59 protein-coding genes, 1 tRNA gene and 8 pseudogenes (1 of these 68 cut by a window edge) are annotated in these 56,251 nt (G+C 50.1%); 31 read left to right on the forward strand and 37 right to left on the reverse strand.

Annotation, left to right across the window (positions count from 1 at the left end; translation table 11 throughout):
* Nucleotides 1–113: 113 nt before the first annotated feature.
* The 9 genes from icmH to tssB all read right to left on the reverse strand — a co-directional run bounded on the left by icmH (nt 114) and on the right by tssB (nt 9,635).
* Nucleotides 114–875, reverse strand: a complete 762-nt coding sequence (icmH, locus tag D9738_RS13925; RefSeq protein WP_130260445.1) for a type IVB secretion system protein IcmH/DotU — start codon at nt 873–875, stop codon at nt 114–116.
* A gap of 4 nt (nt 876–879) precedes the next feature.
* Entirely contained in the window at nt 880–2,211 is a 1,332-nt protein-coding gene (gene tssK / locus D9738_RS13930; RefSeq protein WP_130260446.1) for a type VI secretion system baseplate subunit TssK, read from the reverse strand.
* Between the two features lie 2 nt (nt 2,212–2,213).
* Complete coding sequence (gene tssJ / locus D9738_RS13935) at nt 2,214–2,738, reverse strand: type VI secretion system lipoprotein TssJ (RefSeq protein WP_130260447.1); 525 nt, start codon at nt 2,736–2,738, stop codon at nt 2,214–2,216.
* On the reverse strand, nt 2,735–4,015 hold the full coding sequence (gene tagH / locus D9738_RS13940) for a type VI secretion system-associated FHA domain protein TagH (RefSeq protein ID WP_130260448.1): 1,281 nt from the start codon (nt 4,013–4,015) through the stop codon (nt 2,735–2,737). The genes tssJ and tagH overlap by 4 nt, the downstream gene beginning before the upstream one ends.
* A 24-nt stretch (nt 4,016–4,039) precedes the next feature.
* Nucleotides 4,040–5,122, reverse strand: coding sequence for a type VI secretion system baseplate subunit TssG (gene tssG, locus D9738_RS13945; RefSeq protein WP_130260449.1), 1,083 nt, complete (start codon nt 5,120–5,122; stop codon nt 4,040–4,042).
* Nucleotides 5,086–6,936, reverse strand: coding sequence for a type VI secretion system baseplate subunit TssF (tssF, locus tag D9738_RS13950; RefSeq protein ID WP_130260450.1), 1,851 nt, complete (start codon nt 6,934–6,936; stop codon nt 5,086–5,088). Before tssF ends, tssG begins: the two co-directional genes overlap by 37 nt.
* Before the next feature lie 3 nt (nt 6,937–6,939).
* Nucleotides 6,940–7,353: a type VI secretion system baseplate subunit TssE gene (gene tssE, locus D9738_RS13955; RefSeq protein WP_130260451.1), complete on the reverse strand. Its 414-nt coding sequence runs from the start codon at nt 7,351–7,353 to the stop codon at nt 6,940–6,942.
* Between the two features lie 6 nt (nt 7,354–7,359).
* Complete coding sequence (gene tssC, locus D9738_RS13960) at nt 7,360–8,826, reverse strand: type VI secretion system contractile sheath large subunit (RefSeq protein ID WP_130260452.1); 1,467 nt, start codon at nt 8,824–8,826, stop codon at nt 7,360–7,362.
* A 308-nt stretch (nt 8,827–9,134) separates the two neighbouring features.
* Nucleotides 9,135–9,635 carry a type VI secretion system contractile sheath small subunit gene (gene tssB, locus D9738_RS13970; protein WP_130260453.1) on the reverse strand — a complete coding sequence of 167 codons (501 nt, stop codon included), beginning with the start codon at nt 9,633–9,635 and terminating at the stop codon, nt 9,135–9,137.
* A gap of 686 nt (nt 9,636–10,321) precedes the next feature.
* Between tssB and D9738_RS13975 the strand changes: the two genes are divergently transcribed.
* From D9738_RS13975 to D9738_RS14025, 11 genes and pseudogenes are all read left to right on the forward strand, one after another.
* Nucleotides 10,322–10,840, forward strand: coding sequence for an Hcp family type VI secretion system effector (locus D9738_RS13975; protein ID WP_130260454.1), 519 nt, complete (start codon nt 10,322–10,324; stop codon nt 10,838–10,840).
* 200 nt (nt 10,841–11,040) lie between these two features.
* Nucleotides 11,041–13,149 carry a type VI secretion system tip protein VgrG gene (locus D9738_RS13980; RefSeq protein ID WP_130260455.1) on the forward strand — a complete coding sequence of 703 codons (2,109 nt, stop codon included), beginning with the start codon at nt 11,041–11,043 and terminating at the stop codon, nt 13,147–13,149.
* 66 nt (nt 13,150–13,215) lie between these two features.
* A pseudogene (locus D9738_RS13985) lies at nt 13,216–17,412 on the forward strand (RHS element core protein).
* Between the two features lie 5 nt (nt 17,413–17,417).
* Nucleotides 17,418–17,938: pseudogene (locus D9738_RS13990) on the forward strand (Imm57 family immunity protein).
* A gap of 532 nt (nt 17,939–18,470) precedes the next feature.
* A pseudogene (locus D9738_RS13995) lies at nt 18,471–18,749 on the forward strand (group II intron reverse transcriptase/maturase); the annotation flags it as partial.
* Between the two features lie 73 nt (nt 18,750–18,822).
* The gene (locus D9738_RS14000) at nt 18,823–19,959 is read left to right on the forward strand and encodes an ISAs1 family transposase (protein WP_130260457.1); all 1,137 of its coding nucleotides are present in this window, start codon (nt 18,823–18,825) and stop codon (nt 19,957–19,959) included.
* Between the two features lie 62 nt (nt 19,960–20,021).
* Nucleotides 20,022–20,093: a hypothetical protein gene (locus tag D9738_RS25120; protein WP_231239850.1), complete on the forward strand. Its 72-nt coding sequence runs from the start codon at nt 20,022–20,024 to the stop codon at nt 20,091–20,093.
* Nucleotides 20,094–20,119: 26 nt separating this feature from the next.
* Nucleotides 20,120–20,464 carry a hypothetical protein gene (locus tag D9738_RS14010; RefSeq protein ID WP_130260458.1) on the forward strand — a complete coding sequence of 115 codons (345 nt, stop codon included), beginning with the start codon at nt 20,120–20,122 and terminating at the stop codon, nt 20,462–20,464.
* A gap of 179 nt (nt 20,465–20,643) precedes the next feature.
* A pseudogene (locus D9738_RS14015) lies at nt 20,644–20,850 on the forward strand (transposase family protein); the annotation flags it as partial.
* Nucleotides 20,851–20,923: 73 nt separating this feature from the next.
* Nucleotides 20,924–22,132, forward strand: a complete 1,209-nt coding sequence (locus tag D9738_RS14020; RefSeq protein WP_130260459.1) for an IS256 family transposase — start codon at nt 20,924–20,926, stop codon at nt 22,130–22,132.
* Nucleotides 22,133–22,166: 34 nt separating this feature from the next.
* Nucleotides 22,167–22,334, forward strand: a pseudogene (locus D9738_RS14025) (ISAs1 family transposase); the annotation flags it as partial.
* Between the two features lie 53 nt (nt 22,335–22,387).
* On the opposite strand, the gene yafV reads toward D9738_RS14025, so the two are convergent.
* Entirely contained in the window at nt 22,388–23,158 is a 771-nt protein-coding gene (yafV, locus tag D9738_RS14030; RefSeq protein WP_130260460.1) for a 2-oxoglutaramate amidase, read from the reverse strand.
* A 180-nt stretch (nt 23,159–23,338) separates the two neighbouring features.
* On the opposite strand from yafV, the gene ivy reads away from it, so the two are divergent.
* Nucleotides 23,339–23,785 carry an Ivy family C-type lysozyme inhibitor gene (ivy, locus tag D9738_RS14035; protein WP_205712859.1) on the forward strand — a complete coding sequence of 149 codons (447 nt, stop codon included), beginning with the start codon at nt 23,339–23,341 and terminating at the stop codon, nt 23,783–23,785.
* A gap of 42 nt (nt 23,786–23,827) precedes the next feature.
* Here the strand turns inward: ivy and fadE are convergent, their stop codons facing one another.
* Complete coding sequence (gene fadE, locus D9738_RS14040) at nt 23,828–26,272, reverse strand: acyl-CoA dehydrogenase FadE (RefSeq protein WP_105278660.1); 2,445 nt, start codon at nt 26,270–26,272, stop codon at nt 23,828–23,830.
* Nucleotides 26,273–26,511: 239 nt separating this feature from the next.
* Here fadE and lpcA point away from each other — a divergent pair, with 239 nt between their 5' ends.
* Both lpcA and D9738_RS14050 read left to right on the forward strand, forming a co-directional pair.
* Nucleotides 26,512–27,090, forward strand: a complete 579-nt coding sequence (gene lpcA / locus D9738_RS14045; protein ID WP_000284050.1) for a D-sedoheptulose 7-phosphate isomerase — start codon at nt 26,512–26,514, stop codon at nt 27,088–27,090.
* 205 nt (nt 27,091–27,295) lie between these two features.
* Nucleotides 27,296–28,063 (forward strand): class II glutamine amidotransferase, encoded by a 768-nt coding sequence (locus D9738_RS14050; RefSeq protein ID WP_000333380.1) that lies wholly within the window; start codon nt 27,296–27,298, stop codon nt 28,061–28,063.
* On the opposite strand, the gene dpaA is transcribed toward D9738_RS14050, so the two are convergent.
* A complete protein-coding gene (gene dpaA / locus D9738_RS14055) occupies nt 28,034–28,774 on the reverse strand; it encodes a peptidoglycan meso-diaminopimelic acid protein amidase (RefSeq protein ID WP_001225679.1) in 741 nt (246 codons plus the stop codon). The genes D9738_RS14050 and dpaA overlap by 30 nt on opposite strands.
* Nucleotides 28,775–29,085: 311 nt before the next feature.
* Between dpaA and D9738_RS14060 the strand changes: the two genes are divergently transcribed.
* Nucleotides 29,086–29,835: a C40 family peptidase gene (locus D9738_RS14060; RefSeq protein ID WP_130260461.1), complete on the forward strand. Its 750-nt coding sequence runs from the start codon at nt 29,086–29,088 to the stop codon at nt 29,833–29,835.
* 56 nt (nt 29,836–29,891) lie between these two features.
* Here D9738_RS14060 and D9738_RS14065 read toward each other — a convergent pair whose 3' ends face one another.
* The 3 genes and pseudogenes from D9738_RS14065 to D9738_RS14075 form a co-directional block, all read right to left on the reverse strand.
* Complete coding sequence (locus D9738_RS14065) at nt 29,892–30,248, reverse strand: type II toxin-antitoxin system HicB family antitoxin (RefSeq protein ID WP_130209693.1); 357 nt, start codon at nt 30,246–30,248, stop codon at nt 29,892–29,894.
* The gene (locus D9738_RS14070; RefSeq protein WP_130209691.1) at nt 30,241–30,519 is read right to left on the reverse strand and encodes a type II toxin-antitoxin system HicA family toxin; all 279 of its coding nucleotides are present in this window, start codon (nt 30,517–30,519) and stop codon (nt 30,241–30,243) included. Before D9738_RS14070 ends, D9738_RS14065 begins: the two co-directional genes overlap by 8 nt.
* A gap of 104 nt (nt 30,520–30,623) precedes the next feature.
* Nucleotides 30,624–32,336 (reverse strand): annotated as a pseudogene (locus D9738_RS14075) (flagellar biosynthesis protein FlhA); the annotation flags it as partial.
* On the opposite strand from D9738_RS14075, the gene lafU reads away from it, so the two are divergent.
* The 6 genes from lafU (at nt 32,308) to prfH (ending at nt 37,044) form a co-directional block, all read left to right on the forward strand.
* Nucleotides 32,308–33,093 carry a putative lateral flagellar export/assembly protein LafU gene (lafU, locus tag D9738_RS14080; RefSeq protein WP_165383296.1) on the forward strand — a complete coding sequence of 262 codons (786 nt, stop codon included), beginning with the start codon at nt 32,308–32,310 and terminating at the stop codon, nt 33,091–33,093. The pseudogene D9738_RS14075 and the gene lafU overlap by 29 nt on opposite strands.
* 70 nt (nt 33,094–33,163) lie before the next feature.
* On the forward strand, nt 33,164–34,219 hold the full coding sequence (dinB, locus tag D9738_RS14085; protein ID WP_130209685.1) for a DNA polymerase IV: 1,056 nt from the start codon (nt 33,164–33,166) through the stop codon (nt 34,217–34,219).
* Nucleotides 34,220–34,270: 51 nt separating this feature from the next.
* Entirely contained in the window at nt 34,271–34,564 is a 294-nt protein-coding gene (gene yafN, locus D9738_RS14090) for a type I toxin-antitoxin system antitoxin YafN (RefSeq protein ID WP_089560176.1), read from the forward strand.
* 31 nt (nt 34,565–34,595) lie between these two features.
* On the forward strand, nt 34,596–35,048 hold the full coding sequence (locus D9738_RS14095) for a GNAT family N-acetyltransferase (protein WP_130209683.1): 453 nt from the start codon (nt 34,596–34,598) through the stop codon (nt 35,046–35,048).
* A gap of 245 nt (nt 35,049–35,293) precedes the next feature.
* Nucleotides 35,294–36,433: an RNA ligase RtcB family protein gene (locus tag D9738_RS14100; protein ID WP_165383336.1), complete on the forward strand. Its 1,140-nt coding sequence runs from the start codon at nt 35,294–35,296 to the stop codon at nt 36,431–36,433.
* A complete protein-coding gene (gene prfH / locus D9738_RS14105) occupies nt 36,430–37,044 on the forward strand; it encodes a peptide chain release factor H (RefSeq protein WP_130260464.1) in 615 nt (204 codons plus the stop codon). The genes D9738_RS14100 and prfH overlap by 4 nt, the downstream gene beginning before the upstream one ends.
* A 56-nt stretch (nt 37,045–37,100) precedes the next feature.
* On the opposite strand, the gene pepD is transcribed toward prfH, so the two are convergent.
* Entirely contained in the window at nt 37,101–38,558 is a 1,458-nt protein-coding gene (pepD, locus tag D9738_RS14110) for a cytosol nonspecific dipeptidase (protein ID WP_130209679.1), read from the reverse strand.
* A gap of 260 nt (nt 38,559–38,818) precedes the next feature.
* Between pepD and gpt the strand changes: the two genes are divergently transcribed.
* The 3 genes from gpt (at nt 38,819) to crl (ending at nt 41,073) form a co-directional block, all read left to right on the forward strand.
* Nucleotides 38,819–39,277: a xanthine phosphoribosyltransferase gene (gene gpt, locus D9738_RS14115; protein ID WP_001291990.1), complete on the forward strand. Its 459-nt coding sequence runs from the start codon at nt 38,819–38,821 to the stop codon at nt 39,275–39,277.
* Nucleotides 39,278–39,369: 92 nt separating this feature from the next.
* Nucleotides 39,370–40,614: an esterase FrsA gene (gene frsA, locus D9738_RS14120; RefSeq protein ID WP_130260465.1), complete on the forward strand. Its 1,245-nt coding sequence runs from the start codon at nt 39,370–39,372 to the stop codon at nt 40,612–40,614.
* A 57-nt stretch (nt 40,615–40,671) separates the two neighbouring features.
* The gene (gene crl / locus D9738_RS14125) at nt 40,672–41,073 is read left to right on the forward strand and encodes a sigma factor-binding protein Crl (RefSeq protein WP_130209675.1); all 402 of its coding nucleotides are present in this window, start codon (nt 40,672–40,674) and stop codon (nt 41,071–41,073) included.
* A 100-nt stretch (nt 41,074–41,173) separates the two neighbouring features.
* Here the strand turns inward: crl and phoE are convergent, their stop codons facing one another.
* Entirely contained in the window at nt 41,174–42,229 is a 1,056-nt protein-coding gene (phoE, locus tag D9738_RS14130; protein WP_130260466.1) for a phosphoporin PhoE, read from the reverse strand.
* A gap of 287 nt (nt 42,230–42,516) precedes the next feature.
* On the opposite strand from phoE, the gene proB reads away from it, so the two are divergent.
* The 3 genes from proB to D9738_RS14145 all read left to right on the forward strand — a co-directional run bounded on the left by proB (nt 42,517) and on the right by D9738_RS14145 (nt 45,075).
* Nucleotides 42,517–43,620 carry a glutamate 5-kinase gene (gene proB / locus D9738_RS14135; protein ID WP_001285288.1) on the forward strand — a complete coding sequence of 368 codons (1,104 nt, stop codon included), beginning with the start codon at nt 42,517–42,519 and terminating at the stop codon, nt 43,618–43,620.
* Nucleotides 43,621–43,631: 11 nt separating this feature from the next.
* The gene (gene proA / locus D9738_RS14140) at nt 43,632–44,885 is read left to right on the forward strand and encodes a glutamate-5-semialdehyde dehydrogenase (RefSeq protein WP_130260467.1); all 1,254 of its coding nucleotides are present in this window, start codon (nt 43,632–43,634) and stop codon (nt 44,883–44,885) included.
* A 114-nt stretch (nt 44,886–44,999) separates the two neighbouring features.
* A tRNA-Thr gene (locus tag D9738_RS14145) sits at nt 45,000–45,075 on the forward strand.
* A 14-nt stretch (nt 45,076–45,089) separates the two neighbouring features.
* On the opposite strand, the gene D9738_RS14150 is transcribed toward D9738_RS14145, so the two are convergent.
* The 20 genes and pseudogenes from D9738_RS14150 to D9738_RS14250 form a co-directional block, all read right to left on the reverse strand.
* On the reverse strand, nt 45,090–46,253 hold the full coding sequence (locus D9738_RS14150) for a site-specific integrase (protein WP_057698453.1): 1,164 nt from the start codon (nt 46,251–46,253) through the stop codon (nt 45,090–45,092).
* Nucleotides 46,254–46,384: 131 nt separating this feature from the next.
* Nucleotides 46,385–46,453 (reverse strand): annotated as a pseudogene (locus D9738_RS25440) (helix-turn-helix domain-containing protein); the annotation flags it as partial.
* A 19-nt stretch (nt 46,454–46,472) separates the two neighbouring features.
* Nucleotides 46,473–46,817, reverse strand: coding sequence for a hypothetical protein (locus tag D9738_RS14160; RefSeq protein WP_130260468.1), 345 nt, complete (start codon nt 46,815–46,817; stop codon nt 46,473–46,475).
* A gap of 64 nt (nt 46,818–46,881) precedes the next feature.
* A complete protein-coding gene (locus tag D9738_RS14165) occupies nt 46,882–47,196 on the reverse strand; it encodes a hypothetical protein (protein ID WP_130210875.1) in 315 nt (104 codons plus the stop codon).
* A 336-nt stretch (nt 47,197–47,532) separates the two neighbouring features.
* Nucleotides 47,533–48,234, reverse strand: a complete 702-nt coding sequence (locus D9738_RS14175) for a hypothetical protein (protein ID WP_130210873.1) — start codon at nt 48,232–48,234, stop codon at nt 47,533–47,535.
* Between the two features lie 272 nt (nt 48,235–48,506).
* Nucleotides 48,507–48,665 carry a DNA polymerase III subunit theta gene (locus D9738_RS14180; RefSeq protein WP_105269881.1) on the reverse strand — a complete coding sequence of 53 codons (159 nt, stop codon included), beginning with the start codon at nt 48,663–48,665 and terminating at the stop codon, nt 48,507–48,509.
* Complete coding sequence (locus tag D9738_RS14185; RefSeq protein WP_130260469.1) at nt 48,658–49,068, reverse strand: hypothetical protein; 411 nt, start codon at nt 49,066–49,068, stop codon at nt 48,658–48,660. The genes D9738_RS14180 and D9738_RS14185 overlap by 8 nt, the downstream gene beginning before the upstream one ends.
* Entirely contained in the window at nt 49,065–49,229 is a 165-nt protein-coding gene (locus D9738_RS14190; RefSeq protein WP_130236314.1) for a DUF2737 family protein, read from the reverse strand. Before D9738_RS14190 ends, D9738_RS14185 begins: the two co-directional genes overlap by 4 nt.
* A gap of 10 nt (nt 49,230–49,239) precedes the next feature.
* Nucleotides 49,240–49,533, reverse strand: coding sequence for a phage anti-RecBCD protein (locus D9738_RS14195; protein ID WP_064529150.1), 294 nt, complete (start codon nt 49,531–49,533; stop codon nt 49,240–49,242).
* Between the two features lie 13 nt (nt 49,534–49,546).
* Nucleotides 49,547–50,053 (reverse strand): single-stranded DNA-binding protein, encoded by a 507-nt coding sequence (gene ssb / locus D9738_RS14200; protein WP_000098523.1) that lies wholly within the window; start codon nt 50,051–50,053, stop codon nt 49,547–49,549.
* Nucleotides 50,050–50,517, reverse strand: a complete 468-nt coding sequence (locus D9738_RS14205) for an HNH endonuclease (protein ID WP_000018646.1) — start codon at nt 50,515–50,517, stop codon at nt 50,050–50,052. The genes ssb and D9738_RS14205 overlap by 4 nt, the downstream gene beginning before the upstream one ends.
* Nucleotides 50,518–51,224, reverse strand: a pseudogene (locus D9738_RS14210) (Rad52/Rad22 family DNA repair protein).
* 99 nt (nt 51,225–51,323) lie between these two features.
* Nucleotides 51,324–51,482 (reverse strand): hypothetical protein, encoded by a 159-nt coding sequence (locus D9738_RS24775; protein ID WP_000010964.1) that lies wholly within the window; start codon nt 51,480–51,482, stop codon nt 51,324–51,326.
* Nucleotides 51,479–51,631, reverse strand: coding sequence for a host cell division inhibitory peptide Kil (kil, locus tag D9738_RS14215; protein WP_074599704.1), 153 nt, complete (start codon nt 51,629–51,631; stop codon nt 51,479–51,481). The genes D9738_RS24775 and kil overlap by 4 nt, the downstream gene beginning before the upstream one ends.
* On the reverse strand, nt 51,616–51,750 hold the full coding sequence (locus D9738_RS25445) for a hypothetical protein (RefSeq protein WP_000972063.1): 135 nt from the start codon (nt 51,748–51,750) through the stop codon (nt 51,616–51,618). The genes kil and D9738_RS25445 overlap by 16 nt, the downstream gene beginning before the upstream one ends.
* An 83-nt stretch (nt 51,751–51,833) precedes the next feature.
* Nucleotides 51,834–52,250 carry a hypothetical protein gene (locus D9738_RS14225; protein ID WP_130260480.1) on the reverse strand — a complete coding sequence of 139 codons (417 nt, stop codon included), beginning with the start codon at nt 52,248–52,250 and terminating at the stop codon, nt 51,834–51,836.
* A 167-nt stretch (nt 52,251–52,417) separates the two neighbouring features.
* Entirely contained in the window at nt 52,418–52,660 is a 243-nt protein-coding gene (locus tag D9738_RS14230; RefSeq protein WP_130260470.1) for a hypothetical protein, read from the reverse strand.
* A 27-nt stretch (nt 52,661–52,687) separates the two neighbouring features.
* Nucleotides 52,688–52,939 carry a hypothetical protein gene (locus D9738_RS14235; protein ID WP_130260471.1) on the reverse strand — a complete coding sequence of 84 codons (252 nt, stop codon included), beginning with the start codon at nt 52,937–52,939 and terminating at the stop codon, nt 52,688–52,690.
* 199 nt (nt 52,940–53,138) lie between these two features.
* A complete protein-coding gene (locus D9738_RS25450) occupies nt 53,139–53,603 on the reverse strand; it encodes an antitermination protein N (RefSeq protein WP_077784580.1) in 465 nt (154 codons plus the stop codon).
* A gap of 545 nt (nt 53,604–54,148) precedes the next feature.
* Complete coding sequence (locus tag D9738_RS14250) at nt 54,149–54,835, reverse strand: S24 family peptidase (protein ID WP_061357740.1); 687 nt, start codon at nt 54,833–54,835, stop codon at nt 54,149–54,151.
* Nucleotides 54,836–54,943: 108 nt separating this feature from the next.
* Between D9738_RS14250 and D9738_RS14255 the strand changes: the two genes are divergently transcribed.
* From D9738_RS14255 to D9738_RS14265, 4 genes are all read left to right on the forward strand, one after another.
* Nucleotides 54,944–55,174, forward strand: a complete 231-nt coding sequence (locus D9738_RS14255; protein WP_000391959.1) for a YdaS family helix-turn-helix protein — start codon at nt 54,944–54,946, stop codon at nt 55,172–55,174.
* A 116-nt stretch (nt 55,175–55,290) separates the two neighbouring features.
* The gene (locus D9738_RS14260; protein ID WP_000536662.1) at nt 55,291–55,572 is read left to right on the forward strand and encodes a CII family transcriptional regulator; all 282 of its coding nucleotides are present in this window, start codon (nt 55,291–55,293) and stop codon (nt 55,570–55,572) included.
* Between the two features lie 34 nt (nt 55,573–55,606).
* Nucleotides 55,607–55,768, forward strand: a complete 162-nt coding sequence (locus D9738_RS24785) for a hypothetical protein (protein ID WP_000166961.1) — start codon at nt 55,607–55,609, stop codon at nt 55,766–55,768.
* Nucleotides 55,755–56,251: the 5' portion of a replication protein gene (locus D9738_RS14265; protein ID WP_001608293.1), read on the forward strand. The gene runs 325 nt beyond the window's last position; the window shows 497 of its 822 coding nt (coding positions 1–497); the start codon lies at nt 55,755–55,757; its stop codon lies off the right edge, out of view. The genes D9738_RS24785 and D9738_RS14265 overlap by 14 nt, the downstream gene beginning before the upstream one ends.

Genomic DNA, 56,251 nt, shown 5'->3' on the forward strand with positions numbered 1-56,251 from the left:
TGAATTACCGATCCACTACATACATTCAGAGGCGGCCATCTCCAGCGCCTGGCGGGAGAACAGGTTAAGCCGTTTTACCAGCGTAGGAAGATCAATCTGGATCATAAACGTCCTTATCGAAGTAATTTGTTTAGCTGGTGCAGAATGTCCTGCGTCTGGCTGTCCAGCCGCAGCAGATAGAACAGGTAAAACAACGCCAGCACGACAACGCCACCACAAAAAATATGTTTAATGGTCAGGCGACTGATTAACTGATAACGCCCGCCCTGGGTTTTTTTGTCCAGGTGTAACAGCGGGAAAGGGGCATCGCCGCGCAGTTTATGCAGGACGTGGTACAGGCGGCGGTAGATCTGCTCAAATTCCCCCTGATCTTGTGCTGCCACTTTGTAACGCCCGCGAAAACCCAGAGAAAAACAGAGCCAGAGAAATTCAAGCAGATCCTGGTAACGTTTGGGTTCACGGATCAGGCGCTCCAGCAGGATGAAAACCTTCTCGCCACCCCAAGCTTCATTATGGAAATGGACCAGCAACGACTGTTTGATCCACTCGTTCTTGTTGGACCAGCCGTTACCGAGCGCCGCTTCATCAATAAAAGTGCAGAGGATGTAGCGAAACGAGATAATCACGCCCGGTTCGTAGCCCTGCTCCTGAAGCAGTTGCTCCACCGCCTGAACATCCGTCACCACCTGAGCAAACAGATGCTCCGGCATCGTCTGGCTGTTCATGGTTGAAAGACGCATCACCATACCGAGGAGGGGCGTGGCCGCGTCGATCATCGGATTCAGGCTATTGCCACGAAGTGCAAGATGATAGTCACGCAGGCCTTTTTCGACGTGTCTGGTAAATGGTGGCAGAGACAGTGACCCTTCATCCATCGTCTTACCCTCTGATCGCCCACAGTTGCATATTCAGGTCCGGGAAACTGCCGGACACATGCAGTGCAACAGCACCTGCGGCAGCCATTTCTGCCCAGGCCTGGCCACTCTTGTCGAGTTCGAAATAGCTGAACCCAGAATGGTAAGGAAGCTGGCGGGGAGCCACCATCAAGGCACGCAATGGAATTCCGGGTATCTGCACACTGACCATATTGCGGATTTTTTCCGGCGAGGAAATTTTCGACTGCTGGATAAACTGGCGCTGGATCTGATCGACGGGCATATTTGCCGCCACGGCCAGCACAAAGGTGGCAGACTGTAGCAGTTCTGTGTCATGAACATCGGCCTGCCAGATGCCGTCACGCAGATGCAGCGGCAGATTGACCGCTCTTGGCGACAGTACTGTATGCAGAGCCCGCTTGACTTCCGGTAACAGTGTTTTAAATGTTTTGGTCAGGTCATGATGATCATACACATCAAGCGGGCAGGGCAGGCGTGACGGCTCGGTAAACGTCATCAGTTCTCCCAGTAACCCGGCAAGATCAAGGTAGAAATCTTCCGGATGGAGCTGGGATCGGCGGGCGCGATGGGTAAACCGGGTCTGGTTACGGTTAAGCAACTGCAACATCATAAATTCCGCCACATCTGCAATGCCGCTCTGCGCCGGAGAGCCTATGCGGTTTGCCAGATCGCTTGCCCGTCCGCCAATGGCCCCCTGTACTTCTTTCAGATAAACACGCAGCCTCTTACTGACCTGAATATTCTGGCAGGAGGGTATAAAATCGTCATCCAGCGTCAGGGAACCGTCGGCATGGCGATCGCTGATTCGGCAAAGCGGGAGCGTAATATAGGCGCTCATATCTTCCGCACCGCTCATAATGCGCGGCGTCAGTTGTCCCAACGTCAGTGTTCGCGCGTCACCTTCTTCTGAATGCAGATCCCGGACATCGGCATAATTCAGCCGGTAACGCCCGATTCGTCGCCCGTCGCTGATTTCATTTCTCACATCACTGGCGACTGGCAGAGCGAGGTAAATATTGCGGCTTTTTTCGTCCGGAAAATTTTGCGGGTGTAGTGGATCGGGTAGGGCGTCCTGGTCAGGGATGGAGAAGACGGTGCCGTCAGGCAACATGCCTGACGCACTGTCAATCATGACCTTACCCTGCGATAGCAGTTCATTGTTGAGGGAGAGTTCAGTAAATCCCCAGGATAAATCATTAATGGCCCGGAAACGCTGGTTATCCAGGTAGTTGTTGTAACGCTGCTGTTGCTGGAAATGGTGTGGGCGCATCAGCATCCCTTCCTGCCATATCACCTTGTTGCGGGTGGTTGCCATAATTATTCATCCTCTTTTTTCATTTCGATGCTGCTTTGACGGACATGCACCAGCAGGCGGTAATGGTGGCCGGTTCCTTCCACCGTCTCGATTTGTTTCCATTCAGTGGCCTGGTCATCGGAGAAATAGGCCACGACACCAATAAACTGCGTTTTCTCATCCAGCTTTACCGGCGGCAGGGTTTTTATGGTGTCCGGCAACAGGTTGAAATCCTGGTGGTCGATATAGTTTTTACCCAGCACATCCGGTAGCGGCGTACTGGCTATCTGGTCATAGTCTGCTGCCTGTAATTTTGAGTCGTCAGTGAGGTACACCAGTTGCACGTCCACGGCGGCTGGTTCACCCTCCGCATTGGTATTGGTGTCCGGTTCGGTCAGCAGGGTGACGGTTATTTCCGACGGTTGTTCCTTCAGGCTCCCGACCTGGATATCCGGGTTTTTGATCACCTCACTGATTTTTTTCGCCGTTTCGCAGCCGGTTAATATGACGCACATCAGCACGCAGGCCAGAAACGCCTTCCTGTTCATGCTTCCGGCTCCCGCTGTTTTTCACGAAGCACCCGGTCATAGACCTGGGCGTAGACCTCGTTAAACAGCATCTCAAACCCCTGCTGGCGATCGGAGGCCAGTTCTTGGTAATAATGGCTGTACATTTGCCATGCTCCGGCATCATCCAGCGGCTGGCGCAGTTCATGGCTGCGGCGGTACTGCACAAAGCGTCGCATCAGATTTTGTGGTGAGAAAGCGTCCAGCAGGACACAAAGCGACTCCACAATCGCCGCCCGGTTTGCCTCTTCGTGGTGGCGAACATTGCGCAGGCTTTCACTGACGGCGGCGGGAGCCGCCAGATGTACCGGGCTTTTACCTTCGGCAAACATCACGTCGAGCGCGGTGGCGTAATCCATGTTCAGGCGCAGCGGGTTATCTTCCAGCGGGCGCAAATGTTTGTCTGAGAGGCTGTTACGCTGCTGCTGCAAATCAAGCAGACCTTTTATTGCGGCCTGTAACGTTCGTCCGGCCTCTTCCAGAAAATCATCCGCATCGTCGGAATTGCTCACGGTAAGCGAGCCGCCGAGACCGCGCAGTAAGGGGGTGACCGCAAGGTGGCGTTGCGCCATTTCTGCCGGAGAGACGTCATCATTACGATCGCCGGGGCTGGCATAAATGGGCGGCAGATCCATAAACGGAGTATTGATCCCACCATTACTTGCCGGATCAGACAGCGGTGCCGATGGCCGGACAGCCGCAATGCCTGAAAGCGGATCGCCCGTGGTTATCAAGCTTTCGGACTGAAGTGCCTGGAGTGGATCGGCAGAAAAACCGTTTACCACGGTGTCTGCAAGCTGGTGCCGGTGAGTCATTCCCGGATAGTGTGGTGCGCCTTCCGTTGACAGCAGGGTATCCGTGAGCATATCGCGATTGGTTACAATGGTTTCGGGAGTGGCCATTTCCTCATCGTAATGGGGGATATCTCCCCGGTTCAGATGAACCCTCACCATCAGTCGCCCGATCTGGATCTCATCGCCCTGGCGCAGCTGTATCAGGTCTGATGTTGCTGTGACTTTTGCCTGGTTCAGCCACAGTTGTGCCGTCTGCGGGCGCAGACAAAATGTGCCATCGAGCAGGATAACAGTAAAAGCCTGAGCCGGAATGCTCTGCTGACGATCCTGCACCGACCAGTGGCATTCGGGGCCATGGCCGACATTTCCCTGCTGTGTGAACAGACAGCGTGCCGCCCGCCCGCTTTCCAGCTCACTGCCGTTAATGACCTGCAATGAAAGCGTCTGTAATTTCTCTTCCGGCATATTCTGCTCCGTGATTATCATAATTTACGACCGTACCCTGATGGTGACTGAGGGGCGTTCTTCCGGTGTGCCGAGGAAGCTGGTCCAGCCCAGCAGCGCACTTTTGTTATCGCCCAGGCGCATTGCACCCACCTGCTCCGGCGCCAGCCCCAGATGTAAGTCCCAGGCAAGTTGATCGCGCAGAATGAATGACACAAACATCGTCAGTGGCAGGAAGTTTTCGCCGGACGGCAGAAAAGAGAGGAACTGTTTTCGGGTCAGACGGGTAATACTGAGCTGGAATTTTCCGCTGAGATCGGGCACCCGTGTACCCAGAACAAAGTTGCCCAACACCGATCTTCCGGCCAGTTTTTCGCCATTTTTAAGCGAATAGCTCCCCAGGCTGTTTTGCTGATCCGGTTCAATATCCACCTTGCGACGTTGCCAGTTTTGCAGCGTCACTTCTGACAAATCAAAGCAGTGGGACACCAGGCCGCAGATAATTTCCGGGGAGCGTCCCGGATTGGCCAGGATCCCGGAATACGCCAGCATTTTACTGTGATTAATCGCCAGCTTATCGCGAAGCTGGCGATTACCCAGCCCGACAAGGGAGTACATGCGCTGCGAGAACGCATCCACACCGCCGTTACGAAAACTGACGTGATAGCGGTACTTGCGCCAGATATGCCAGACAAACTGAGTCAGGCGGTGGCTGAACATATCCAGAAAATCGCCCACCGGGCTTTGTTCATGTACCGCTTTCCAGGCCAGTTGATCAAGGTAATAACCGGGGAGAGGCGACTGGCTCCCCTGTAACCCCATAAAGGTGGTGGTCATCCTGAATACCCCTGACGTATCCCGTTTCAGCAAACTGATATCACTCAGGGGAAACGCAAGGCTGGCGTCGGCGCTGAAACGCAGGATTTCCTGTGTCGGATCATCGCGCAGGGATAATTCCGGTGTCCCCTTTTCCCCCTGTGCCAGGCGGTGCAACAACTCCGCCATCGCAAAAAAATTGTAAGAGCAGGCGTTATGGAGAACCTGCGCCAGCGGATCATTCTGCTCTTTATCTGCCAGGGGATTTCCCGGACTCAGATAAGAGGATGCTGCCCGGTTCTTTCCGTCCATTTCCATGTCTCCTGGCTTTCAGTGTTCACAACGGTCAGCATGTGGAATGAATTGACGCTGGCATACAGCGAAAGAAAGTGCGAAAGCACCGTACCGAGCAGATACATTTCCCCTTCACAGACAAACGGCTCCGGATGCAGATACAGCGTTGAGGCCAGCCCTCGAACGGGAATACCCGTAAACAGGCGATCAATGGGGCGGGTCTCAAGACGCTCAATGGCATCCAGCTTTTGTTGTGACAACCGCGCCGTCTGCGGATGATGGATTGCGTAGCGATCAAAGTTGGCGATGACCTGCTTCAGCGCGTCCGTATCCAGTAATGACAGATAATTCAGGTTCATGGCGGAGAGCAGGGACCAGTGCAGGCTGCCATCAATGACTGGCCAGAGTGGTTGCGTCGGGCGGGTAATGTTGCGAAATGAAGCGACTGCCGCATTTTTACCGGCTGTGCCGGTGATATCACCGGAACGAAGCTGTGACGGAAGCTCCCGGTTGGTACAGGTTAGCGTTACCGAAACCACTTCATTACTGAGTAGCGATTCGTCTGACGGATAACTCCCATCAGCATGTATAAAAGCAAGGGTATGATCAAAGCCGCGATGGAACAGGGATGTTTTGGTCCGGTGATGCCAGTACACTACTTCCCGCTTCCGGCTGTATTCCATCTGATGGCTGAAACTTTCAAAGGCAGGCCACTGGCGTACGGCCTGCGTCGAAACAGGACGTCCCAGATCTTTTTTCCTGAACATATCCTGGACCTGGCTCACCACACTGTTAACGGAAAAAACATCGTAATGTTCCGGGTAATGGCGGCTGGGAACCAGCGGATAGTCTGCCCGCCGATTGTCCAGCGTGATGGCTTCTGCATGGTGGATAAATAAATTAATGGCAGGTGCGCAATACAGGCGCAGGGAATCGCGGCGCAGCCGGATGTCCACGGGCAAAGGGCGTGAAAAACGCAGTTGCAGGGTAAAGGATTCAGCCTGCAATCCGTCAGGCAAAGCCGGACAGCCACAAAGATCAAAAAAGAGAAACGCATCCGGGTAACAGAAATACTCCTGAAGGATCCGGTAGCCGCTATGGACGTTTTTCGGCCACGGCAGCATGGCATCCTGCGGCTCAAAACCGACAGCTTTCAGCATAAACTCAGGCAGGCGAATATGCTGTTCACCCACAGTCAGGTCGGCACCCTGCAAGTATTCACAGAACCATAAATAAAGCTGGTCACGGGTATAGTTGTCGTCATTGCTGAGCCAGAAGCGAAGTTTGTTCAGATCCAGCGTGCGGAAGTCCGTTCCCGATGTGACCGAAAAGGTGATGTTGATAACACCATTACGGGGCGTACTGCGGTTTTCAATCTGCTCCAGGCGAACGGGCAACAGCCAGATATCCCGGCAGAGGGTGAAGGTACAGGGAGGCGGCTCTTCCTTTTTAGCATCGGAGGGCAGCACTTCATCGACTCTGATTTCCCCTGCGTTGGTTGTAAACTGCTCATTACGGGGGATTAACACCGGCACAGAAGACTTATCCATATCCTGCGTATATTCAATAAGGGTCATTGCCGGAACCGGACGCAGGTAATTAGGCCACAGCATCTTAATAAGCCCATGCGTCAGTTCTGGGAATTCATCCTCAATTTTCTGGCGGAGATTGCCGGTAAGAAAAGCCACGCCTTCCAGCAGGCGTTCAATATCCGGATCCGCATCTTTTTCGGCCAGGAAGCGGGCCAGATGGGGTTTTTCCGTTGCCAGCAGCTTGCTGAGCTGGCGCAGGTAATCGAGTTCTTCCCGGAAATAGCGTTCTTCAAATTCCATTTGTCAGTCCACCAGGTAATGCTGGCTGCCATTCGGTGCCATATCAAATTCAAGCACTTCATGTGTTTCGTTAAATGTCACCCAGGCTGAAATATGAAACGTCATATCCAGCGGGCTGGCGGCGGATGAAACCACAGCCTGCACTTCAGCGTGTGAGATCCGGGGTTCATAGCGTTCTATACATTGCGCGATGGCCCGACTCATTGATTCGCGGAAGTTTTCAGCTTCTTCCGGTTCATCAATGCCCAGTTCAGGCGCCCCCCGGCAACTACCGGACCGGGTATTAAAAATGTTTCGTAGGTTCTGGCGAATGGATTGCCTGAGCGAATGAATACTGCCTCCCTGCCGGTTTCTGGCCGAAGAGGCTTCCATACGCTCAAAAAGAGAACCTGTGGTTCTTTCCCGATCCGGTATCATGGTGTGTTACTCCCTGTCTAACCGGCCAACCAAGGAAAGCTCAAAGTTTGCCCCCATAAATTTAAAATGTGGCCTTACGCTCAGTGCAACCTGATACCATCCGGGTTCGCCTTCCACATCCATAACTTCAACTCTGGCGGCGCGCAGAGGTTTACGACTGCGCACGTCTGCTGGTGGGTTTTCCTGGTCGGCAACATACTGACGGATCCAGGTATTCAGCTCCCTCTCTAAGTCGCTTCTTTCTTTCCATGACCCGAGTTGTTCACGCTGCAACACCTTGATGTAGTGCGCTAACCGGTTGATGATGAAGAGATAAGGAAGCTGCGTACCCAGCTTATAGTTGGTTTCTGCATCTTTTCCCGGAAAGTGTTTCGGTTTTTGTACCGAATTTGCTGAGAAAAAGGCTGCATTATCAGAGTCTTTACGCATGGTTAGGGTAATAAACCCTTCTTCAGCTAGTTCAAATTCACGGCGATCGGTGATCAGCACCTCGGTTGGGATTTTGGCCTGAATTTGACCCATCGTTTCGAACAGATGTACCGGCAGATCTTTCACTGCGCCGCCGCTTTGCTGACCGATGATATTTGGACACCAGCGGTATTTGGCAAAACTGTCAGCGACATTGCATGCCAGCATCCAGGCCGTATTACCCCACAGATAATCTTCGTGGTTCTGGCTGACATCTTCGTGATAGTTAAAGTTCTTAACAGGGTTATCTGTTGGTGACCAGGGTTGGCGAAGCAGGAAGCGGGGTGCCGTAAGCCCTAAATAACGCGAATCTTCAGAGTCACGAAGGGCTCGCCATTTGGTATAGGCCGGACCTTCAAAGATGGCATAAAGATCTTTGATATTAGGCAGTTCGGTCCAAGAGTTCAGCCCCATAAATTCCGGGGAAACGGAGGACAGGAACGGTGCGTGCGCCATTGCGCCCACGGCACTGACGTATTGCAGCAGCTTCATGTCTGGCGCGGTATTTTTAAACTCGTAAGCGCCCAGCACGGTAGCGATGGGTTCACCACCAAACTGTCCGAATCCAGACGAATAAACATGTTTATAAAATCCGGATTGAATAATTTCTGGTGCAAACTCAAAGTCTTCCAGAAGCTCCTGTTTGGTGACATGAAGCACGTTGACCTTGATGTTTTCACGGAAATCAACGCGATCCACCATGGTTTTCAGTGAGCGCCAGAACGACTCTACCTGCTGAAATGTAGGCGCATGGATGATGGTATCCATCTGGCGACTGATGCGTTCATCAATATCTGCAATCATGCTGTCCACGGCCAGTTTATTGACCGGTTCGTCAGGTGTGGTGGATTGCAGGATGCTGCTAATAAAGGCTGTCACGCCCTGGCGGGCAACGTCATAAACTTCCGAGCCGGGCTGAATGCGGGTCTGCGCCATGATTTGATCAAGCAGCGACGGCGCCTGATCTACCTGACTGGAAACAAGTTCCTCTTCCTGTAAAGACATACTGAAAATCCTTCTGTTTTGCTGTGTTTCTGTAACCGGGTTCGAACCTTCAGTGAAGTACGCACCGTCAGTACAGCACGCTCTGCTGAAGCTCACAAAGATGGATAAGGTCATCCATTAGGTCACTGATACGGCGATCCAGTTTTATAGTCAGCGCATCCACGTCATCTTGGTTTAATTCACCTGTCTGACTGAAGCATACCAGGTACATTGCACACCGTATTTCTTCGTTAGACAGGGAAGTGACCCACAGATATTTTTGTGTGCCGCCATGTCTGGATAACCCCGTTTTAATGAAATTTTTGGGGTTATTTCCCGCTCACCAAGCCGATTTCTTTTAGCAACTGTTCGCGGGATTCCTCATTTTCCAGCAATGCCTGGATTTGTGTACGGAAGGCAGGAAGGTTACCCATCGGCCCTTTCAGCGCAGTAAGCGCTTCACGCAGTTCCAGCAATTTGTTTACTTCCGGAACCTGTCGAGCCACGCTATCTGGTGAAAAATCATCCAGTGACTTGATGTTCAGCGCCACATTCAGTTCATCACCAGTTCTACTTTCCTTAAGCGTGGCGGGGACAATGAAATTGAGGTCAATGTTTGCTTCGGCCATCACCGCGCCAAAATTGTGTTTGTTAATGGAAACAGCCTGGCGTTCATCCAAAGGGGATGTCTCTTGCGTATTTCCGGTATCGCCGACAACGAGCATGTTGAGCGGAAGCTCTACTTCAGCCGTCTGACCGTCCGTTTTGGGGACATACGATATATTTATGCGCTCGCGAGGCGCGACGCTGCCTTCAAATTTTTTGCTCATAAAAGTGATCCGTCATGTTGTCTCGTACAGACCATGAATACAGCATATTTGTACCGAAAAAATATCGACAATGCCGTACTAATGGCGGTTAAAATAAATTCACCACTCCTTAATTGCCCCGCATTTTACGCTTAAAAATAAATAATAAAAGGACTTTTTATCATTCACAAATAAGGGTATTCTGCGATAAATAAATACATTCTATAAGCATTGATTATCCATGTCAGGCATATCATGGGATTTGTAAAAATAAATTAAAATTCACATGTATTTGATATTGTTAAATTTTTTATTAAAACATAAGTAATATTAATGTTTTTGTGTTTATATATTTACCTCATGATTAAAAGAGTGGTTTTTTAAGGAATATCTCAGAAACTATCAAAATGATAAATTCTAAATGGGTAAGTGAGATATTTATTAATGATACAGCTTTGCCTTTTAATAGAGATGATGACAGGCCTTGGTCATTTGAGCATGGCTATCAAATCATATAACCAGTGTTACCTATTTAGCTCTTGGATGATTGAAACGGATTTTTTTACAGCAGCCGTGAATTCAAATTCGGTTTGTATGTGAAAAGTACAGAAAAATGATGTAGTTCCAGAGTGAGCGACATCTGCCTGTCGTGGCTATCGATAGGTTATTGTAAGTGTTAACTAACGAATTTTACAAGGAGTTTACAAATGCCAACCCCATGTTACATTTCGATTGCGGGCCAGACCCAGGGGAACATCACTGCTGGTGCTTTTACTGCTGATTCCGTCGGCAATATCTACGTGCAAGGCCACGAAGATGAAATGTTAGTCCAGGAGTTTCTTCATAACGTTACTGTCCCGACAGATCCTCAGTCCGGTCAGCCTGCGGGTCAGCGTGCTCACAAGCCGTTCATTTTTACCGTGGCGCTGAACAAAGCTGTTCCGCTGATGTACAACGCACTGGCCTCCGGCGAAATGCTGCCAACCACTGAACTTCACTGGTGGCGTACCTCTGTGGAAGGCAAACAGGAGCATTATTTCACCACCCGCCTGACCGATTCGACGATTGTCGATATGAAACTGCATATGCCGCATTGCCAGGATCCGGCGAAACGCGAGTTCACCCAGTTGCTCGAAGTTTCACTGGCCTACCGCAAAATTGAGTGGGAACACGTCAAATCCGGCACCTCCGGTGCTGACGACTGGCGCGCACCGCTGGAAGCATAAGTTAAGCCAACAGCATCCGGGACCGGGTGCTGTTTTTGTTACGCCGTAAAAGAAAGGTTTTCAGTAATGAGTTGTGTTCACAGGAGATGGCGGATGCCGGAAACTTCGGCGGTAGCGTGCATGAACGCATGCGTAATATTGTACTGTCACAGCCGCTTTAACAGCGAACTGTCTGTTTTTCCTTAATCCCGGAGGTTGCTATGTCAACCGGATTACGTTTCACACTGGAAGTGGACGGCCTGCCACCGGATGCTTTTGCGGTGGTTTCCTTTCATCTCACCCAGTCACTCTCTTCACTTTTTTCCCTCGATCTCTCTCTGGTCAGCCAGCAGTTTCTCTCCCTTGAATTTCAGCAAATACTGGACAAAATGGCCTACCTGACGATATGGCAGGGCGATGACGTACAGCGCCGGGTGAAAGGTGTAGTGACCTGGTTTGAACTGGGGGAGAACGACAAAAACCAGATGCTGTACAGCATGAAGGTATGCCCGCCGCTGTGGCGCACAGGGCTGCGCCAGAACTTCCGTATCTTCCAGAATGAAGACATCGAAAGCATCCTCGCTACGATCCTGAAGGAAAACGGTGTGACGGAGTGGAGTCCGCTGTTCAGCGAGCCGCATCCTTCCCGTGAATTTTGTGTCCAGTACGGTGAAACTGATTACGATTTCCTGTGCCGGATGGCGGCGGAGGAAGGCATCTTCTTTTATGAGGAGCACGCGCAAAAAAGTACCGACCAGAGCCTGGTCCTGTGCGACACCGTGCGTTATCTGCCGGAGTCCTTTGAGATCCCCTGGAATCCGAACACCCGCACCGAAGTGAGCACCCTCTGCATCAGCCAGTTCCGCTACAGCGCACAAATCCGTCCTTCCTCCGTAGTGACCAAAGACTACACCTTTAAACGACCCGGCTGGGCAGGGCGTTTTGACCAGGAAGGCCAGCACCAGGATTACCAGCGCACGCAGTATGAAGTGTATGACTACCCCGGTCGTTACAAGGGTGCCCACGGGCAGAACTTTGCCCGCTGGCAAATGGACGGCTGGCGAAACAATGCAGAAGTGGCGCGCGGAACAAGCCGTTCTCCGGAGATATGGCCGGGACGGCGAATTGTGCTGACGGGGCATCCGCAGGCGAACCTGAACCGGGAATGGCAGGTGGTGGCAAGTGAACTGCACGGCGAGCAGCCGCAGGCGGTGCCGGGACGCAGTGGTTCGGGTACCACGCTGAATAACCACTTTGCGGTAATACCGGCAGACAGAACATGGCGACCACAGCCGTTGCTGAAACCGCTGGTGGATGGCCCGCAGAGCGCCGTCGTGACAGGACCGGCAGGCGAGGAAATCTTCTGTGATGAACATGGCCGCGTGCGGGTGAAATTTAACTGGGACCGCTATAACCCGTCAAACCAGGACAGTTCATGCTGGATCCGTGTGGCACAGGCGTGGGCAGGTGCCGGGTTTGGCAACCTGGCGATACCGCGTGTGGGCCAGGAGGTCATTGTGGACTTCCTCAACGGCGATCCGGACCAGCCGATCATTATGGGGCGCACCTACCACCAGGAAAACCGCACCCCCGGCAGCCTGCCGGGAACAAAGACGCAGATGACCATTCGTTCGAAAACCTATAAGGGCAGCGGGTTTAATGAACTGAAGTTTGACGATGCGACAGGGAAAGAACAGGTCTACATCCACGCGCAGAAGAACATGAACACCGAGGTGCTGAATAACCGCACCACTGATGTGATAAACAACCATGTGGAAACCATCGGCAACAATCAGGTGATTGCGGTTACCAACAACCAAATACAGACGGTGGGCGTTAATCAGATAGAGAAGGTAGGCAGTAACCAGATTATCAACGTGGGTTCTGTCCAGGCGGAAACCGTTGGACTTGTTCGTGCGCTGACCGTAGGTGTGGCGTACCAGACGACGGTAGGAGGCATTATGAATACCTCGGTGGCGCTGATGCAATCCTCGCAGATCGGTTTGCATAAATCGTTGATGGTCGGGCTGGGTTATGACGTCAAAGTCGGAAATAACGTTACCTTTACCGTTGGTAAAACGAAAAAGGATGATACCGGGCAGACCGCGATTTACTCCGCCGGTGAACATCTGGAACTCTGCTGTGGTAAGGCAAGGCTGGTGCTGACGAAGGACGGTCAAATTTTTCTCAATGGCACAAAAATTCATTTGCAGGGCAAGGAGCAGGTTAATGGTGATTCACTGTTGATTAACTGGAACTGTGCAGCCTCGAAAGCCCCACCGAAGACTCCCGATGAAAAACAGGATACGCCGGATATGAGAGAGTACTGATCCCGTACCTGTTCGGTATTCAGTAACAAACCAGCATTAAAAACAAATAGCAGAAGGAATTGAATCATGAGCGGAAAACCAGCGGCGCGTCAGGGAGATATGACTCAGTATGGCGGTCCCATTGTCCAGGGTTCGGCGGGGGTACTGATAGGCGAGCCCACCGGCGTGGCGTGCTCGGTGTGTCCGGGCGGGATGACCTCGGGCAACCCGGTGAACCCGTTGCTGGGGGCGAAGGTGCTGCCCGGCGAGACGGACCTTGCGCTGCCCGGCCCTCTGCCGCTCATTCTCTCCCGCACCTACAGCAGCTACCGGACCCGGACGCCTGCACCGGTGGGCGTTTTCGGTCCCGGCTGGAAAGCGCCTTCTGATATCCGCTTACAGCTACGCGATGATGGACTGATACTCAACGACAACGGCGGGCGGAGCATTCACTTTGAGCCGCTGCTGCCGGGTGAGGCGGTGTACAGCCGCAGCGAGTCCCTGTGGCTGGTGCGTGGCGGTCAGGCAGCGCAGCCGGACGGGCATACGCTGGGGCTGCTGTGGGCGTCGCTGCCGCCGGATATCCGGTTAAGTCCGCATCTTTACCTGGCGACCAACAGCGCACAGGGGCCGTGGTGGATACTCGGCTGGTCTGAGCGGGTGCCGGGTGCTGAGGACGTACTGCCAGCGCCGCTGCCGCCGTACCGGGAGCTGACGGGGCTGGCGGACCGCTTCGGGCGGACGCTGACGTACCGGCGTGAGGCCGCCGGTGACCTGGCCGGGGAAATCACCGGCGTTACGGACGGTGCCGGGCGGGAGTTCCGTCTGGTGCTGACCACGCAGGCGCAGCGTGCGGAAGAGGCCCGCACCCCTTCGCTATCTTCCTCTGACAGTCCCCGTCCTCTCCCTGCCTCAGCTATCCCCGACACGCAGCCCGGTACCGAATACGGCGCTGACAACGGCATCCGTCTTTCAGCGGTGTGGCTGACGCACGACCCGGCATACCCGGAGAGCCTGCCCGGTGCGCCACTGGCGCGGTACACGTATACGGAAGCCGGTGAACTGCTGGCGGTATATGACCGCAGCAATACGCAGGTGCGTGCTTTCACGTATGACCCGCAGCACCCGGGCCGGATGGTGGCGCACCGTTACGCGGGAAGGCCGGAGATGTGTTACCGCTACGACGATGCGGGGCGGGTGACAGAGCAACTGAACCCGGCAGGGTTAAGCTACCGCTATCTTTATGAGCAGGACCGCATCACCGTCACGGACAGCCTGAACCGGCGTGAGGTGCTGCATACAGAAGGCGGGGCCGGGCTGAAGCGGGTGGTGAAAAAAGAACAGGCAGACGGCAGCGTCACGCGCAGCGGGTATGACGCGGCAGGAAGGCTCACGGCGCAGACGGACGCGGCAGGACGGCGGACAGAGTACGGCCTGAATGTGGTGTCAGGCGATATCACGTACATCACCACGCCGGACGGGCAGGAAACGAAATTTTACTATAACGACGGGAACTAGGTGACGGCGGTGGTGTACCCGGACGGTCTGGAGAGCCGCCGGGAATATGATGAGCTGGACAGACTGGTATCGGAGACGTCGCGCAGCGGGGAGACAGTACGCTACCGCTACGATGATGCGTACAGTGAGTTACCGGCGACGACAACGGATGCGACGGGCAGCACCCGGCAGATGACCTGGAGCCTCTACGGGCAGTTGCTGGCGTTCACCGACTGCTCGGGCTACCAGACCCGCTATAAATACGACCGCTTCGGCCAGATGACGGCGGTCCACCGCGAGGAAGGCATCAGCCTTTACCGCCGCTATGACAACCGTGGCCGGTTGGTCTCAACAAAAGATACGCAGGGCCATGAAACGCGGTATGAGTACAACGCCGCAGGCGACCTGACTGCCGTCATTACCCCGGACGGCAACCGGAGCGAGACACAGTACGATGCGTGGGGAAAAGCGGTCAGCACCACCCAGGGCGGGCTGACGCGCAGTATGGAGTATGATGCTGCCGGACGTGTCACCACGCTGACCAACGAGAACGGCAGCCACAACGACTTCGGTTACGATGCGCTGGACCGGCTGGTACAGCAGGGCGGCTTTGACGGGCGGACGCAACGTTATCATTATGACCTGACCGGAAAACTCACGCAGAGCGAGGACGAGGGACTTATCATCCTCTGGCACTACGACGAATCGGACCGTATCACTCATCGCACGGTGAACGGCGAAGCGGCAGAGCAGTGGCAGTACGACGCCCACGGCTGGCTGACAGACATCAGCCATCTCAGCGAAGGCCACCGGGTGGCGGTGCATTACGGCTATGACGCCAGAGGCCGCCTGACCAGTGAGCGCCAGACGGTGCATAACCCGGAGACGGGAGAACAGCTCTGGCAGTATGAGACCCGGCACGCGTACAACGAACAGGGGCTGGCAAACCGCGTCATACCGGACAGCCTGCCGCCGGTGGAGTGGCTGACGTATGGCAGCGGTTACCTGGCGGGAATGAAGCTGGGCGGGACGCCACTAGTCGAGTACACACGGGACAGGCTGCACCGGGAGACGGCGCGCAGCTTTGGCAATAATGCATACGAACTGACCAGCACATATACCCCCGCAGGTCAGTTACAGAGTCAGCACCTGAACAGCCTGGTGTATGACCGTGACTACGGGTGGAATGACAACGGCGACCTGGTGCGCATCAGCGGCCCACGACAGACGCGGGAATACGGCTACAGTGCCACGGGCAGGCTGGCGAGTGTGCGCACCCTCGCACCGGACCTGGACATCCGCATCCCGTATGCCACGGACCCGGCAGGCAACCGCCTGCCCGACCCGGAGCTGCACCCGGACAGCACCCTCAGCATGTGGCCGGATAACCGCATTGCGGAGGATGCGCACTATGTTTATCACTATGATGAATACGGCAGACTGACGGAGAAGACGGACCGCATCCCGGCGGGTGTGATACGGACGGACGACGAGCGGACCCACCACTACCACTACGACAGCCAGCACCGCCTGGTGTTCTATACGCGGATACAGCATGAGGAGCCGCAGGTGGAGAGCCGCTACCTCTACGACCCGCTGGGCCGCCGGACGGGTAAACGGGTGTGGCGTCGCGGGCGTGACCTGACGGGGTGGATGTCGCTGTCGCGTAAACCGGAGGTGACGTGGTACGGCTGGGACGGAGACCGCCTGACGACGGTGCAGACTGACACCACGCGTATCCAGACGGTATACGAGCCGGGGAGCTTCACGCCACTCATCCGCATCGAAACGGCGAACGGCGAGCGGGAGAAAGCGCAGCGCCGCAGCCTGGCGGAGAAGCTCCAGCAGGAAGGGAGTGAGGACGGGCACGGCGTGGTGTTCCCGGCTGAACTGGTGCGGCTGCTGGACAGGCTGGAGGGAGAAATACGGGCAGACCGCGTGAGCCGTGAAAGCCACGCGTGGCTTGCGCAGTGCGGGCTGACGGTGGAGCAACTGGCCAGACAGGTGGAGCCGGAATACACACCGGCGCGAAACGTTCATCTTTACCACTGCGACCACCGGGGCCTGCCGCTGGCGCTCATCAGCGAAGACGGCAATATGGCGTGGCGCGCGGAATATGATGAATGGGGCAACCAGCTTAACGAAGAGAGCCCGCATCACCTGTATCAGCCATACCGTCTGCCGGGGCAACAGTATGATGAGGAGTCGGGGTTGTACTATAATCGTCACCGGTACTATGATCCGTTGCAGGGCAGGTATATCACCCAGGATCCGATTGGGCTGAAGGGGGGATGGAATTTTTATCAGTATCCGTTGAATCCGATAACTGATATTGACCCGTTGGGATTAGCGACCTGTTTATACAGCATAACTTTAGGTATGCTTTCATGCGTTTCAGATACGCAAAATGATGATAACTCTTATGACGTGCTTACTATTCCAGTCGCCTCTGGTAATAATGGTAATAATATGCAATGTAAAAATAATCCTGGTTGTACACAATTACAAAATAGAGGCCCAATACCTCAAGGGGTATGGAGCTGGAATGTTAATGGTCCTGGAGCAACCAATAGAAAACCTAATGGTATACGTTTAGTACCGTCAGCAAATACAGAAACATATAATCGTGATGGATTTTTAACACATAGTTGTTTAAACGCTTTCGGTCCGTCTTTAGGACCTCGATTCTGTTCCGAGGGTTGTATAACTGGTTCATCTAATGACATGCAAAAATTAAATGAGTTAATATTTTCAGAGCCAGATAGCACATTAACAGTTACGGACTAAAAAATATGGCAAGGTTATTAACAATTGTATTTTTTTTCTCTATTTCTGCGAGTGCAGTTACTGCAAGACAATTTCAGAGAGAGTTAGATTTGGCAGACAAAGCAATATTATGGGCACTAATATCAGCCAGTACTAAAGAGGGACGAAAAGCGTGTTCACTTAGCTATTTTGCCTGTAAGGCCGCAGAGGCTGAACTCGGACTGGCATATATGGCTGCGAATGATAACAAGGAATTTCTCACATCCTTATCTAATATAATGAGGTACAAAATAGATGCTGGACTTTCCGAATCCTATACATGCTATTTATTAAGTAAGGGAAAGATCATAAGACCATATCTGAAAAATCTAAATCCACACCAACTTGCCGCTGATTGCATTGAAACTGTAAATAAAATAAAAAATAAGAATAAAAAATCATTGATATAAATTCAGTTAATATTTGCAGTGATGATAAAAATATAAAGTGGAGAGTTAATAGTACTATTATGGCCATTGATGATTCTATAAAATGCATCGATGAATAATAAGTTAATTGTATTTAACTATATATTAATCAGGGAAAGATCACGGTGTGCCGTAGGCACAAAGATGCAAAACGGGACGTTTTGCATGTAATAAGCATAAGCTTGTGAAGAGATGGTGGCAGGCCCACCGGGATCTGCTGTCGGAAGTCGGTCCCAAACAACCCCGGCTGCTGTGGTAAAGAGCCATGGTAGTGAGCGCAGGGGGAACGGTCAGACGAGATCTGATTCTATGTGAGATACAGTGAGATGAGTAAAACCGAACCTGTGTTGAAACGTCGTTAGTCCTGAGTGACATCAAAACCGGAGGTTTCGTGATACCGCCGGGATAAATTTACGAGTGAATTCCGAATGCTGCGTGAATGGTGTCCGGCGTAAAGCAGGCATGACGCTGTATCAGGCTCTTTGCAGGAACTACGGGAACCGGTCGTCGCAATGTCAAGAGAGAAATACAAATAACCGAAATTATGAGTATGAGAGTATCGATGTGCGAAACCGGGGCTGAGCTGTTCGTAGTAGTGAGGAAGCGTTTGTAATGAACGTGGAGCGAAGGGACAGCGTCGGGCAGTCTGCATCACAGCCCAACTGTAGGCAGGAGGAGGCTGTGTGTGAACAGACAAAACCGTTTCAGGTCAGTAAATTGCATGTGGTGGAAGCGTACCGGCGGGTAAGGGCGAATGCCGGAGCTGCCGGAGTGGATAACCAGACGCTGAAAGATTTTGAGCAGGATCTGAAAGGAAATCTGTACAAAATCTGGAGCCGGTTATCGTCGGGAAGCTGGATGCCGCCGCCAGTGCGTGCGGTGGAAATTCCGAAGATATTGTCTAAAGCTGTTTTTCATTGCTTATACATGATCAAATACTCCTTACATAATTAAGGAGAACAAAATTGAACTTAAAAAATTGATGGGACATATTTCTATTATCCCCGATTACAGACAAGCCTGGAAAGTGGAGCATAAATTGTCAGATATTCTACCGTTGACTATTTGTACCGTTATTTCTGGTGCAGAAGGTTGGGAAAATATAGATTATTTTTGGGAAACACATCTCGATTTTTTGAAGCAATATGGTGATTTTGAAAATGGTATTCCTGTTCACGATACTATTGCCAGAGTTGTATCCTGTATCAGTCCTGCAAAATTTCATGAGTGCTTTATTAACAGGATGCGTGACTGCCATTCCTCAAATGATAAAGACATCATTGCAATTGATGGAAAAACGCTCCGGCACTCTTATGACAAGAGTCGCCGCAAGGGAGCGATTCATGTCCTTAGTGCGTTCTCAACAATGCACAGTCTGGTCATCGGACAGATTAAGGCGGATGAGAAATCTAATGAGATTATAGCTATCCCTGAACTTCTTAACATGTTGGATATTAAAGGAAGAATCATCACAACTGATGCGATGGGGTGCCAGAAAGATATTGCAGAGAAGATACAAAAACAGGGAGGTGATTATTTATTCGCTGTAAAAGGAAACCAGGGGCGGCTTAATAAAGCCTTTGAGGAAAAATTTCCGCTGAAAGAATTAAATAATCCAGAGCATGACAGTTACGCAATTAGTGAAAAGAGTCACGGCAGAGAAAAAATCCGTCTTCACATTGTTTGCGATGTCCCTGATGAACTTATTGATTTCACCTTTGAATGGAAAGGACTGAAAAAATTATGCGTGGCAGTCTCCTTTCGGTCAATAATAGCAGAAAAAAAGAAAGAGCCAGAAATGATGGTCAGATATTATATCAGTTCTGCTGATTTAACCGCAGAGAAGTTCGCCACAGCGATCCGAAATCACTGGTACGTAGAGAATAAGCTGCACTGGCGTCTGGACGTGGTAATGAATGAAGACGACTGCAAAATAAGAAGAGGAAACGCAGCAGAATTATTTTCAGGGATACGGCACATCGCTATTAATATTTTGACGAATGATAAGGTATTCAAGGCAGGGTTAAGACGTAAGATGCGAAAAGCAGCTATGGACAGAAGCTATCTGGCGTCAGTCCTTGCGGGGAGCGGACTTTCGTAATCTTGCCCTGTGCGGCTATTGCAACTGGTGCTACAATTGGCGCAGGGTATGTTATATATAGAGTGATTCGATTTATACCTTCACTTGCGCCACCTCTTTGGTGGTCGATACCTGCAAACGTTGTTACTCCATGATTAAAACGGATAATGGAGATGATATAATGAGCGATTTTGACATTGTGAGTTCAATTGACTGGCATGATGGGGTTTTGTTAGAAGTAAAAACGACATTCAAAGAATCTCATTTTAACATGACGTTATTTATTGATATTTATAAAAATGAGAGCATTAGAGAAAAAATGATAGTTGAATTTTCTGATATAGATGGTTTAGTGTTCGCTATGGATTCTGCTGAGTTAATCGATAATCACAAGTCAGGTAATATAAGTAATGGGTATATAAAGAAAATAAAAAACAAAAGGATATATAAATTTTTTCTTTATTTTTCTGATGGCTTATTAAGCATGTCATTTAAAAGTTTACAATTAATAAAACCATTAGAGTAACCAAATAAAAGGACTGGAGGAATCAGGGGAAGAGCCAGGGAAAGATCATCAGAAGTACACTTTTTGTACTGAATAATTCGCATTTTATGTTCAATAATTGAGACATTCCTTATTACCTAAAGCTGTTTTTCATTGCTTATACATGATCAAATACTCCTTACATAATTAAGGAGAACAAAATGGAACTTAAAAAATTGATGGAACATATTTCTATTATCCCCGATTACAGACAAGCCTGGAAAGTGGAGCGCAAATTGTCAGATATGCTTCTGTTGACTATTTTTGCTGTTATTTTTGGTGCAGAAGGATGGGAAGATATAGAGGATTTTGGAGAAACGCATCTCGATTTTTTGAAGCGATATGGTGATTTTGAAAATGGTATTCCTGGAGCCTGTACATAGATTTGTGTAATTGCCTGATTTTGATATGTTCAATTCAACATCAAATGAAGGTTAAATTATGGACGACAAACAATTGCAGGCTCTGGCTAACGAACTGGCCAAAAATCTCAAAACCCCTGAAGATCTCAGTCAGTTCGATCGCTTGCTCAAGAAAATCAGTGTTGAGGCTGCTCTCAACGCTGAACTGACTCACCATCTGGGACATGAAAAAAATCAGCCCAAATCGGGAACCAACTCCCGTAATGGCTATTCCACGAAAACCGTCACCACTACCGACGGGCCGATGGAATTACGTACTCCACGTGATCGCGATGGTTCCTTCGAACCACAACTGGTGAAGAAAAATCAGACCCGCATTACCGGCATGGACAACCAGATCCTGGCGCTGTATGCCAGAGGGATGACTACCCGCGAAATTACCTCAGCCTTCAAAGAAATGTACGATGCAGACGTCTCTCCGGCGCTGATATCGAAAGTCACCGATGCCGTAATCGACCAGGTTGTAGAATGGCAAAACCGTCCTCTGGATGCGATTTATCCCATTGTTTATCTTGACTGTATTGTCCTGAAAGTACGGCAGGACAGCCGGGTTATCAACAAAGCGGTGTTCCTGGCTCTGGGTATTAACCTTGATGGTCAGAAAGAGCTGCTGGGTATGTGGCTGGCCGAAAATGAAGGTGCAAAGTTCTGGCTGAATGTACTGACGGAACTGAAAAATCGCGGCCTGAACGATATCCTTATCGCCTGTGTGGACGGCCTGAAAGGCTTCCCGGAAGCGATTAATGCCGTCTACCCGGAAACGCAGATCCAGTTGTGCATAGTACACATGGTACGCAACAGCCTGCGGTTCGTGGCGTGGAAAGACTATAAAGCGGTAACCCGTGACCTGAAACAGGTTTACCGCGCAGCCACGGAAGAAGGCGCGTTGCAGGCGCTGGATGCGTTCGGGAAGGAATGGGATGCACGGTACCCGCAGATAAGTCGCAGCTGGCGGGAAAACTGGCCGAATGTTGCCACCTTCTTCGTGTACCCGGAGACGATCCGCAAGGTTATCTACACCACTAACGCAATCGAATCGCTGAATAGCGTCATCAGACATGCGATAAAGAAACGGAAAGTGTTCCCGACAGATGAATCGGTGAAAAAAGTGGTGTGGCTGGCTATCCAGTCAGCCTCACAGAAATGGACGATGCCACTTCAGGACTGGCGGATAGCCATGAGTCGCTTTATTATCGAGTTCGGTGACCGCCTTGACGGTCACTTCTGAGAAAGGCATTTACACAGAATGATGTACAGGCTCTATTCCTGTTCACGATACCCTTGCCAGAGTTGTATCCTGTATCAGTCCTGCAAAATTTCATGAGTGCTTTATTAACCGGATGTGTGAATGTCATTCTTCAGATGACAAAGACGTCATCGCGATTGATGGAAAAGCACTTCCACACTCCTATGATAAAAGTCATCGCAGGAGAGCGGGCTTTCGTAATCTAGCCCAGCTCCCGGCCCTAAACACAACCCCCACTCACCACAACCTAAACTCATCCGCATCACGCCATGCCGGAAACTTTTCTCTATATTCCCGCAATGCCATCATCGACAGCTCCGCATCAATGCGCGTTGCCTGATGCGCGTCGGCAGTAGCGATAATCTCGCCTTGTGGATTAATCACCCGGCTGTCACCGCGATAATGGCAGCCGTTGCCATCGCTGCCGACGCGATTGCATCCCGCCACATACGCCTGATTCTCAATCGCGCGGGCCGTCAGCAATGCCTGCCAGTGCAGAGAGCGCGGAGCAGGCCAGTTGGCGACGTACAGGGCGAGGTCATAATCGTTGAGATTGCGCGACCACACTGGAAAGCGCAGGTCGTAGCACACCAGCGGCAAAATACGCCAGCCGCGCCATTCCACAATCACTCGCGCATTGCCCGCTTTATAATGCAGATGCTCATCTGCCATTCGGAACAGATGACGCTTATCATAAAAATGTACCGTGCCGCCCGGCTCAACCAGCAAAAAGCGGTTAACCGAACCAGACTCCGTTTGTAATGCAACACTGCCTGCAATTAGCGTATTGCACTGCTGCGCTTTGGCTGTCATCCAGTTCACTACGTCATCTTGTGCTAGCGACGAAGCTGCCGCTTCCATGGCAAAGCCGCTGGTAAACATCTCCGGTAGAACGATCACATCGCGCCCGGTAATACCTTCCAGTTGACGATCAAAATGGCGCAGGTTGGCAGGACCATCCATCCACACCAACGGTTGCTGCAAAAGCGTAATCTTCAAACCTGGCACGGTGTACAACTCCTTTATGCGAAGGGTTTTATAACTTTAACACCTTATCAGGCTATTACCTTACTGCGGAATAAATTGATAACAAATGCTGATATTGGAAATATCTGATTTGCAAATTATCGTGTTATCGCCAGGCTTTAGGAGGTTAATAACATGGGCAGGATAAGCTCGGGAGGAATGATGTTTAAGGCAATAACGACAATCGCCGCACTGGTCATCGCCACCAGTGCAATGGCGCAGGATGATTTAACTATTAGCAGCCTGGCAAAGGGCGAAACCACCAAAGCTGCGTTTACTCAGATGGTGCAAGGGCATAAGCTGCCTGCCTGGGTGATGAAAGGCGGTACGTATACTCCCGCACAAATCGTGACATTGGGAGATGAGACGTATCAGGTGATGAGCGCGTGCAAACCGCATGACTGTGGCTCGCAACGTATCGCTGTGATGTGGTCCGAGAAATCTAATCAGATGACGGGGCTGTTCTCGACCATTGACGAGAAAACGTCGCAAGAGAAACTCACCTGGCTGAATGTGAACGATGCACTCTCGATTGATGGTAAAACGGTGCTGTTCGCGGCGTTGACCGGCAGCCTGGAAAACCATCCGGATGGCTTTAATTTTAAATAATTAGCGGATAAAGAAACGGAGCCTTTCGGCTCCGTTATTCAATTACGCGGCTTCAACTTTCCGCACTTTCTCCGGTAACTTTACCGGCTTCGTCGCCAGCTCTTCCGGCTCAAAGTCATCAACGTTAATACTGCGCAGACGGCTTTCTTCCGCTTTCACCAGAATGGCGGCTTCATCTTTATCAATCAGCCCCTTCGCCAGCGCGTTGTGTGCCAGTTCATCCAGACGGGTAAACGGCAGGTTTTTACCCAGCTCTTTACAGATCCGCTGATGAATCGGGTCGGCGGCAATCACATCCACCAGCGCCTCTTCCAGTAAACCTACCGGGTTATGCTCGCTCGGCGTCAGGTACTGACCGCGCCCAATGCGGGAACGGGTGGCGTTCGGCACTTGTAAAATCTTCGCCACCTTATGATCCAGCTTGTCAGAAGGTGCCAGATAATGACGTCCGGTCGGGAAGATCACCACATTCAGCAGTCCGGCAACCACGCGGTTCGGGAAGTTTTGCAGTAAATCATCCATCGCCTGTTCAGCCTGATACAGCGCATCCTGTACGCCCCAGTGCACCAGCGGCAGGTCAGCTTCATTGCGGCCTTCATCGTCATAACGCTTCAGAACGGCAGAGGCAAGGTAAAGCTGACTTAAAATATCACCCAGACGTGCCGAGATACGTTCGCGACGTTTCAGGCTGCCGCCCAGCACCGCCATCGAGACATCAGAAAGCAGGGCGAGGTTGGCGCTCAGGCGGTTCAGGTGTTGATAGTAGCGTTTAGTGGCATCGCCGGTTGGCGTGCTGCTGGTTAAACCGCGCGTCAGGCCCAGCCAGAAGCTGCGAACTTTGTTGCTACCGACGTGACCGATATGTTTGAACAGCAGTTTATCGAACGCGTTAACGTCATTGTTCTTCGCTGCTTCCATCTCTTCCAGCACGTACGGATGGCAACGAATCGCCCCCTGACCGAAGATCATCATGCTGCGGGTCAGAATGTTAGCCCCTTCAACGGTGATGGCAATCGGTGCACCCTGGTAAGCTCGCGCCAGGAAGTTGCTCTGCCCGAGCATAATGCCTTTACCGCCGGTAATATCCATCGCATCAATAATCGACTGCTGCCCGCGGTGGGTACAGTGATACTTGACGATAGCCGACAGCACGGCAGGTTTTTCACCGAGCATAATGCCGTAGGTAATCAGCGATGCCGCAGCATCCATCACGTAAGCATTACCGGCAATACGCGCCAGCGGCTCTTCAATCCCTTCCATCTTACCGATAGAGATTTTGAACTGACGGCGAATGTGCGCATACGCGCCCGTTGCCAGCGCTACCGATTTCACGCCGCCGGTTGAGTTGGAAGGCAGGGTGATGCCGCGGCCTACCGAGAGACACTCCACCAGCATCCGCCAGCCTTGCCCGGCCATTTTCGGCCCGCCGATAATGTAGTCGATCGGCACGAAGACATCTTTACCGCGCGTCGGTCCGTTCTGGAACGGTACGTTCAGCGGGAAGTGGCGACGACCAATTTCCACGCCCGGCGTGGTGGTCGGGATCAGCGCACAGGTAATACCTAAATCTTCTGCGCCACCCAGCAGTTTTTCCGGGTCGGAGAGCTTAAACGCCAGACCAAGCACGGTCGCAATGGGGGCCAGCGTAATGTAGCGTTTGTTCCAGGTCAGACGCATCCCCAACACCTGCTGGCCCTGCCACTCACCCATGCAGACAATCCCGGTGTCCGGAATCGCGCCCGCATCGGAACCCGCTTCCGGGCTGGTCAGTGCAAAGCAAGGGATCTCCTGACCACGCGCCAGACGCGGCAGATAGTGATTTTTCTGCTCGTCAGTGCCGTAATGTTGCAGCAGCTCGCCCGGGCCTAATGAGTTCGGCACGCCGACGGTAATCGCCAGGATCCCGCTCACGCCGGAGAGTTTTTGCAGCACGCGAGACTGGGCATAAGCTGAGAACTCCAGCCCGCCGTACTCTTTTTTGATGATCATCGCGAAGAAACGATGCTCTTTCAGATACGCCCACAGCTCCGGCGGCAGATCCGCCAGTTCATGGGTAATCTGGAAATCATTCGCCATCCGGCAGGCTTCTTCTACCGGGCCGTCGAGAAACGCTTGCTCTTCGGCAGTCAGGCGCGGCTGCGGATAGTTATGCAGCTTTTTCCAGTCCGGCTTGCCCTGGAACAAATCGCCTTCCCACCATGTGGTGCCTGCGTCGATCGCTTCTTTCTCAGTGCGCGACATTGGCGGCATCACTTTACGGAAACCGCGAAATACCGGCGCGGAAATCATCGACTTACGCATAGGTGCAAAGTTAAACGGCACAAGGATAATGGCCAGAGGCACCAGTACCCACGCCGACCACAGACCAGCAACGCCGAGGGCGGCTGTCCAGGCGAGCAAAATCAGACTGCTGATAAATAAGCTCACGCGGTGATAGAACAACGCGCCGAGCAGGACAACCGTAGCGAGAATACTCAAAATCATCATAACGAAAAGCCCCTTACTTGTAGGAGGTCCGACCACTTGTGATGATATGGTTGTAGTGGATGTAAAAATATTTAGCAATGTGTTTACAATATAATTACAACGAAGCTCACATTGTTGCTGTTTTTATCCGCACTTTGGGTCAAAAAGTCCTGGTCATTCCACCGCGCTGGTCTTCTCGCTTTTGGTGGTATCCGGTACACTGCATTTTGTCTAATTCATTTATGCTGAAGGATATCCTCATGTACCAGGATCTTATTCGTAACGAACTGAACGAAGCGGCGGAAACGCTGGCTAACTTTTTAAAAGATGACGCCAATATTCACGCCATTCAGCGCGCGGCGGTCCTGTTAGCAGACAGCTTTAAAGCCGGTGGCAAGGTGCTTTCCTGTGGCAACGGCGGCTCCCATTGCGACGCCATGCACTTTGCCGAAGAGTTGACCGGTCGCTACCGTGAAAACCGTCCGGGCTACCCGGCGATTGCCATTTCTGACGTTAGTCATATTTCCTGCGTCGGTAACGATTTTGGTTTCAATGATATTTTCTCCCGCTACGTTGAAGCCGTAGGACGCGAAGGCGATGTGCTGCTGGGGATCTCCACCTCCGGTAACTCAGCAAACGTGATCAAAGCGATTGCGGCGGCGCGTGAGAAGGGGATGAAAGTGATCACCCTGACCGGTAAAGACGGCGGTAAAATGGCTGGCACGGCGGATATCGAAATTCGCGTTCCGCACTTTGGTTATGCCGACCGCATTCAGGAGATTCACATTAAAGTGATCCATATCCTGATCCAGTTGATTGAAAAAGAGATGGTTAAGTAAGTCTGGCGTAGGTCGGATAAGGCGTTTACGCCGCATCCGGCATTTGTGCTCTGATGCCTGATGCGACGCTGACGCGTCTTATCATGCCTACAAATCTGTACCCGAACCGTAGGCCGAATAATGCGTTTACGCCGCATCCGACCTGAAAATTCTTAAATCAATCTTCGCCGGGGGCCATGTGCTCCCGCTGTTGTGGAGGTTACCGATGTGCGAATTGCTCGGGATGAGCGCCAACGTCCCTACCGATATCTGCTTTAGTTTCACCGGGCTTGTGCAGCGTGGTGGTGGAACCGGGCCACATAAAGATGGCTGGGGCATCACCTTTTACGAAGGTAAAGGCTGTCGCACATTTAAAGATCCACAACCCAGCTTTAATTCCCCCATCGCCAAACTGGTCCAGGACTATCCGATAAAATCCTGTTCGGTTGTGGCTCATATTCGCCAGGCCAATCGGGGCGAGGTGGCACTGGAAAATACTCACCCGTTTACCCGCGAGTTATGGGGACGCAACTGGACTTATGCCCATAACGGGCAACTGACGGGCTACAAATCACTGGAAACTGGCAACTTCCGCCCAGTAGGTGAAACCGACAGCGAAAAAGCCTTCTGCTGGCTGCTGCATAAATTAACGCAGCGTTACCCGCGCACGCCGGGCAACATGGCAGCAGTGTTTAAATATATCGCCTCACTGGCGGACGAACTGCGGCAGAAGGGCGTTTTCAACATGCTGCTTTCGGATGGGCGCTATGTAATGGCGTATTGCTCGACTAATTTACACTGGATCACCCGCCGCGCGCCGTTTGGCGTGGCAACGTTGCTGGATCAGGATGTGGAAATCGACTTCAGCTCGCAGACCACACCGAATGATGTGGTCACGGTGATTGCGACACAGCCGCTGACGGGCAATGAAACCTGGCAAAAGATTATGCCAGGCGAATGGCGCTTATTTTGCCTCGGGGAGCGTGTAGTTTGATGCCAGCTGTGGTTGCACCACTTCGTGGCTCAACGGCTTGCTGACCACGTAACGACCATTGACCACAGAAACGGTCGGTGGCTTACGGGTCTGTTCAAAGTAGTCATAGCCTGGCTTCAGTTGCTCCCAGAAGTCCTTAAAGTTGGAATATTTATGGCGCTTCATATTAGCGTCGGTCATGCGGAACGGGTAAATACTCACCTGCACGCTCGGCTGACCAAATACCAGCGCGCCAGTAACGAACTGGAAGATCTCATCAATACCCTGATTGGTCATTGCGTAGCAGCCGATGGAAACACAATCGCCGTGGATCATCAGGTATTTCCCTTCATAACCATGCGCACGGTCATAGGCATTGGGGAAACCAATATTAATCGCTTTGTAGTAACGGCTGTCAGGTTTTAACTGATTACGCTGAACGCTATAAAACCCTTCCGGACTTTTAAAATCGCCCTGACGCTGTTTGGGTCCTAACCCGCCGGAATATTTACAGATTTTATAACTGTCGAGCAGTTGATATTGCTCGCCCATTTTGACGTAGAGATCGAGCGTACGTTCTTCCTTGAAGATCTGAATGTAGACAGGGGATCCCATCAACTGCTGCTTATACTCTTTGCTCACTGGCGTGGTAGAGCTACTGCTGCCCAGCAAACCGGCGAATGAAACACACGGGATCAACAACATCGCAAGAATTAATGCGATTTTACGCATACTGCTTATTCCTTGATAAAACGGTTACACACGCCAGGACGGCAAAATAGATCCCAAATCGGAATAGTCTGGATTTGGAAGGCTCACATTATCACCAAAAGAGTTTTACGCAAGTCTGTCGGCGCTGGGTTTACAAATTTAGCATAAGTGGCGATTTTCAAAAGTCCGAAAAGCGCATGTAAAGCGGTTTATTTCTTATTTCCTAAGGTTATGAAACCTCGATAGTAATATGCAAATAAGCAATTAATAATCCCGCCTCTCCTTCCTTTCCTCTAATATTCTCATCTTCATTCAGCCGGTTTATATCCTCCATGTATTTGTTCTCTCACGACAGATTGCTGCGCCTGGGCGTGTTTTCTTTGTCCCTTTTGCTTCCTTTACTTGCCAGCGCCACCACATCACATATCTCTTTCAGCTACGCCGCCCGCCAGCGGATGCAAAACCGTGCGCGGGTACTCAAATTGTACCAGGCACATCTGAAAAAACAGGCCGGCTACATTGTGGAAGGCAATGCCGAAAGCAGAAGGGCGCTGCGCCAGCACAACCGTGAACAGATAAAACAGCACCCGGAGTGGTTCCCAGGCCCGCTGAAGCTAAGCGACCGACGCTGGCAGTCGCTGGCGGAAAACAACCACTTTTTAAGCAGCGATCACCTGCATAACATCACCGAAGTGGCGATTCACCGCCTTGAGCAGCAGATTGGCAAGCCTTACGTCTGGGGCGGCACGCGGCCCGATCAAGGCTTCGACTGTAGCGGGTTGGTTTTTTATGCCTACAACAAGATCCTTGAGGCGAAACTCCCGCGCACGGCCAATGAGATGTATCACTACCATCGGGCAACGATTGTGGCGAACAACGATTTGCGCCGGGGAGATTTGCTGTTTTTCCATATCCACAGCCGCGAGATAGCCGATCATATGGGCGTGTATCTGGGCGATGGGCAATTTATCGAGTCGCCACGTACCGGCGAAACCATTCGGGTAAGCCGGTTAGCCGAACCTTTCTGGCAGAACCATTTTTTGGGCGCGCGGCGGATTTTGACGGAAGAGACGATTTTGTAAATGGAGAATACTGACGATCAGGCAAAAAATCGGATGCCATATGGCATCCGACCTGTTTACATCTGGGATGAAAACTCACGTTCTAATACATCAACAATAAGCTGATTTTTTGAAATGGAATGTTGTCTGGCGACAATGGTCAGCCGTGAATCGATGTGATGAGGAACACGAAGCGTCAGGCGTTTTTGCTCTTCTTCTTCACGAAAAGGGGCAATGCCGTCCTCTTCACAATCCGCCATCCACTCATCCAGCGCACTTTCACCTTCCCGGTACAATGCCTCAATGCTTGTCGCTACAAAGTCGCAATAACCATTTACATTGAGGAATTTGCCGCGAAATGCGTTGATATCGGCTTCAAATGTTACTGCGGCTGGTTGACCTTTAATGGTGATAATGTTCGATGCTTTATTCATAATCTACCCCTACACAGTTAACAAACCACTCCTTAAGACCTGTTACTGCGCCTTTATCCATCACATTCTTTGGATGTGGCTCATGAGTACTGAATTTGGTCGTACCAATCTGAAATTTCCTTCTGGAACCATTGTTATTTTTTATTGTTCCACCCACCGCTTTAATGAGTGCAACAACATCATCCCATTTAATTCCAGATTTTGGCGGCTCCGTCATTACATCGTCGAATGTTTTTCTATGACGAGAGCCTAGCGCGCTGACCTTAATCATACTATCAATTCATGACGTCATTGTATGGTGTCATCGTAGTCTGTTTGCAGTGTGACGTCAATCAATGGTGTCAGATGGTGCAAAGCATGGAAAAGAATCCCCAATCAACTCAACGCTCCCATAATCTTCAACTCCAGCTCATCCGGCACTTCGTTATACGACAGCACATGCAGCCCCGGCGCAAACAATCTCGCATAGCGCGCCAGCAAAGGTCGCACCTGCGGCGGCACCAACAGTACCGGGTCTTTCCCCGCCGCTTTCATCTGCTCTTTTACCTGCGGCATCGTGCTCTGGAACTGGTTGAGCATATTTGGGTCCACTGGCACGCTATCAAGCATCACTTTGCCGGCCTGTTGCGCCTGATTCACCACGTTGGTCAGCAGATTTTCCAGTTCATTATTCAGCGTATACACCGTCAGCTCCTGCTTGCGAACGAACGGATGAGTAATGCTGCGCCGCAGCGCCAGGCGCACATCAGCTGCCAGCAGAATATGATCTTTGGTCACCGTACTACTGGCGACCAGCACGGTGGCGATGGTGACGATATCGCGCAGGGAAACGCCTTCGGTCAGCAGCGCGCGATACACTTTTAGCAACTGGCTGTAATTGAGCGCCGCGCTTAAATCCTCCGCCAGGCGCGGTGCCATCGACGACAAACGGTTATGTAGCTGCGTAATATCATCATAGTTAAACAAATCAGGAATATAGCTGCGCACAATCTTATTCACATGGGTAGCAATCACGCTGGCGCTGTCGATCACCTGATATCCCATATTCAGCGCCTTCGCTTTCTGCGCAGGCTGGATCCAGGTGACCGGCATCCCGTACGCCGGGTCGTTCCCCAGCACGCCGTCAATCTCACCGTAGGTTTCGCTGGAGGGCAGGGCCATCAGTTTATCCGCCGGAATATCCGCTTCATCAGCCTTAATGCCGTTGATGAAAATAGCGTACTGGCTCGGCTTAAGGCGGAAGTTTTCCCGAATGCGGATCTCCGGCAGCAGCACGCCGTTGCCGTCGGATATCACCTGCCTTACGCCGCGAATCCGCTGGGTGAGCGGGTTACCCTGCGCTTTATCCACCAGCGCCACCAGCTTGTAGCCGAGGCTTAAACTGATGGGCTCGATCAGCGGAATGGTTTCCCAACTGACCTGTTGCTCGCTGGTTTCGGTGATGGTGCGGGTCAGCGTTTCGAGGCTTTTCTCTTCCGCCTCCGCCGCCTGCGGGCGTTTGCTCATTCGCCAGCCGGTAAAGCCCAGCAGAGCGCTGAACAGCAAAAACGGCAGGTGCGGCATTCCCGGCACCACCGCCAGCACAAACATAATCCCGGTGGCGGTGTAGAGCACAGACGGGCTTGCCAGCAGCTGGTGGCGCACGTCATGGGCAATATCGCCGTTGTCGCTGACGCGGGTGACGATTATCGCCGCCGCGGTGGAGAGCAGCAGGGAAGGGATCTGCGCCACCAGGCCGTCACCAATGGTCATCAGCACATACTGCTGGAAGGCGGCATCGGCGCTCAGGTTGTATTTAAAGATCCCGATGCAGACACCGCCGATCAGGTTGATCGCCAGAATCATCATCCCGGCGATGGCGTCCCCGCGCACAAACTTCGATGCCCCGTCCATTGCGCCGTAGAAATCGGCCTCGCTGGCAACATCTTTACGCCGGGTTTGCGCCTGTGCCTGGTTGATCAACCCGGCGTTAAGATCGGCGTCAATCGCCATCTGTTTGCCGGGCATCGCGTCCAGGGTAAAGCGGGCAGAAACCTCGGAAATACGCTCGGCCCCTTTGGTGACGACGATAAAGTTGATTGTCAACAGCGTCAGTAAATCCGAGCGTGAAAGCATTATCGCCGCGCTGCACGGGCAGTCGATTTTCAATGGCGGCGGGCTGTCGCCGTTAAATAAAATTAGCCCGTCTCATCCGCCAAAACCTGCCACCGTGGCGGTGCCGGAAGAGACGGAGAAAAAAGTGCGCGACGTTAACGAGAAAACGGCGCTGCTGAAGAAGAAATCCGCCACTGAGCTTGGCGAGCTGGCAACCAGTATTAACACCATCGCCCGTGATGCGCATATGGAAGCGAATCTGGAGATGGAGATTGTTCCCCAGGGATTACGCGTGCTGATTAAAGACGACCAGAACCGCAATATGTTTGAACGTGGCAGCGCGAAGATTATGCCGTTCTTTAAAACGCTGCTGGTGGAACTCGCGCCAGTGTTCGACTCGCTCGATAACAAAATTATTATTACCGGGCATACCGATGCGATGGCCTACAAAAACAATATCTACAACAACTGGAACCTTTCGGGCGATCGCGCGCTTTCGGCTCGTCGGGTGCTGGAAGAGGCCGGAATGCCGGAAGATAAAGTGATGCAGGTGAGCGCAATGGCGGACCAGATGCTGCTGGACGCCAAAAATCCGCAAAGCGCGGGTAATCGGCGCATTGAGATTATGGTGCTGACCAAAAGTGCGTCCGATACGCTGTATCAATACTTTGGTCAGCATGGGGATAAAGTGGTGCAGCCGCTGGTGCAAAAGCTGGATAAGCAGCAGGTGCTTTCGCAGCGAACGCGTTAAACGGTGAATCTTTACGCATTTCTCAAACCCTGAAATCACTGTATACTTTACCAGTATTGAGAGGTGAGCAATGCGTAAAATCATTCATGTGGATATGGACTGCTTTTTCGCAGCGGTGGAGATGCGCGACAATCCCGCCCTGCGCGATATCCCTATTGCTATTGGCGGCAGCCGCGAACGTCGGGGGGTGATCAGCACCGCCAATTATCCCGCGCGTAAATTCGGCGTACGCAGCGCTATGCCGACAGGGATGGCGCTCAAATTATGCCCGCATCTCACCTTGCTTCCGGGGCGCTTTGACGCCTACAAAGAAGCCTCGAATCATATCCGCGAAATTTTCTCGCGTTACACTTCGCGCATTGAACCACTGTCGCTGGATGAAGCTTATCTCGACGTCACCGATAGTGTCCATTGCCATGGTTCTGCGACCCTCATCGCCCAGGAAATCCGCCAGACGATTTTCAACGAGCTGCACCTGACGGCGTCTGCGGGCGTTGCGCCAGTTAAGTTTCTCGCCAAAATCGCCTCCGACATGAATAAACCCAACGGCCAGTTTGTGATTACTCCGGCAGAAGTTTCGGCATTTTTACAAACCTTACCGTTGGCAAAAATTCCCGGTGTTGGCAAAGTCTCGGCAGCAAAGCTGGAAGCGATGGGGCTACGAACCTGCGGTGATGTGCAAAAGTGTGATTTGGTGACGTTGCTTAAACGCTTTGGCAAATTTGGCCGCATTTTGTGGGAGCGTAGTCAGGGGATTGACGAGCGCGACGTTAACAGCGAACGGTTGCGAAAATCCGTCGGCGTGGAACGCACGATGGCGGAAGATATTCATCACTGGTCTGAATGTGAAGCGATTATCGAGCGGCTGTATCCGGAACTTGAACGCCGTCTGGCAAAGGTAAAACCTGATTTACTGATTGCTCGCCAGGGGGTGAAACTAAAGTTCGACGATTTTCAGCAAACCACCCAGGAGCATGTCTGGCCGCGGCTGAATAAAGCTGACTTAATCGCCACCGCGCGTAAAACCTGGGATGAACGTCGCGGCGGGCGCGGTGTGCGGCTGGTGGGGCTGCATGTGACGTTGCTTGACCCTCAAATGGAAAGACAACTGGTGTTGGGATTATAATGTATACTATTATGTATATTCTAGTGTGCATTATTATGAGTGGAACACTGTATGCATCGAATTCTCGCTGAAAAATCGGTCAATATCACTGAGTTACGTAAAAATCCAGCAAAATACTTTATTGATCAACCGGTTGCGGTTCTTTCTAATAATCGCCCCGCAGGATATCTCTTAAGTGCCAGCGCATTCGAAGCGTTAATGGACATGCTTGCTGAACAAGAGGAGAAAAAGCCCATAAAGGCGCGCTTCCGTCCGAGTGCTGCAAGATTAGAGGAAATTACACGCCGCGCTGAACAATATCTTAATGATATGACGGATGATGATTTAAATGACTTTAAGGAATAAGGATGCGGGTATTCAAAACAAAACTTACATTATGAATAACATACAAATAAGAAACTATCAGCCTGGCGATTTTCAGCAACTATGCGCTATTTTCATTAGAGCGGTTACGATGACCGCCAGTCAGCATTATTCTCCACAACAAATTGCCGCCTGGGCGCAAATTGACGAATCTCGCTGGAAGGAGAAACTCGCGAAATCACAAGTGCGGGTTGCCGTCATTAATGCACAACCGGTTGGTTTTATTTCCCGCATTGAACATTATATCGATATGTTATTTGTTGACCCGGAATACACCCGCCGTGGAGTTGCCAGCGCTTTGTTAAAACCTTTGATTAAGTCTGAATCTGAACTTACGGTGGACGCCAGCATAACCGCAAAACCCTTTTTTGAACGTTATGGTTTTCAGACAGTTAAGCAGCAGCGCGTTGAATGCCGGGGAGCGTGGTTTACTAATTTTTATATGCGATATAAACCGCAACATTAAATCCAGCTTGCAATGAAAATAATGCCTGCCTAGTATGTGCGCGTTTTCTTATTCCACAAACTGCAAGGAGGTAAATCATGACAAATCCTTTATCAATGACTCTTTGCAGACCTTTCCAGGATTAATCCTTTTTTTCTTGCCCTGGATTCGTCTGCCATTTCCTGATTTTTTAATTGTTACTCTCAATAATTCGAGTCGCAGCACATGCAACTTGAAGTATGACGAGTCTATTTACGGAATGGTATATGGGCAATTATATTCGTCCCTTATCCGATGCGGTATTTACCATCGCATCTGATGACCTGTGGATCGAGAGTTTAGCGATCCAACAATTACACACCACGGCAAATTTACCCAACATGCAGCGCGTAGTAGGGATGCCAGATTTACACCCCGGACGCGGTTACCCGATTGGCGCAGCGTTCTTCTCCGCAGGCCGTTTTTACCCGGCACTGGTCGGCAATGATATCGGCTGCGGCATGGCGCTATGGCAAACAGATATTCTCGCTCGCAAATACAACGCCGATAAGTTTGAAAAGCGATTATCAGCTTTGGATGACGTTGCTGAAGAAAGCTGGCTGGAGGAAAACCTGCCGTCAGCATTTGCACAGCATCCGTGGCGCAGCTCGCTTGGCTCTATCGGTGGCGGTAACCACTTCGCTGAACTGCAACAAGTTGATCAAATCATCAACGCTGAGTTGTTTGCACTGGCAGGTCTGGATGCACAACATCTGCAACTGCTGGTTCATAGCGGCTCGCGGGGTTTGGGGCAGTCTATTTTACAGCGGCATATTGCCTCGTTTTCGCATCATGGTTTGCCTGAAGGCAGTGACGATGCGCTACGGTACATTGCGGAACATGACGATGCGCTGGCGTTTGCGCGTATTAATCGCCAGATGATCGCTTTGCGCATAATGCAACAGGTTAAGGCCACCGGAAGTCCTGTTCTGGATGTGGCGCATAACTTTGTTAGCGCCTGTCAAATCGGCGATCAACAGGGCTGGTTGCATCGTAAAGGTGCCACGCCGGATGACAACGGTCTGGTGATTATTCCCGGTTCACGCGGTGATTACTCCTGGCTTGTACAGCCTGTTGCGAACGAAAAAACGCTCCACTCGCTGGCGCATGGGGCAGGGCGTAAATGGGGGCGCACCGAATGTAAAGGGCGTCTGGCAGCGAAATACACGGCGACGCAACTCTCGCGGACTGAACTTGGCAGTCGGGTAATTTGTCGCGATAAACAACTCATCTTCGAAGAAGCGCCACAAGCCTATAAATCGGCAGAAAGCGTGGTGCAATGTCTGGTGCAGGCCGGTTTAATTAATCCTGTCGCGCGGCTGCGTCCGGTGTTAACTCTCAAAAACAGTGGAGGGAAAAAAGGATGATCTTGCTACAACTCTCCTCAGCTCAGGGGCCGGAAGAATGTTGTCTCGCAGTGAAAAAGGCGCTGGACAGGTTGATTAAAGAAGCTACCCGACAAGATGTCGCGGTAACGGTGCTGGAAACAGAAACGGGCCGCTACTCTGACACGCTGCGTTCGGCGCTGGTTTCTCTTGATGGTGACAACGCATGGGCATTAAGCGAAAGCTGGTGCGGCACTATTCAGTGGATTTGTCCGAGTCCGTATCGGCCTCATCATGGGCGCAAAAACTGGTTTCTGGGCATTGGGCGTTTTACCGCTGATGAGCAGGAACAATCGGATGCAATCCGTTATGAGACACTGCGTTCGTCGGGGCCGGGCGGTCAACATGTCAATAAAACCGACTCGGCAGTACGCGCCACGCATCTGGCTACCGGGATTAGCGTGAAGGTTCAGTCAGAGCGCAGCCAGCATGCGAACAAACGGCTGGCGCGATTGCTGATCGCCTGGAAGCTAGAACAACAGCAACAGGAAAATAGCGCGGTGCTGAAATCGCAGCGGCGAATGTTCCATCACCAGATTAAACGTGGCAACCCGCGACGAACGTTCACAGGGATGGCTTTTATCGAAGGATAATGAAGGATGAAACTGCCGGAAGGCGATTAAACGCCATCCGGCAGCAAATCAAATAATTACTTCGCCGGAATTTCTTTCAGCAGTTCAGTCAGCAGTGTCCAGTAATGACCTACGCTTTCGATGTGGACTTGCTCATCCGGAGAGTGTGGACCGGTGATTGTTGGCCCGATAGAAACCATGTCCATTTCCGGATACGGTTTTTTGAACAGACCACATTCCAGGCCCGCATGGATAATCTGGATGTTCGGCGTCTTGTTGAACAGACGCTGATAGGTTTCACGTACCAGATGCATCACCGGAGAATTAGCGTCCGGCTGCCAGCCAGGATATGCGCCTTTCGCTTCGGTTTTCGCGCCTGCCAGTTTACCCAGCGAATCCAGCATGCTCACCACGTAGTCTTTACCGCTGTCGATCAGAGAACGGATCAGGCAGTGAATTTCTACGTTGTTGTCGGTCATGGTCACCACACCGACGTTCAGGGAGGTTTCAACCACGCCTTTGGCTACATCGGAGTTACGAATCACACCGTTCGGGGTGGCGTTCAGCAGACGAATAAAGGTATCGCGAGATTTCGCAATCAGGGCAGCTTTATCGTTCGCTATAGAGTCCAGCAACAAGGCCAGATTCTTCTCTTTTTCTGCCAGTTCGTTTTTCAGGATGTCCTGATAGGTATTCACCAGAGATTTCAGTGCGTCGACTTTATCAGCTGCGACAGCAATGGTCGCAAAGGCTTCACGCGGGATGGCGTTACGCAGTGTGCCGCCGTTGAAATCAATAAGACGCAGATCCAGTTCTTCTGCATGACCCGCCAGGAAGCGAACCAGCAGTTTGTTCGCGTTACCCAGGCCAACGTGGATTTCACCGCCGGAGTGACCGCCTTTCAGACCTTTTAAGGTTAACTTGAAGGTTTCAAAGCCAGCTGGAACCGCTTCACGATCTAAATGCAGGTTGGAGGTGAAGTCGATACCCCCCGCACATCCCATGTAGATTTCACCTTCTTCTTCGGAGTCGGTGTTAATCAAAATGTCAGCCTGCAACCAGTTACTTTGTAAACCGAATGCGCCGTCCATACCGGCTTCTTCGGTCATAGTAAGCAGCACTTCCAGCGGGCCGTGAACCACGTTTTCGTCAGCCAGAACCGCCAGCGCAGACGCCATACCAATGCCGTTATCTGCACCCAGCGTGGTGCCGCGCGCTTTAACCCATTCGCCATCAATATAAGGCTGGATAGGATCTTTGGTGAAGTCGTGCACGGTGTCGTTGTTTTTTTGCGGCACCATATCGAGGTGAGCCTGCAGGACAACCGGTTTACGGTTTTCCATACCTGCGGTGGCAGGTTTACGAATCAGGATATTCCCCACTTGATCGCGTTCGACGTGGAAACCTTTTTCTTTTGCCCAACCTACAATGTATTCAGCGAGTTGCTCTTCATGATAGGACGGGTGAGGAATAGAACAGATTTTTGCAAAAATATCCCACAGCGGCTGTGGAGATAATTGAGACAGTTCAGACACGTTAAGTCTCCTTGTCGATCACCCGCAAAACAGTATTGCAGGTCACAGGGTTAGCAGAAAATGTTGTCAGCACAAGTCAGGCTTGCGAGATATGTTTGAGAATACCACTTTATCTAGCGACAGGTAGTAGCAGTGCGTAAAAAGACGCGGACTTATGTGAAATACTGGTTTTTAGTGCGCCAGATCTCTATAATCTCGCGCAACCTATTTTCCCCTCGAACACTTTTTAAGCCGTAGATAAACAGGCTGGGACACTTCACATGAGCGAAAAATACATCGTCACCTGGGACATGTTGCAGATCCATGCACGTAAACTCGCAAGCCGACTGATGCCTTCTGAACAATGGAAAGGCATTATTGCCGTAAGCCGTGGTGGTCTGGTACCGGGTGCGTTACTGGCGCGTGAACTGGGTATTCGTCATGTCGATACCGTATGTATTTCCAGCTACGATCACGACAACCAGCGCGAACTGAAAGTACTGAAACGCGCAGAAGGTGACGGTGAAGGCTTTATCGTCATTGATGACCTGGTAGATACCGGTGGTACTGCAGTTGCGATTCGTGAAATGTATCCTAAAGCACACTTTGTGACTATCTTCGCGAAACCGGCTGGTCGCCCGCTGGTTGATGATTATGTGGTTGATATCCCACAAGATACCTGGATTGAGCAACCGTGGGATATGGGCGTCGTATTCGTCCCGCCAATCTCCGGTCGCTAATCTTTTCAACGCCTGGCACTGCCGGGCGTTGTTCTTTTTAACGTCAGGCAGGTTACAATAGCTTCCAGTAAGTATTCCTGGAGGTTGCATCCATGACACAGGCTAACCTGAGCGAAACCCTGTTCAAACCCCGCTTTAAACATCCTGAAACCTCGACGCTAGTCCGCCGTTTTAACCACGGTGCGCAACCGTCGGTGCAGTCGGCCCTCGATGGCAAAAATATTCCTCATTGGTATCGCATGATTAACCGCCTGATGTGGATCTGGCGCGGTGTTGATCCGCGTGAAATCCTCGACGTTCAGGCGCGCATTGTGATGAGCGATGCTGAACGCACCGACAATGATTTATACGATACGGTGATTGGCTACCGTGGCGGCAACTGGATTTACGAGTGGGCCACCCAGGCGATGGTGTGGCAACAGAAAGCCTGTGCGGAAGAAGATCCGCAACTCAGCGGGCGTCACTGGCTGCACGCAGCTACGTTGTACAATATTGCCGCCTATCCGCACTTGAAGGGCGATGATCTGGCTGAACAGGTACAGGCGTTGTCAAATCGCGCGTATGAAGAAGCTGCGCAACGTCTGCCTGGAACAATGCGGCAAATGGAGTTTACCGTTCCGGGGGGCGCGCCCATCACTGGCTTTTTGCATATGCCAAAAGGTGATGGTCCATTCCCGACAGTATTAATGTGTGGTGGTCTGGATGCGATGCAAACCGACTATTACTCCCTTTATGAGCGCTATTTTGCACCGCGCGGCATTGCGATGCTGACTATTGATATGCCTTCAGTCGGTTTTTCCTCAAAATGGAAACTCACCCAGGATTCCAGCCTGCTGCACCAACATGTCTTAAAGGTGCTGCCTAACGTTCCATGGGTAGATCACACTCGCGTTGCCGCCTTTGGTTTTCGTTTCGGTGCTAACGTTGCTGTACGCCTGGCTTATCTCGAGGCATCACGTTTGAAAGCGGTGGCCTGTCTTGGCCCGGTGGTTCACACCTTGCTGAGTGATTTTAAGTGCCAGCAACAAGTGCCGGAAATGTATCTTGACGTTCTGGCGAGCCGACTGGGAATGCATGATGCTTCTGATGAAGCGTTGCGTGTTGAGCTGAATCGCTATTCATTAAAAGTGCAAGGATTGCTGGGACGTCGTTGCCCAACGCCAATGTTATCAGGGTACTGGAAGAACGATCCGTTCAGCCCGGAAGAGGATTCACGCTTAATCACGTCGTCATCTGCGGATGGTAAATTGTTAGAGATTCCGCTTAACCCCGTGTATCGGAATTTTGACAAGGCGCTTCAGGAAATCACCAACTGGATCGAAAAGCGATTGTGTTAAAAATTTGCTAAATTTTGTCAATTTGGTAAAACAGTTGCATCACAACAGGAGATCGCAATGACGTTACCGAGTGGACACCCGAAAAGCAGATTGATCAAAAAATTTACCGCACTAGGCCCGTATATTCGTGAAGGTAAGTGCGAAGATAATCGATTCTTTTTCGATTGTCTGGCTGTATGCGTCAACGTGAAACCCGCGCCGGAAGTGCGTGAGTTCTGGGGCTGGTGGATGGAACTGGAAGCGCAGGAATCCCGTTTTACATACAGCTATCAGTTTGGTCTGTTCGATAAAGCAGGCGACTGGACGAGTGTTCCGGTAAAAGATGCCGAAGTGGTAGAGCGGCTGGAGTATACCTTGCGTGAGTTTCACGAGAAGCTGCGTGAACTGTTGGTGACGTTGAATCTGAAACTGGAACCGGCGGATGATTTTCGTGACGAGCCGGTGAAGTTAACGGCGTGAATGAAATGTGCCGAATGTGATGTTTACGCATCTATTCCGGCCTGAAATATTGGTTTTCGTAGGCCGGATAAGGCGTTCACGCCGCATCCGGCAATATTCATTAAAACTGATAGGTCATGCCAACCGCGACAATATCATCATTGTTGATATTCAGCTTATTATCGCTATCCAGCTGATTGATTTTATAATCAACAAACGCTGACATATTTTTGTTGAAATAATACGTAGCACCGACATCGATGTAATTGACCAGATCTTCATCGCCGATGCCTTCAATATCTTTCCCTTTCGATAAGACGTAACCCAGTGATGGACGCAGACCAAAGTCGAATTGATATTGTGCGACCGCTTCAAAGTTCTGCGTCTTATTGGCAAAGCCGCCAGAGATTGGCGTCATTTTGCGCGTTTCAGAATAGAAAGTTGCCAGATAAATATTATTAGCATCATATTTCAGACCTGTTGCCCATGCTTCTGCACGCTTGCCTGTGCCACGGCTTTGCAGGTTCTGCTCGTTGGTGCGATCTGAGTTGGTATAGGCCCCACTGATGGCGAAATCGCTGCCGCCGAAGTCATAGGTTAACGAGGTGCCGAAGCCATCGCCATTCTGCTTTTTCACATCGCGGTCTTCGTTTTTTCCTTGATATTGCAAGGTTAAATTCAAGCCATCGATAACGCCGAAAAAGTCGGTGTTACGATAAGTCGCCAGCCCGCTGGCGCGTTTGGTCATAAAGTTATCGGTCTGTGCGGAGGAGTCGCCACCAAATTCCGGGAACATATCGGTCCAGGCTTCCACGTCATACAACGCGCCCAGGTTACGACCATAATCGAAAGAACCCAAATCTTTATATTTCAATCCGGCAAAAGCGAGACGTGTTTTTTGCTGTGCGGTATCGCTCTCTGCTTTATTACCAGCAAACTCTGCTTCCCAACGCCCATAACCAGTCAGTTGATCGTTAATTTGTGTTTCGCCTTTAAAACCAAAACGGATATAACTCTGGTCGCCATCTTTACTATCATTATCACTCATATAATGCATGGCTTTAACTTTGCCATAGACATCCAGTTTATTACCGTCTTTGTTATATACTTCTGCGGCCTGTACGGATGCAGATGCCACAATACCCATCACCACTAATGCCAGAGTGCTCTTTTTCATTTTCTTTCCTGATTTTAATTTACGCGCGAATATTCAGCGGGAGAGTCCCGTTGAAAACAGGAAAGTTTTTAACCTGAGATTGTTAAAGATATATTACAGCTTAATAATATTCTTAAAATGTGCTAATTTATTAAATCTGTAATAAAAGCGTAAACAACTGCCGTTACGCTTGCTGATCCCGCGCAACAAAACGCTATGCTTTGCTCGCAGATGGTTGGCAACCGACGACAGTCCTGCTAAAACGTTCGTTTGATATCATTTTTCCTAAAATTGAATGGCAGAGAATCATGAGTGACAGCCAGACGCTGGTGGTAAAACTCGGCACCAGTGTGCTAACAGGTGGATCGCGCCGCCTGAACCGTGCCCATATCGTTGAACTTGTTCGCCAGTGCGCGCAGTTACATGCCGCCGGGCATCGGATAGTCATTGTGACGTCGGGCGCGATTGCCGCCGGACGTGAGCACCTGGGTTACCCGGAACTGCCAGCGACTATTGCCTCAAAACAACTGCTGGCGGCGGTAGGGCAGAGTCGACTGATTCAACTGTGGGAACAGCTGTTTTCGATTTATGGCATTCACGTCGGGCAGATGCTGCTGACTCGTGCTGATATGGAAGACCGTGAACGCTTCCTGAACGCCCGCGACACCCTGCGTGCGCTGCTCGATAACAACATCGTTCCAGTAATTAATGAGAACGATGCTGTCGCTACGGCAGAAATTAAAGTTGGTGACAACGACAACCTTTCTGCTCTGGCGGCGATTCTGGCGGGTGCCGATAAACTGTTGCTGCTGACCGATCAAAAAGGTTTGTATACCGCTGACCCGCGCAGCAATCCGCAGGCAGAACTGATTAAAGATGTTTACGGCATTGATGACGCACTGCGCGCGATTGCCGGTGACAGCGTTTCAGGTCTTGGAACCGGCGGCATGAGCACTAAATTGCAAGCCGCTGACGTGGCTTGCCGTGCGGGTATCGACACCATTATTGCCGCGGGCAGCAAGCCGGGCGTCATTGGTGATGTGATGGAAGGCATTTCCGTCGGTACGCTGTTCCATGCCCAGGCGACTCCGCTTGAAAACCGTAAACGCTGGATTTTCGGTGCGCCACCGGCGGGTGAAATCACGGTAGATGAAGGGGCAACCGCCGCCATTCTTGAACGCGGCAGCTCCCTGTTGCCGAAAGGCATTAAGAGCGTAACCGGCAACTTCTCGCGTGGTGAAGTGATCCGCATTTGTAACCTCGAAGGTCGTGATATTGCCCACGGCGTCAGTCGCTATAATAGCGATGCATTGCGCCGCATTGCCGGACACCACTCGCAAGAAATTGATGCAATACTGGGATATGAATACGGCCCGGTAGCCGTTCACCGTGATGACATGATTACCCGTTAAGGAGCAGGCCGATGCTGGAACAAATGGGCATTGCCGCGAAGCAAGCCTCGTATAAATTAGCGCAACTCTCCAGCCGCGAAAAAAATCGCGTGCTGGAAAAAATCGCCGATGAACTGGAAGCACAAAGCGAAATCATCCTCAACGCTAACGCCCAGGATGTTGCTGACGCGCGTGCTAATGGCCTCAGCGAAGCGATGCTTGACCGTCTGGCACTGACGCCCGCACGGCTGAAAGGCATTGCCGATGATGTGCGCCAGGTGTGTAACCTCGCCGATCCGGTGGGGCAGGTAGTCGATGGCGGCGTGCTGGACAGCGGCCTGCGTCTGGAGCGTCGTCGCGTGCCGCTGGGGGTGATTGGCGTGATTTATGAAGCGCGCCCGAACGTGACGGTCGATGTTGCTTCGCTATGCCTGAAAACGGGTAACGCGGTGATCCTGCGTGGCGGCAAAGAAACCTGTCGCACTAACGCTGCAACGGTGGCGGTGATTCAGGACGCCCTGAAATCCTGCGGTTTACCGGCAGGTGCAGTACAGGCAATTGATAATCCTGACCGCGCGTTGGTCAGTGAAATGCTGCGTATGGATAAATACATCGACATGCTGATCCCGCGCGGCGGCGCTGGTCTGCATAAGCTATGCCGCGAACAGTCGACAATCCCGGTGATCACAGGCGGTATAGGCGTATGCCATATTTACGTTGATGAAAGTGCAGAGATCGCTGAAGCCCTGAAAGTGATCGTCAACGCGAAAACTCAGCGTCCGAGCACATGTAATACGGTAGAAACGTTGCTGGTGAATAAAAACATCGCCGATAGCTTCCTGCCCGCATTAAGCAAACAAATGGCGGAAAGCAGCGTGACATTACACGCAGATGCTGCCGCAATGGCACAGTTGCAGCCAGGCCCTGCGAAGGTGGTTGCTGTTAAAGCCGAAGAGTATGACGATGAATTTCTGTCATTAGATTTGAACGTCAAAATCGTCAGCGATCTGGACGACGCCATTGCCCATATTCGTGAACACGGCACACAACACTCCGATGCGATCCTGACCCGCGATATGCGCAACGCCCAGCGTTTTGTTAACGAAGTGGATTCCTCCGCTGTTTACGTTAACGCCTCTACGCGTTTTACCGACGGCGGCCAGTTTGGTCTGGGCGCGGAAGTGGCTGTAAGCACGCAAAAACTGCACGCACGCGGCCCAATGGGGCTGGAAGCACTGACCACCTACAAGTGGATCGGCATTGGTGATTACACCATTCGTGCGTAAATAAAACCGGGTGATGCAAAAGTAGCCATTTGATTCACAAGGCCATTGACGCATCGCCCGGTTAGTTTTAACCTTGTCCACCGTGATTCACGTTCGTGAACATGTCCTTTCAGGGCCGATATAGCTCAGTTGGTAGAGCAGCGCATTCGTAATGCGAAGGTCGTAGGTTCGACTCCTATTATCGGCACCATTTAAATCAATAAGTTACACATCATTAGTACCTTCCTTATTTTTTGACTGGGACAAATTTGGGACCGATGGGTTCAGGATCGAGTCTATTTGCCGTGCGTGTTCGGTAAGGTGATTAGGTGCAAGGTGAGCATATCGACGAACCATTTCGATAGACTCCCAGCCTCCCATTTCCTGTAACACTGACAACGGGACTCCGGCTTGAACCAGCCAACTTGCCCAGGTGTGTCTCAAGTCGTGAAATCTGAAATCATCAATACCAGCCCGTCTCAGCGCCGCTTTCCAGGCTGTGTTTGCGTCATACCGCATCTTCCTTACTGTTGGCGCTTTCGTTCCGTCTGGTTTGGTACAGCTTTCCTTGTACACAAATACCCAACGGTGATGATTCCCGATTTGTTTTTTCAATACGCGACATGCAGTATCATTCAGCGCAACGCCAATTGCGCGGTTTGATTTACTCTCTTCCGGGTTTATCCATGCCACCCGGCGCTGCATATCTATTTGTTGCCATTCAAGGTTGATGATGTTCGAGCGTCTTAAGCCTGTTGCCAGTGCAAATTCAACAACAGACTTTAATGGCTCCGGACATTCATCAATCAGCCTTTGTGCTTCATGGGGCTCCAGCCAGCGGATCCGTTTATTCTTTGGTTGAGGCACTTTAATAATTGGTGCCTTATCCAGCATTTTCCATTCACGCTCTGCGGCTCTTAGTAGGGCCTTTATAAATGAAAGATGCGTAGCCTTCGTTGCAACGGACGCTGGTTTTGGCGTGTATTCTGGAACAGGTTTCCCTTTTTTTCTGCACGCTTCTGCCCTGAGTTTCCAGTTTTCCTCATGACGCCGGTTCGTCATTTTCTGCATTGCTGAATAAATTTTTGATTCAGTAATGTCTCTTAGTTGCATTCCTGCGAAATGTTGAAGCCAGAATCCGATCCGGCTTTTGTCATCGTCCAGTGATTTTTTATGTGCTTTCTCTTCAAGCCACCTGACACACGCTTCCTCGAACGTTATATCAGGTATTTCACCAAGTTTGCTGACCCGCCATGCTTCAGCCTTTAGCTTGTCATGGAGTTCTGTCGCCTGCCTTTTGTCCTTTGTTCCAAGAGACTGTTTAAATCTTTTACCGTTCGGCAATGTGAAACTGGCGTACCATATTTCACTTCTGCGGAAGAGTGACATTTTCTTTCCTCTGTTATGCCATCACCCGCGCTCACCTTGATAGTATGCAGCGGAGACTGAAGCGCCGCAATGCAGGCTTGTCGCGTTGTGAGGTAAGGAGATTTTGGTTTAGTGGGGTCTTTGCGTGTTGCCTGTAGGCGGCCTGTTCGTATCCAGTTGGTAGCGGTAGGTCTGGATATCTTGAGAAACTGACAGGCCTCATCGAGTGTGAGGCTGTGGTTAGTACTGGCGTAGCTCGCTAATTCTTCTGTAAGTTTCTGGTGCTTTGTTTCCGTGTATCTTCATTTCAGACTTCAACAGAGCAACGAGAGAATCCCATTCGTTGAGGATGCCTTTGAATGCCGGAACGCGCTTTGCAACCTTGTCGAATGAATCTCTGATTTCTGGAATCTGCTCAACAAGTGCAACGCATCGTCGGAAATCGGCTGCGTCATGTGGAGCACCGAAGTGATGACCATAGATATTCTTTTTCAGTCCACATGCGATTGAGGCAAGAGTTGCGCTACTGATGCCGACATCGCCAGTCGTTTGCCATTTCAAAATCTTCATAGCCAAATCTGACATTTCTTGTCTCCAATAAAAAACCGCCATCAGGCGGCTTGGTGTTCTTTCAGTTCTTAAATTCGAATCAGCCTTTGGTCACCCAGCATTGTGAGTCACCATTACACGGGCATGAATTAACAGGAACTCTCTCGCCGCACTTACCGCAACGTTTTATGCTGATCGATTTTATACGCCAGCGCACAAGTGCATCATCCTGGCGGCTCAGTAACGCGATGTACTCACCAAACTCGTAAGGCGCACGCCTGAAGCGACGCGTGGCACAGTTACGCTCCAGCATTTCAATTTCCTGAGCATCAAGTACAAGCTCCAGCTTACGCATACCGGATGATGCTTGCTTGGCTCTCTGATCGGCTTTGCGCTCTGCTGCTGATTTAGCCATTCTGCTTTTCCTGCATCAGGAGAAAGACAATCATAGCGGCGCGGATGCTTCCGATATCTCTTTATGCGATAAGCACATACAAGCAGCGAACCATCAACTGGAGTGAGTGAGGAATCGACCACAAGCAACGCCCCTTGCAATATGCCTTCGCGGTAATGGCTGTCACCCGCGGAACAATTTATCTGCTGGCTGCATGAAAAGCCAGCAATACAACTTTTGCTGACTTTCCACCGTTAACGCGACACAACCTTTGTTCCTGAGCTTCACGTTGCAGAGCCGATAATCTCCGTCTCTTTAAATTAAAAAGACGGAGACTATTAAAAACTCATTAAAACATCAGGAAACAACAGATTCCCCGTAAAACGCTACAGCCTGTGCAGACTGGGAGTCCATATCATCATGGAGATCTCTGGAGTATGGGAGGGAGTTGACTGTCGATATAAATATACTGTCATTTTCTAAAGTGAAAATTTCTGATTCGAGACTACCAATATCACCACGTACAGGATTAGTCCACCCACTAAACAGTAAAAATCCCCATTCCTGAAAAAGCCCGGAATTCACTTCACGTTTTACATCATGAAACATTTCTCCCGTCAGTTCATCGAAAGGGACATTATTGATATCGCGTCGTGCCGGGACAGTCCCTTTTTTATCCTCAATCCAAAACAATGCATCGTAAAATCTGTCCGACGTTGCGGTACGAGGTTTAAAGAAGCGATAAGGTTTAATTAAATAAGATGACACATTTTTCCCTGTGGCTTTATCCTTCGCAAAAATAACAAATGTTTTACCAATGCAACTTTCATCAATATCATTTGAAAATGACACCACGCCGTCCTGATTTACAGTCAGCGAATTGTCTCCCGCATTGGTGACAACACTCCAGTCCAACGTATTATTATTGACAACATCATTGTCAACCACCATCTGAAATGTCGCGCCTGGAAATAATGTTTTCGGGAATGAACCATTAGCCATGTCTTTTTTTATATCGAACACATGGTGGCTCACTAGAACACCGGTAATTTTGGGCATAAAAAACTCCTTATTTGTTTAATTGAAATGCGATCAATAAATTCGATCACCAAAGAGATATTATTACTTTTACAAGAATAAATGTTGTTATTTGTTTATTATAAAACAATCATCACCCAGAAAAGAAAAAGATGCAGCTCGTTAACAAAAACCTTTGTGGCATATTAAGGTTGTGTCGCGTTAACGGTGGAAAGTCAGCAGATAAAATTGTTCTGTGGGTGACAATCCATCACCCTGAGGATGCTGATATTGCCCCTTGCGCATCATGTGGATTAATTCAACGCCGGCCAGTATCGTAGCCGTTCCATGAAATAGGTGTGCAAGTTCTCCGGTTGCTCACGGGCTACCTGTTCTGCAATTACCGGTATATTCATCCGCTCTTTGTAGGCAACGCCGCTGGCGGCTAGGTCAACGTTGAAGTGGTCAACCAAAACTGGCCACCGAGTTAGAGTTTTTCCAGTTGTCGCGTATATCAGATGCAAGCGACTGTTCGGATTTTGAGTTACATTTCTGTGCAAACATCTCCAATCCCTGCGCCCGGACTTCAGCCAAGAAAGCGTCGGTGGCTGGGGGTTCGCTGTGGTGCAGGGCATCATTGATAATCATCGCAGCTACTCCGGCCTGTCCTGCGTCCGTGACCGACACATGCTCAAGAGTTACGGCCATTGCGTTTTTCAGCCCAGCATTCTCCTCCGCCAGCGCCGCGCATTTAGCTTCAAGTTCACCGAACTTACGCACCAGATATTCAGCGTTTGTTTCGTTAACCTTTAAATCTCGTGGGATGCATTTACCTTTCAGAAATCCATCTATCTCAATTAGTGACATTTGTTTCATTTCTTCCCACTCCGCCACATCGCATTCAGATATTTGTTTTGACTCACTGAAGGAAAAGAATTTCGCTTAAGCAATTCCTCTCTCGATGGCATTGGCTTTACGCGTTGGCGAATAATCATTTCTGCCGGAAGAATGCCGGGATTGTATGCAAGTCCTCTCATGGTAAATTCCTCAGTCATTACTGATAGCGCCATAGCGTGAGCGGTAATTACGCAGGCGCGGGTCAATTTCAGGGAAGTGGGTATATGTGGCTTTGCGGAATGGTCGGATTGATGTCTGGTAAATTCGCTCGCGTTCTTCTTTCTCTGCAAGCCATATACAATGGCGAAATTCCTTTTCCTCTTTCGTTTCCTGCGGTAGCGACATTATCAGGTCGTAGTTTTTTCTGAATTTATCCAGCACCTCCAATACGGAATTGCCGGAACAGCGGCGCGCGTCGTCCGCACCATACAGAGGCGCTGGCATGGTTTTCTCCTGATTAAATTGCGTGAATAGCGTGACGAGGGAAGGGGAGAGTTACTGGTGCAAAGGGTATATCGTCGTCAAAATCCATCGGAGGTTCGTTGTGTTGTGCTGGGGATGATTGCTGCTGTGGCTTCTGTGATTGCCTGCTGGCTGCTTGTTGTTTGCTGTCGCCAATGCCGCCAAGCATTTGCATCACGCCATTAATTCCGACATGAACCTCGGTTGTGTAACGGTCTTGCCCTGACTGGTCTTTCCACTTTCTGGTTCTCAGCATTCCCTCGAAATAAATCTGATCACCTTTTTTCACATACTGCCCCACGACCTCAGCCAGTTTCCCGGATACAGCAACACGATGCCATTCAGTCAATTCCTTTTGCTCGCCAGTATTTTTATCTCGCCATTGTTCTGACGTGGCTATTGTCAGGTTAGCGAACGCTGTTCCTGATGGTGAGTATCGAACTTCCGGGTCTTGTCCTACCCGACCAAGGATAATCACCTTATTTATCCCGCGAGAACTCATTTGCTCCACCTCTTGCCAGTTTTTATGTTGCTTATAATTGATTGAGATACACCCATGTCTTTTGCTATCTTGTACTGACTCTCTTTTTCAGAGAGTCTTTTCCTAATTTCTATAACCTGCCACTCTGTTAATTTTGCACCATGATGAGCATGACCTTTTTTGGCTCCACGATGCCTTCCTTTTGCTATCTTGTCGTCCATGTTTTCTTGCGCGCTACCTAAAAAGAGATGTTCAGGATTAACGCAGCATGGGTTATCGCATTTGTGGCAAACCATCTTCCCAGATGGGATGGGGGAGTGATAAAGCTCAAAAGCAACCCGATGAGAAAGCATTGTTACGCCAAAGGCTACAAATTTTGTGTATCCTCCTTTGTTTTTTGAATAGGTAGACTCCCAGCAACCTGTTGTTTCATTAACTTTGTAGCTGGACTCGAATCTTTTAATAATTCCGTCCAAGTGAGACATTTATGCCGCCTGTTTTAGTTCATTAACTCTGATGTTCATTACCTGAACGCATTTAGCCTGCGCATCCTCATTGCCAGCCATTAATTGCCAGTCATGCTGATAACGTTCTATGAGTTTTTCTTGTCAGTTTCTGTCGATGCATAATCGCTGAAGTCTTTCAGGATTTGTTCGCAGTCAACCGATGGAGATTTCTGGTTGGTATTTTCTGGTGATGGTTGATTGCCAGATGCTGGCATTGCCCATCCCGGCAGCGATGGAGGGGACCAGTAAAATCCTGTTCCATCCTTCAGTTTTGCCCTGTGCCATCCCTGCTTTTTATCGAGAGATGTTTGTGCGAAACCTTCCTCAAGGTTATACAGATACCGACCGATTCCCCACTGAACGGCAGCACGCTTCATTGCACCGGAACGACCACCTTTGACGGCTTCTACCTGCGTGTTTTCAGCAGCATCCCATTTGGTTACCCATTCGGAATCAATCTTGATTGATATGCCGCATTCAACGCCGCCGTTGTTGGGAATATCGCGGTATTCATTGCGCCATCCCGCTTTGCCACAAACATCGTCAAGGCGTTTCATGATTGCCCGGTTCGTGACATAAGCCAGCACCATAGCCCACACTTTGCCATCGCGTGTTTTACCGCTTTGCTGTATTCGCCATTCGATATCTTCAGGGCTGAATGGCTCATCGAATTTATTCAAATCCATAATTCACCTCAGAATGGACATGGCCCAAGGAAATAACGCTGGTTTAATACTTCGACTCTGGACAAATTAAGGCATACCCGCATTCCTTCGCGGTCACCATTATGGCGATACCAGAGAGCTTTCTGCGTGTACATGCGCCTCTGTAACTTGCTCTCCTTCACTGTGGTTGCAAGTGACATGAATATCTCCTTCGTTACCGATTAATTCTTTCATCTGACGAATGAATTCTTCGTCTGACCAGTTATCTGTAAAACTCATTTCCTGCGATGCCACGGAAGGTTGATAGCTGATTTCATCGCTTTATTTGCTTCAAGCCACATTTTTGAATCACCAATAAATCGGGCTATTACTGCTTTGTTTTGTGCTGCACGAAGCATCTGGTGATTGATGGCTATTTCATTGCGCATAACGCCTCCAGTTGTTTCTTTGCTGCTCTGATTAATTGTTTAACTCGGCGTGATAATTCAGATTCGTGCGGGTAGAAAGCGGACATGACGCCGCTACCCGCGAGCTGAAAGTGCATCATGGGTAACTCCTTCTGTTTGATTGCATAACGAAAACGCCTCGAGTGAAGCGTTATTGGTATGCGGTAAAGCCGCGCTTGGCGGCTTATTTGAAAACTTCTATGAAATCAAGAACTGATGATATTTCGTGGTTGAATGATTTTCTTTTATATCTTTCTATCGCAGAATCTACCTGGTGTTTATAGTCATCGTCGTTGGAGTATTTAACGAAGCATTCTATTGTCTCAGGCGTTACAGCTATAATGCTCCACCAACCTTCATCAGATTGATATTCAAATCCCATGCTTTCAAGCCATTCAGCATATTTCCCTCCAGCATCTTGCCAGTGTGTCTTTTCTGCAAGGAAGCTGTTAACCGTCATATGTGCATCAAGGCATTTATCCAATTGTTTACCATTAAGTAGCCATGCGCTGACAGTTGCACATCCCAAATCAACCGATTTAGTAGAGATGTTGAATTGGTCGTAATTATCTGGATTAACCAGAATATCTGTAATTTTCATAATTTCTCCGTCAAAAAAATCGCCCTCACACTGGAGGGCAAAGAAGATTTCCAATAATCAGAACAAGTCGGCTCCTGTTTAGTTACGAGCGACATTGCTCCGTGTATTCACTCGTTGGAATGAATACACGGAGCAGTGTTTATTCTGTTGTTTATGCCAAAATAATTTTAATCAGAAATAAACTCTTCTGGTAATTCATCAACCAGTTGATGCATTATTATCACCCATTTGCCATCATTCGTTTCGTATGCATATTTCCGGTCTTTTATCATCAGGTGTTCAGTTACTGCCTTAATCGCTTGTTCGGTGACATCTTCTTTCTTTCCTACCCACATTCCTTTTTCAGTGTTTAATGTTCCTTGAAAAATATGACCGCTTAATGGGCTTGCTGCCATAGTTTTAATTTTCATATAGATCCTTAAAAATAAAGGCCACCATCAGGCAGCCTTGTTGTAAATGTTGCTGGTATCAAGTAAGTAATTAGATGGAGCGCCATAAATTATGAATTCATCGTTTGTTGGGTCCATCTCCATCTCTTGGCCTATTGCCATTCTTGCGTCAGTGTCGTCAGAGGCGAAGCATAAAACAGCCCACGCACCCATTGTTTTAAAAAGAACTGCAATTGGCTGTGGTTTTACTGAATTTGCGTTAGCGCGAAAATCATAAATAGCACTTTCATGAAATTCCATATATCACCTCAAATATGTGGTTTGCCGCGAAAATAAATCCGCTTAAGTTATCTGTTATTTATCCCACCAAGTTCCGTATCTATCTATCCAGTTACACCAATCATCGACACTCCATTTTGTTGTGTCGCATTTTGGCAATTGGCATGAATATCTACCTTCTTTGTAAAGTCGGCGTTTGATTTTCTTGAGCATGACCACCTCAATCGTAATAAGCTGGAATTGATTTTCCGCGTTGCTTCTGGCGGCCTGAACAGGTCACACCCATTTCACTGCGTGGCTTGCTGTACCATGTGCGCTGATTCTTGCGCTCAATACGTTGCAGGTTGCTTTCAATCTGTTCGTGGTATTCAGCCAGCACCGTAAGGTCTATCGGATTCAGTGCGCTTTCTACTCGTGATTTCGGTTTGCGATTCAGCGAGAGAATAGGGCGGTTAACTGGTTTTGCGCTTACCCCAACCAACAGGGGATTTGCTGCTTTCCATTGAGCCTGTTTCTCTGCGCGACGTTCGCGGCGGCGTGTTTGTGCATCCATCTGGATTCTCCTGTCAGTTAGCTTTGGTTGTGTGTGGGAGTCGTAGTCCTGAACGAAAACACCCCGCAATGGCACATTGGCAGCTAATCCGGATTCGCACTTCCGGCCAATGCTTCGTTTCGTATCACACACACCAAAGCCTTCTGCTTTGAATGCTGCCCTTCTTCAGGGCTTAATTTTTAAGAGCATCACCTTCATGGTGGTTAGTGCGTCCTGCTGATGGATTAAAATATACCTACAGGTAAAACTGCTGTCTATACCTGTAGGTAAATAAAATTGATGTGAGAGTTTACCTGCTTGAATTTTCAGGTAATTAATTTTTTGGATTGATATAAAAAAGCCCGCTTTGCGGGCTGAAAGGAGATGTCAGAAGCTATTTGGATTGCTTGGCCATTGCGGCAATTTTGATTCTACTGGGGTGTGTTTGGGTTTGAGTCCGTTTAAGTAGTCAAGGCGCTCAATGGCGCATTTATACATAGCAATCTGCTCTGATGACATGTCGTCGTATGACATGCCTTTGAACTTTTTAATTATCGATTCTGCCTCATGTATAAGATGCTTCTTCCTCATGAGTTCAGCTGTATGCTTAGAGCTTACAGGAGATAACTTTGCCCATATGAAGCAGATGATTACAACAGCGACTACTATGCCGGGTATAAACATTTGCTGCTTTATCCTCAAACTTTTGGCAGATCGTCCTGGTCTACGTACCTGGTGTGTTTCACAATAGCTGAAACAAAATGCATTTTATCAACTTCTTCAACAGGAAGAGTGATTGGGCGGTGATCACTGTTTATGCTACTAAACTGATAATCACCGTCTCTTGTTTTGTTCATGATCTTTATCATGTTGTGACCGTCTTTGGTCCTTACAAAGACTTCATCACCTGGATGTACTGGCGTATTTGGTTCAATAACAACATATTCTCCTGACTGAATCCTTGGCCACATGCTGTCACCCTTAACCTTCAGACCGTAAGCATCTTTATCGCCGCTGTAGATGCTTAACCAACCGGATCTGAATTCAATCATATCCACTGAGCCATCAACTCCCAAAACGGCTTCACCAATTACCGGAACAAAACCCGCACGAACGTTACCCGCAAACTCAAGATGGTCTGTAGCTCCAGCTTTACCATCTACAAGCATGTCCATCCATCCGCGTGGGAGATTAAAAGATTTTTCAATTAGTTCCATCATATCGTCAGCAATGCGTTTTTTTCCGCTTTTTCCTTCCGGATACAGCATTCTGGAAACGTATGATGGTTCCCTTTCTATTCGACGAGCCAACTCTGAGGCCTTTCCATTACAGAATCGGTCTCTTATCTCTATCAGCCTTAGTCGTCTTTGTTCGTATTTATCCATGATTTAATTCTATCTTTGATTACCTGCCGGTAAATAACCTATGGGTATTGATTTGCTTTTTACCTACAGGTAAACTCACCTTATTCAACAACGGGAAGGAGATAGCAAATGGAAGAACTCCGCTTGTATCTGAACTCCCTTTCACTGGAAGAGCAGAGAGAATTTGCCACCAAGTGCGGAACTTCTATCGGCTATTTGAGGAAAGCACTTAGCCGTAATCATGAATTGGGCGCAGCACTTTGTGTTCTGATTGAGAAGTTCAGCAATGGTGAAGTGACTCGCAAAGACCTTCATCCGGTTGATTGGGAAAGCATCTGGCCTGAATTAATGGCCGCTTAAGTTATTAACGCTCTTACACATCCCCGCCCTGAAAAAGGGCATTACCAGAAACAAATCTCTATGGTTTTGCGTTTCTTTGCGAAGCCAACTCTATCTAATCATTAAGGAAATTATCTATGGGTACTATTGCAACTAAAAGCAAGAAAGCGGCTCGCATCGAGTCAGCCTTGCTGAACAAACTGGCACTGATGGGGCAGAAGACATTCGCTCGCGCGATGGGGGTTCCGGAATACCAGGTAAGCCGATGGAAGAATGGTTTCTTCTCGCAGGTAAGCATGATGCTGGCTGTTCTGGAATACGGAATCGAAGACGATGAAATGGCTGAACTGACTAAGCGGCTTGCCGATTACCTGACAAAAGAAAAAGCCCCGAAGAACGGCGAATTCTTCGAGGCCTGATGTAGAAAGACTGGATCAATCCACAGGAGTAATTATGACAAAACGTCGTAAGAAATACCAGGAAAAAGAAGAGATTCGACACCCTGATTCACCTGAGGGATTAGTGGTAGCCGCAGCAAATAACAGGGCGTTCGCAGAGCGCCTTGTTGGTGTTTACAGACTAGCCAAAGCAGGAGTGAAACATGGGCGTCGTTAAGTTAGCTGATTACAGGCCTCAACTTGAGGTCGTGGAGCATCGCGTGGCAGATACCGAAGATGGTTTCATGCGCGTTGCTAACGAGATTACCGACAGTCTGCTGATGGCTGATTTAACCGTCCGGCAGTTGAAGGTGATGCTCGCTATCATGCGCAAGACATACGGATTCAATAAGCCGATGGATCGACTCACAAACACGCAGATAGCAGCCATGACAGGTATTCATCACACTCATGTTTGCGCTGCCAAGCGCCAGCTTATTGAGCGTAAATTCCTCATTGCTGATGGCGTGAAAATCGGAGTGAACAAGGTGGTTTCTCAGTGGATTAGCCAGGACAGCTTAACATTAGCTAAAACAGCTAATAAAACATTAGCCAAGTCGGCTAATGGGTATAAGCCAAGTCAGCTAAACACAAAAGACAATATACAAAAGACAATAAATACAAATACCCCCTTACCCCCTAACGGGGGCGGCGATGGGCA

Origin of the sequence: Escherichia sp. E10V5 (genome assembly GCF_004212315.1) — a bacterium.
Classification (GTDB): domain Bacteria; phylum Pseudomonadota; class Gammaproteobacteria; order Enterobacterales; family Enterobacteriaceae; genus Escherichia.

What these genes read in the sequence shown, in the direction of transcription:
- D9738_RS13975 (WP_130260454.1), top strand. Translation starts at nt 10,322, where the DNA reads ATGCCAACCCCATGTTACATTTCGATTGCGGGCCAGACCCAGGGGAAC.
- phoE (WP_130260466.1), bottom strand. Translation starts at nt 42,229, where the DNA reads ATGAAAAAGAGCACTCTGGCATTAGTGGTGATGGGTATTGTGGCATCT.
- tssF (WP_130260450.1), bottom strand. Translation starts at nt 6,936, where the DNA reads ATGGAATTTGAAGAACGCTATTTCCGGGAAGAACTCGATTACCTGCGC.
- fadE (WP_105278660.1), bottom strand. Translation starts at nt 26,272, where the DNA reads ATGATGATTTTGAGTATTCTCGCTACGGTTGTCCTGCTCGGCGCGTTG.
- D9738_RS14185 (WP_130260469.1), bottom strand. Translation starts at nt 49,068, where the DNA reads ATGAAACAAATGTCACTAATTGAGATAGATGGATTTCTGAAAGGTAAA.
- D9738_RS14100 (WP_165383336.1), top strand. Translation starts at nt 35,294, where the DNA reads ATGGGCAATTATATTCGTCCCTTATCCGATGCGGTATTTACCATCGCA.
- D9738_RS14195 (WP_064529150.1), bottom strand. Translation starts at nt 49,533, where the DNA reads ATGCCAGCGCCTCTGTATGGTGCGGACGACGCGCGCCGCTGTTCCGGC.
- D9738_RS14070 (WP_130209691.1), bottom strand. Translation starts at nt 30,519, where the DNA reads ATGATTAAGGTCAGCGCGCTAGGCTCTCGTCATAGAAAAACATTCGAC.
- D9738_RS14160 (WP_130260468.1), bottom strand. Translation starts at nt 46,817, where the DNA reads ATGTCAGATTTGGCTATGAAGATTTTGAAATGGCAAACGACTGGCGAT.
- frsA (WP_130260465.1), top strand. Translation starts at nt 39,370, where the DNA reads ATGACACAGGCTAACCTGAGCGAAACCCTGTTCAAACCCCGCTTTAAA.
- prfH (WP_130260464.1), top strand. Translation starts at nt 36,430, where the DNA reads ATGATCTTGCTACAACTCTCCTCAGCTCAGGGGCCGGAAGAATGTTGT.
- ivy (WP_205712859.1), top strand. Translation starts at nt 23,339, where the DNA reads ATGTTTAAGGCAATAACGACAATCGCCGCACTGGTCATCGCCACCAGT.
- proB (WP_001285288.1), top strand. Translation starts at nt 42,517, where the DNA reads ATGAGTGACAGCCAGACGCTGGTGGTAAAACTCGGCACCAGTGTGCTA.
- tssK (WP_130260446.1), bottom strand. Translation starts at nt 2,211, where the DNA reads ATGGCAACCACCCGCAACAAGGTGATATGGCAGGAAGGGATGCTGATG.
- D9738_RS14065 (WP_130209693.1), bottom strand. Translation starts at nt 30,248, where the DNA reads ATGAATAAAGCATCGAACATTATCACCATTAAAGGTCAACCAGCCGCA.
- tssG (WP_130260449.1), bottom strand. Translation starts at nt 5,122, where the DNA reads ATGGACGGAAAGAACCGGGCAGCATCCTCTTATCTGAGTCCGGGAAAT.
- proA (WP_130260467.1), top strand. Translation starts at nt 43,632, where the DNA reads ATGCTGGAACAAATGGGCATTGCCGCGAAGCAAGCCTCGTATAAATTA.
- tssJ (WP_130260447.1), bottom strand. Translation starts at nt 2,738, where the DNA reads ATGAACAGGAAGGCGTTTCTGGCCTGCGTGCTGATGTGCGTCATATTA.
- D9738_RS14020 (WP_130260459.1), top strand. Translation starts at nt 20,924, where the DNA reads ATGGACGACAAACAATTGCAGGCTCTGGCTAACGAACTGGCCAAAAAT.
- D9738_RS14230 (WP_130260470.1), bottom strand. Translation starts at nt 52,660, where the DNA reads ATGAAAATTAAAACTATGGCAGCAAGCCCATTAAGCGGTCATATTTTT.
- D9738_RS13980 (WP_130260455.1), top strand. Translation starts at nt 11,041, where the DNA reads ATGTCAACCGGATTACGTTTCACACTGGAAGTGGACGGCCTGCCACCG.
- D9738_RS14165 (WP_130210875.1), bottom strand. Translation starts at nt 47,196, where the DNA reads ATGGCTAAATCAGCAGCAGAGCGCAAAGCCGATCAGAGAGCCAAGCAA.
- D9738_RS14250 (WP_061357740.1), bottom strand. Translation starts at nt 54,835, where the DNA reads ATGGATAAATACGAACAAAGACGACTAAGGCTGATAGAGATAAGAGAC.
- lpcA (WP_000284050.1), top strand. Translation starts at nt 26,512, where the DNA reads ATGTACCAGGATCTTATTCGTAACGAACTGAACGAAGCGGCGGAAACG.
- crl (WP_130209675.1), top strand. Translation starts at nt 40,672, where the DNA reads ATGACGTTACCGAGTGGACACCCGAAAAGCAGATTGATCAAAAAATTT.
- tssE (WP_130260451.1), bottom strand. Translation starts at nt 7,353, where the DNA reads ATGATACCGGATCGGGAAAGAACCACAGGTTCTCTTTTTGAGCGTATG.
- yafN (WP_089560176.1), top strand. Translation starts at nt 34,271, where the DNA reads ATGCATCGAATTCTCGCTGAAAAATCGGTCAATATCACTGAGTTACGT.
- D9738_RS24785 (WP_000166961.1), top strand. Translation starts at nt 55,607, where the DNA reads ATGACAAAACGTCGTAAGAAATACCAGGAAAAAGAAGAGATTCGACAC.
- D9738_RS24775 (WP_000010964.1), bottom strand. Translation starts at nt 51,482, where the DNA reads ATGAGTTTTACAGATAACTGGTCAGACGAAGAATTCATTCGTCAGATG.
- D9738_RS14050 (WP_000333380.1), top strand. Translation starts at nt 27,296, where the DNA reads ATGTGCGAATTGCTCGGGATGAGCGCCAACGTCCCTACCGATATCTGC.
- D9738_RS14060 (WP_130260461.1), top strand. Translation starts at nt 29,086, where the DNA reads ATGTATTTGTTCTCTCACGACAGATTGCTGCGCCTGGGCGTGTTTTCT.
- D9738_RS25445 (WP_000972063.1), bottom strand. Translation starts at nt 51,750, where the DNA reads ATGATGCACTTTCAGCTCGCGGGTAGCGGCGTCATGTCCGCTTTCTAC.
- D9738_RS14175 (WP_130210873.1), bottom strand. Translation starts at nt 48,234, where the DNA reads ATGCCCAAAATTACCGGTGTTCTAGTGAGCCACCATGTGTTCGATATA.
- tssB (WP_130260453.1), bottom strand. Translation starts at nt 9,635, where the DNA reads ATGAGCAAAAAATTTGAAGGCAGCGTCGCGCCTCGCGAGCGCATAAAT.
- D9738_RS14205 (WP_000018646.1), bottom strand. Translation starts at nt 50,517, where the DNA reads ATGTCTCACTTGGACGGAATTATTAAAAGATTCGAGTCCAGCTACAAA.
- D9738_RS14260 (WP_000536662.1), top strand. Translation starts at nt 55,291, where the DNA reads ATGGGTACTATTGCAACTAAAAGCAAGAAAGCGGCTCGCATCGAGTCA.
- D9738_RS14225 (WP_130260480.1), bottom strand. Translation starts at nt 52,250, where the DNA reads ATGAAAATTACAGATATTCTGGTTAATCCAGATAATTACGACCAATTC.
- dpaA (WP_001225679.1), bottom strand. Translation starts at nt 28,774, where the DNA reads ATGCGTAAAATCGCATTAATTCTTGCGATGTTGTTGATCCCGTGTGTT.
- gpt (WP_001291990.1), top strand. Translation starts at nt 38,819, where the DNA reads ATGAGCGAAAAATACATCGTCACCTGGGACATGTTGCAGATCCATGCA.
- kil (WP_074599704.1), bottom strand. Translation starts at nt 51,631, where the DNA reads ATGCGCAATGAAATAGCCATCAATCACCAGATGCTTCGTGCAGCACAA.
- D9738_RS14010 (WP_130260458.1), top strand. Translation starts at nt 20,120, where the DNA reads ATGAGCGATTTTGACATTGTGAGTTCAATTGACTGGCATGATGGGGTT.
- D9738_RS14255 (WP_000391959.1), top strand. Translation starts at nt 54,944, where the DNA reads ATGGAAGAACTCCGCTTGTATCTGAACTCCCTTTCACTGGAAGAGCAG.
- dinB (WP_130209685.1), top strand. Translation starts at nt 33,164, where the DNA reads ATGCGTAAAATCATTCATGTGGATATGGACTGCTTTTTCGCAGCGGTG.
- icmH (WP_130260445.1), bottom strand. Translation starts at nt 875, where the DNA reads ATGGATGAAGGGTCACTGTCTCTGCCACCATTTACCAGACACGTCGAA.
- D9738_RS14235 (WP_130260471.1), bottom strand. Translation starts at nt 52,939, where the DNA reads ATGGAATTTCATGAAAGTGCTATTTATGATTTTCGCGCTAACGCAAAT.
- D9738_RS14150 (WP_057698453.1), bottom strand. Translation starts at nt 46,253, where the DNA reads ATGTCACTCTTCCGCAGAAGTGAAATATGGTACGCCAGTTTCACATTG.
- ssb (WP_000098523.1), bottom strand. Translation starts at nt 50,053, where the DNA reads ATGAGTTCTCGCGGGATAAATAAGGTGATTATCCTTGGTCGGGTAGGA.
- D9738_RS14095 (WP_130209683.1), top strand. Translation starts at nt 34,596, where the DNA reads ATGAATAACATACAAATAAGAAACTATCAGCCTGGCGATTTTCAGCAA.
- tagH (WP_130260448.1), bottom strand. Translation starts at nt 4,015, where the DNA reads ATGCCGGAAGAGAAATTACAGACGCTTTCATTGCAGGTCATTAACGGC.
- tssC (WP_130260452.1), bottom strand. Translation starts at nt 8,826, where the DNA reads ATGTCTTTACAGGAAGAGGAACTTGTTTCCAGTCAGGTAGATCAGGCG.
- D9738_RS14190 (WP_130236314.1), bottom strand. Translation starts at nt 49,229, where the DNA reads ATGAGAGGACTTGCATACAATCCCGGCATTCTTCCGGCAGAAATGATT.